This window comes from Pseudonocardia sp. Ae505_Ps2 (assembly GCF_001932425.1).
GTDB lineage: Bacteria > Actinomycetota > Actinomycetes > Mycobacteriales > Pseudonocardiaceae > Pseudonocardia.
On the sequence record NZ_MCIP01000001.1, the window covers coordinates 2,161,549 to 2,216,439 of the forward strand.

57 protein-coding genes (1 of these 57 only partly in view) are annotated in these 54,891 nt (G+C 74.3%); 28 read left to right on the forward strand and 29 right to left on the reverse strand.

All coding sequences use genetic code 11. The features are described from left to right. Positions 1–194: 194 nt before the first annotated feature. Entirely contained in the window at positions 195–545 is a 351-nt protein-coding gene (locus tag Ae505Ps2_RS10255; RefSeq protein WP_075553582.1) for a hypothetical protein, read from the forward strand. Between the two features lie 22 nt (positions 546–567). Here the strand turns inward: Ae505Ps2_RS10255 and Ae505Ps2_RS10260 are convergent, their stop codons facing one another. After that, entirely contained in the window at positions 568–1,392 is an 825-nt protein-coding gene (locus tag Ae505Ps2_RS10260; RefSeq protein WP_075553319.1) for a transposase family protein, read from the reverse strand. A gap of 90 nt (positions 1,393–1,482) precedes the next feature. On the opposite strand from Ae505Ps2_RS10260, the gene Ae505Ps2_RS10265 reads away from it, so the two are divergent. The 3 genes from Ae505Ps2_RS10265 to Ae505Ps2_RS10275 are packed head-to-tail and all read left to right on the forward strand — an operon-like array spanning position 1,483 to position 3,158. Next, a complete protein-coding gene (locus Ae505Ps2_RS10265) occupies positions 1,483–1,935 on the forward strand; it encodes a glycoside hydrolase family 16 protein (protein ID WP_075553583.1) in 453 nt (150 codons plus the stop codon). Between the two features lie 39 nt (positions 1,936–1,974). Next, positions 1,975–2,304, forward strand: a complete 330-nt coding sequence (locus Ae505Ps2_RS31910) for a hypothetical protein (protein ID WP_075308592.1) — start codon at positions 1,975–1,977, stop codon at positions 2,302–2,304. After that, positions 2,298–3,158, forward strand: coding sequence for an HTTM domain-containing protein (locus Ae505Ps2_RS10275; protein ID WP_075308590.1), 861 nt, complete (start codon positions 2,298–2,300; stop codon positions 3,156–3,158). The genes Ae505Ps2_RS31910 and Ae505Ps2_RS10275 overlap by 7 nt, the downstream gene beginning before the upstream one ends. Here the strand turns inward: Ae505Ps2_RS10275 and Ae505Ps2_RS10280 are convergent. After that, the gene (locus Ae505Ps2_RS10280; RefSeq protein ID WP_020624570.1) at positions 3,145–3,501 is read right to left on the reverse strand and encodes a tetratricopeptide repeat protein; all 357 of its coding nucleotides are present in this window, start codon (positions 3,499–3,501) and stop codon (positions 3,145–3,147) included. The genes Ae505Ps2_RS10275 and Ae505Ps2_RS10280 overlap by 14 nt on opposite strands. Before the next feature lie 74 nt (positions 3,502–3,575). After that, positions 3,576–4,403 carry an NmrA family NAD(P)-binding protein gene (locus Ae505Ps2_RS10285; RefSeq protein WP_075308588.1) on the reverse strand — a complete coding sequence of 276 codons (828 nt, stop codon included), beginning with the start codon at positions 4,401–4,403 and terminating at the stop codon, positions 3,576–3,578. Between the two features lie 95 nt (positions 4,404–4,498). Between Ae505Ps2_RS10285 and Ae505Ps2_RS10290 the strand changes: the two genes are divergently transcribed. Together Ae505Ps2_RS10290 and Ae505Ps2_RS10295 are read left to right on the forward strand one after the other, a co-directional pair. Continuing rightward, positions 4,499–4,876: a helix-turn-helix domain-containing protein gene (locus Ae505Ps2_RS10290; RefSeq protein WP_075308586.1), complete on the forward strand. Its 378-nt coding sequence runs from the start codon at positions 4,499–4,501 to the stop codon at positions 4,874–4,876. Between the two features lie 133 nt (positions 4,877–5,009). Beyond that, complete coding sequence (locus Ae505Ps2_RS10295; protein ID WP_075332915.1) at positions 5,010–6,395, forward strand: glycosyltransferase family 2 protein; 1,386 nt, start codon at positions 5,010–5,012, stop codon at positions 6,393–6,395. A gap of 3 nt (positions 6,396–6,398) precedes the next feature. Here Ae505Ps2_RS10295 and Ae505Ps2_RS10300 read toward each other — a convergent pair whose 3' ends face one another. Both Ae505Ps2_RS10300 and Ae505Ps2_RS10305 read right to left on the reverse strand, forming a co-directional pair. After that, complete coding sequence (locus Ae505Ps2_RS10300; protein WP_075308564.1) at positions 6,399–7,544, reverse strand: acyl-CoA dehydrogenase family protein; 1,146 nt, start codon at positions 7,542–7,544, stop codon at positions 6,399–6,401. Further along, on the reverse strand, positions 7,544–8,272 hold the full coding sequence (locus Ae505Ps2_RS10305; RefSeq protein ID WP_170917028.1) for a GntR family transcriptional regulator: 729 nt from the start codon (positions 8,270–8,272) through the stop codon (positions 7,544–7,546). The genes Ae505Ps2_RS10300 and Ae505Ps2_RS10305 overlap by 1 nt, the downstream gene beginning before the upstream one ends. A gap of 59 nt (positions 8,273–8,331) precedes the next feature. Between Ae505Ps2_RS10305 and Ae505Ps2_RS10310 the strand changes: the two genes are divergently transcribed. Further along, positions 8,332–9,870, forward strand: coding sequence for a long-chain-fatty-acid--CoA ligase (locus Ae505Ps2_RS10310; RefSeq protein ID WP_075308560.1), 1,539 nt, complete (start codon positions 8,332–8,334; stop codon positions 9,868–9,870). Between the two features lie 48 nt (positions 9,871–9,918). Next, positions 9,919–10,335, forward strand: a complete 417-nt coding sequence (locus Ae505Ps2_RS10315) for a hypothetical protein (protein ID WP_020624913.1) — start codon at positions 9,919–9,921, stop codon at positions 10,333–10,335. Here Ae505Ps2_RS10315 and Ae505Ps2_RS10320 read toward each other — a convergent pair. Together Ae505Ps2_RS10320 and Ae505Ps2_RS10325 are read right to left on the reverse strand one after the other, a co-directional pair. After that, on the reverse strand, positions 10,320–10,607 hold the full coding sequence (locus Ae505Ps2_RS10320) for a DUF1540 domain-containing protein (RefSeq protein WP_043279421.1): 288 nt from the start codon (positions 10,605–10,607) through the stop codon (positions 10,320–10,322). The genes Ae505Ps2_RS10315 and Ae505Ps2_RS10320 overlap by 16 nt on opposite strands. A 261-nt stretch (positions 10,608–10,868) precedes the next feature. Continuing rightward, entirely contained in the window at positions 10,869–12,050 is a 1,182-nt protein-coding gene (locus Ae505Ps2_RS10325; protein ID WP_075553584.1) for a DUF418 domain-containing protein, read from the reverse strand. Positions 12,051–12,241: 191 nt separating this feature from the next. On the opposite strand from Ae505Ps2_RS10325, the gene Ae505Ps2_RS10330 reads away from it, so the two are divergent. Then, positions 12,242–13,048 (forward strand): SGNH/GDSL hydrolase family protein, encoded by an 807-nt coding sequence (locus tag Ae505Ps2_RS10330; RefSeq protein WP_075308556.1) that lies wholly within the window; start codon positions 12,242–12,244, stop codon positions 13,046–13,048. A gap of 83 nt (positions 13,049–13,131) precedes the next feature. On the opposite strand, the gene bla is transcribed toward Ae505Ps2_RS10330, so the two are convergent. Next, on the reverse strand, positions 13,132–14,058 hold the full coding sequence (gene bla / locus Ae505Ps2_RS10335; protein ID WP_075308554.1) for a class A beta-lactamase: 927 nt from the start codon (positions 14,056–14,058) through the stop codon (positions 13,132–13,134). A gap of 84 nt (positions 14,059–14,142) precedes the next feature. Between bla and Ae505Ps2_RS10340 the strand changes: the two genes are divergently transcribed. Both Ae505Ps2_RS10340 and Ae505Ps2_RS10345 read left to right on the forward strand, forming a co-directional pair. Then, entirely contained in the window at positions 14,143–15,012 is an 870-nt protein-coding gene (locus Ae505Ps2_RS10340) for a LysR family transcriptional regulator (RefSeq protein WP_075308552.1), read from the forward strand. After that, a complete protein-coding gene (locus Ae505Ps2_RS10345; protein ID WP_075308550.1) occupies positions 15,009–15,908 on the forward strand; it encodes a serine hydrolase in 900 nt (299 codons plus the stop codon). Before Ae505Ps2_RS10340 ends, Ae505Ps2_RS10345 begins: the two co-directional genes overlap by 4 nt. 9 nt (positions 15,909–15,917) lie before the next feature. Here Ae505Ps2_RS10345 and Ae505Ps2_RS10350 read toward each other — a convergent pair whose 3' ends face one another. Beyond that, positions 15,918–17,123, reverse strand: a complete 1,206-nt coding sequence (locus tag Ae505Ps2_RS10350) for an amidohydrolase (RefSeq protein ID WP_075312436.1) — start codon at positions 17,121–17,123, stop codon at positions 15,918–15,920. Positions 17,124–17,381: 258 nt separating this feature from the next. Here Ae505Ps2_RS10350 and Ae505Ps2_RS10355 point away from each other — a divergent pair, with 258 nt between their 5' ends. The 8 genes from Ae505Ps2_RS10355 (at position 17,382) to Ae505Ps2_RS10390 (ending at position 26,460) form a co-directional block, all read left to right on the forward strand. Further along, on the forward strand, positions 17,382–18,575 hold the full coding sequence (locus Ae505Ps2_RS10355; RefSeq protein ID WP_075332917.1) for a hypothetical protein: 1,194 nt from the start codon (positions 17,382–17,384) through the stop codon (positions 18,573–18,575). Positions 18,576–18,624: 49 nt separating this feature from the next. Then, entirely contained in the window at positions 18,625–20,406 is a 1,782-nt protein-coding gene (locus Ae505Ps2_RS10360) for a lipopolysaccharide biosynthesis protein (RefSeq protein ID WP_075308547.1), read from the forward strand. A 126-nt stretch (positions 20,407–20,532) separates the two neighbouring features. Beyond that, positions 20,533–21,378, forward strand: a complete 846-nt coding sequence (locus tag Ae505Ps2_RS10365; protein ID WP_020626597.1) for a 3-hydroxybutyryl-CoA dehydrogenase — start codon at positions 20,533–20,535, stop codon at positions 21,376–21,378. Positions 21,379–21,520: 142 nt separating this feature from the next. Then, positions 21,521–23,680 (forward strand): molybdopterin-dependent oxidoreductase, encoded by a 2,160-nt coding sequence (locus Ae505Ps2_RS10370; protein WP_075553585.1) that lies wholly within the window; start codon positions 21,521–21,523, stop codon positions 23,678–23,680. Positions 23,681–23,764: 84 nt separating this feature from the next. Next, positions 23,765–24,079, forward strand: coding sequence for a ferredoxin (gene fdxA / locus Ae505Ps2_RS10375; protein WP_060713408.1), 315 nt, complete (start codon positions 23,765–23,767; stop codon positions 24,077–24,079). Next, complete coding sequence (locus tag Ae505Ps2_RS10380) at positions 24,076–25,050, forward strand: NAD(P)/FAD-dependent oxidoreductase (RefSeq protein ID WP_020622144.1); 975 nt, start codon at positions 24,076–24,078, stop codon at positions 25,048–25,050. The genes fdxA and Ae505Ps2_RS10380 overlap by 4 nt, the downstream gene beginning before the upstream one ends. Beyond that, entirely contained in the window at positions 25,047–25,502 is a 456-nt protein-coding gene (locus Ae505Ps2_RS10385; RefSeq protein ID WP_020622145.1) for a CBS domain-containing protein, read from the forward strand. The genes Ae505Ps2_RS10380 and Ae505Ps2_RS10385 overlap by 4 nt, the downstream gene beginning before the upstream one ends. A 22-nt stretch (positions 25,503–25,524) precedes the next feature. Next, positions 25,525–26,460, forward strand: a complete 936-nt coding sequence (locus Ae505Ps2_RS10390; protein WP_075308544.1) for a helix-turn-helix domain-containing protein — start codon at positions 25,525–25,527, stop codon at positions 26,458–26,460. A gap of 38 nt (positions 26,461–26,498) precedes the next feature. Here Ae505Ps2_RS10390 and Ae505Ps2_RS10395 read toward each other — a convergent pair whose 3' ends face one another. After that, entirely contained in the window at positions 26,499–27,308 is an 810-nt protein-coding gene (locus Ae505Ps2_RS10395) for an alpha/beta fold hydrolase (protein ID WP_075308543.1), read from the reverse strand. Between the two features lie 70 nt (positions 27,309–27,378). Continuing rightward, positions 27,379–28,851 carry an NAD(P)/FAD-dependent oxidoreductase gene (locus Ae505Ps2_RS10400; RefSeq protein WP_020622148.1) on the reverse strand — a complete coding sequence of 491 codons (1,473 nt, stop codon included), beginning with the start codon at positions 28,849–28,851 and terminating at the stop codon, positions 27,379–27,381. A gap of 139 nt (positions 28,852–28,990) precedes the next feature. On the opposite strand from Ae505Ps2_RS10400, the gene Ae505Ps2_RS10405 reads away from it, so the two are divergent. Further along, positions 28,991–30,712, forward strand: coding sequence for a helix-turn-helix domain-containing protein (locus Ae505Ps2_RS10405; protein ID WP_075332921.1), 1,722 nt, complete (start codon positions 28,991–28,993; stop codon positions 30,710–30,712). 13 nt (positions 30,713–30,725) lie between these two features. Here Ae505Ps2_RS10405 and Ae505Ps2_RS10410 read toward each other — a convergent pair whose 3' ends face one another. Beyond that, a complete protein-coding gene (locus tag Ae505Ps2_RS10410; RefSeq protein WP_020622853.1) occupies positions 30,726–31,616 on the reverse strand; it encodes an alpha/beta hydrolase in 891 nt (296 codons plus the stop codon). A gap of 38 nt (positions 31,617–31,654) precedes the next feature. Here Ae505Ps2_RS10410 and Ae505Ps2_RS10415 point away from each other — a divergent pair, with 38 nt between their 5' ends. Continuing rightward, complete coding sequence (locus tag Ae505Ps2_RS10415; protein WP_075308540.1) at positions 31,655–32,023, forward strand: hypothetical protein; 369 nt, start codon at positions 31,655–31,657, stop codon at positions 32,021–32,023. 47 nt (positions 32,024–32,070) lie between these two features. Here the strand turns inward: Ae505Ps2_RS10415 and Ae505Ps2_RS10420 are convergent, their stop codons facing one another. Beyond that, positions 32,071–33,144 (reverse strand): tartrate dehydrogenase, encoded by a 1,074-nt coding sequence (locus tag Ae505Ps2_RS10420; RefSeq protein WP_020623246.1) that lies wholly within the window; start codon positions 33,142–33,144, stop codon positions 32,071–32,073. A gap of 104 nt (positions 33,145–33,248) precedes the next feature. Here Ae505Ps2_RS10420 and Ae505Ps2_RS10425 point away from each other — a divergent pair, with 104 nt between their 5' ends. Further along, positions 33,249–34,193 carry a LysR family transcriptional regulator gene (locus Ae505Ps2_RS10425; protein ID WP_075308539.1) on the forward strand — a complete coding sequence of 315 codons (945 nt, stop codon included), beginning with the start codon at positions 33,249–33,251 and terminating at the stop codon, positions 34,191–34,193. Here Ae505Ps2_RS10425 and Ae505Ps2_RS10430 read toward each other — a convergent pair. Both Ae505Ps2_RS10430 and Ae505Ps2_RS10435 read right to left on the reverse strand, forming a co-directional pair. After that, positions 34,144–34,854, reverse strand: a complete 711-nt coding sequence (locus tag Ae505Ps2_RS10430) for a TIGR02206 family membrane protein (protein WP_075308538.1) — start codon at positions 34,852–34,854, stop codon at positions 34,144–34,146. The genes Ae505Ps2_RS10425 and Ae505Ps2_RS10430 overlap by 50 nt on opposite strands. 54 nt (positions 34,855–34,908) lie before the next feature. Then, complete coding sequence (locus Ae505Ps2_RS10435) at positions 34,909–35,877, reverse strand: DUF808 domain-containing protein (RefSeq protein ID WP_020623244.1); 969 nt, start codon at positions 35,875–35,877, stop codon at positions 34,909–34,911. Between the two features lie 134 nt (positions 35,878–36,011). On the opposite strand from Ae505Ps2_RS10435, the gene Ae505Ps2_RS10440 reads away from it, so the two are divergent. Further along, positions 36,012–37,316 (forward strand): cytochrome P450, encoded by a 1,305-nt coding sequence (locus Ae505Ps2_RS10440; RefSeq protein ID WP_075308536.1) that lies wholly within the window; start codon positions 36,012–36,014, stop codon positions 37,314–37,316. Here the strand turns inward: Ae505Ps2_RS10440 and Ae505Ps2_RS10445 are convergent. The 4 genes from Ae505Ps2_RS10445 to Ae505Ps2_RS10460 all read right to left on the reverse strand — a co-directional run bounded on the left by Ae505Ps2_RS10445 (position 37,281) and on the right by Ae505Ps2_RS10460 (position 40,537). Then, entirely contained in the window at positions 37,281–38,099 is an 819-nt protein-coding gene (locus tag Ae505Ps2_RS10445; protein ID WP_075553586.1) for an ABC transporter permease, read from the reverse strand. The two genes, Ae505Ps2_RS10440 and Ae505Ps2_RS10445, sit on opposite strands and share 36 nt — an antisense overlap. Next, positions 38,096–39,043: an ATP-binding cassette domain-containing protein gene (locus Ae505Ps2_RS10450; RefSeq protein ID WP_020623241.1), complete on the reverse strand. Its 948-nt coding sequence runs from the start codon at positions 39,041–39,043 to the stop codon at positions 38,096–38,098. Before Ae505Ps2_RS10450 ends, Ae505Ps2_RS10445 begins: the two co-directional genes overlap by 4 nt. Before the next feature lie 39 nt (positions 39,044–39,082). Continuing rightward, entirely contained in the window at positions 39,083–39,922 is an 840-nt protein-coding gene (locus Ae505Ps2_RS10455; protein WP_075308532.1) for a DUF4097 family beta strand repeat-containing protein, read from the reverse strand. 99 nt (positions 39,923–40,021) lie between these two features. Beyond that, the gene (locus tag Ae505Ps2_RS10460) at positions 40,022–40,537 is read right to left on the reverse strand and encodes a hypothetical protein (protein WP_020623239.1); all 516 of its coding nucleotides are present in this window, start codon (positions 40,535–40,537) and stop codon (positions 40,022–40,024) included. A 120-nt stretch (positions 40,538–40,657) separates the two neighbouring features. Here Ae505Ps2_RS10460 and Ae505Ps2_RS30305 point away from each other — a divergent pair, with 120 nt between their 5' ends. The 3 genes from Ae505Ps2_RS30305 to Ae505Ps2_RS10475 all read left to right on the forward strand — a co-directional run bounded on the left by Ae505Ps2_RS30305 (position 40,658) and on the right by Ae505Ps2_RS10475 (position 43,540). Continuing rightward, the gene (locus tag Ae505Ps2_RS30305) at positions 40,658–41,941 is read left to right on the forward strand and encodes a cytochrome P450 (protein WP_075308530.1); all 1,284 of its coding nucleotides are present in this window, start codon (positions 40,658–40,660) and stop codon (positions 41,939–41,941) included. Beyond that, entirely contained in the window at positions 41,922–43,169 is a 1,248-nt protein-coding gene (locus tag Ae505Ps2_RS10470; protein ID WP_075308528.1) for a PQQ-dependent sugar dehydrogenase, read from the forward strand. The genes Ae505Ps2_RS30305 and Ae505Ps2_RS10470 overlap by 20 nt, the downstream gene beginning before the upstream one ends. A 110-nt stretch (positions 43,170–43,279) precedes the next feature. Continuing rightward, a complete protein-coding gene (locus Ae505Ps2_RS10475) occupies positions 43,280–43,540 on the forward strand; it encodes a hypothetical protein (protein WP_139318833.1) in 261 nt (86 codons plus the stop codon). Positions 43,541–43,550: 10 nt separating this feature from the next. Here the strand turns inward: Ae505Ps2_RS10475 and Ae505Ps2_RS10480 are convergent, their stop codons facing one another. The 3 genes from Ae505Ps2_RS10480 to Ae505Ps2_RS10490 form a co-directional block, all read right to left on the reverse strand. Beyond that, positions 43,551–44,639: an alpha/beta hydrolase fold domain-containing protein gene (locus Ae505Ps2_RS10480; protein WP_198932123.1), complete on the reverse strand. Its 1,089-nt coding sequence runs from the start codon at positions 44,637–44,639 to the stop codon at positions 43,551–43,553. Between the two features lie 42 nt (positions 44,640–44,681). After that, positions 44,682–45,557 (reverse strand): CHASE3 domain-containing protein, encoded by an 876-nt coding sequence (locus tag Ae505Ps2_RS10485; RefSeq protein ID WP_139318832.1) that lies wholly within the window; start codon positions 45,555–45,557, stop codon positions 44,682–44,684. An 84-nt stretch (positions 45,558–45,641) separates the two neighbouring features. After that, positions 45,642–46,247 carry a TetR/AcrR family transcriptional regulator gene (locus Ae505Ps2_RS10490; protein WP_158071440.1) on the reverse strand — a complete coding sequence of 202 codons (606 nt, stop codon included), beginning with the start codon at positions 46,245–46,247 and terminating at the stop codon, positions 45,642–45,644. A gap of 91 nt (positions 46,248–46,338) precedes the next feature. Here Ae505Ps2_RS10490 and Ae505Ps2_RS10495 point away from each other — a divergent pair, with 91 nt between their 5' ends. Then, complete coding sequence (locus Ae505Ps2_RS10495) at positions 46,339–47,583, forward strand: FAD-dependent monooxygenase (RefSeq protein ID WP_075308524.1); 1,245 nt, start codon at positions 46,339–46,341, stop codon at positions 47,581–47,583. A 6-nt stretch (positions 47,584–47,589) separates the two neighbouring features. On the opposite strand, the gene Ae505Ps2_RS10500 is transcribed toward Ae505Ps2_RS10495, so the two are convergent. From Ae505Ps2_RS10500 to Ae505Ps2_RS10525, 6 genes are all read right to left on the reverse strand, one after another. Continuing rightward, positions 47,590–48,609, reverse strand: coding sequence for a MerR family transcriptional regulator (locus Ae505Ps2_RS10500; RefSeq protein ID WP_075332927.1), 1,020 nt, complete (start codon positions 48,607–48,609; stop codon positions 47,590–47,592). Beyond that, positions 48,603–49,256 carry a HEAT repeat domain-containing protein gene (locus Ae505Ps2_RS10505; RefSeq protein WP_075312432.1) on the reverse strand — a complete coding sequence of 218 codons (654 nt, stop codon included), beginning with the start codon at positions 49,254–49,256 and terminating at the stop codon, positions 48,603–48,605. The genes Ae505Ps2_RS10500 and Ae505Ps2_RS10505 overlap by 7 nt, the downstream gene beginning before the upstream one ends. 120 nt (positions 49,257–49,376) lie before the next feature. Continuing rightward, the gene (locus tag Ae505Ps2_RS10510) at positions 49,377–50,423 is read right to left on the reverse strand and encodes an alcohol dehydrogenase catalytic domain-containing protein (protein ID WP_020622756.1); all 1,047 of its coding nucleotides are present in this window, start codon (positions 50,421–50,423) and stop codon (positions 49,377–49,379) included. Positions 50,424–50,572: 149 nt separating this feature from the next. Further along, a complete protein-coding gene (locus Ae505Ps2_RS10515; RefSeq protein ID WP_075308522.1) occupies positions 50,573–52,450 on the reverse strand; it encodes a helix-turn-helix domain-containing protein in 1,878 nt (625 codons plus the stop codon). 108 nt (positions 52,451–52,558) lie between these two features. Then, the gene (locus Ae505Ps2_RS10520; protein WP_075332929.1) at positions 52,559–53,398 is read right to left on the reverse strand and encodes an SDR family NAD(P)-dependent oxidoreductase; all 840 of its coding nucleotides are present in this window, start codon (positions 53,396–53,398) and stop codon (positions 52,559–52,561) included. After that, positions 53,395–53,688 carry a nuclear transport factor 2 family protein gene (locus Ae505Ps2_RS10525; RefSeq protein WP_020622167.1) on the reverse strand — a complete coding sequence of 98 codons (294 nt, stop codon included), beginning with the start codon at positions 53,686–53,688 and terminating at the stop codon, positions 53,395–53,397. Before Ae505Ps2_RS10525 ends, Ae505Ps2_RS10520 begins: the two co-directional genes overlap by 4 nt. Positions 53,689–53,872: 184 nt before the next feature. Here Ae505Ps2_RS10525 and Ae505Ps2_RS10530 point away from each other — a divergent pair, with 184 nt between their 5' ends. Continuing rightward, on the forward strand, positions 53,873–54,700 hold the full coding sequence (locus Ae505Ps2_RS10530; RefSeq protein WP_020622168.1) for a MerR family transcriptional regulator: 828 nt from the start codon (positions 53,873–53,875) through the stop codon (positions 54,698–54,700). 53 nt (positions 54,701–54,753) lie between these two features. Here Ae505Ps2_RS10530 and Ae505Ps2_RS10535 read toward each other — a convergent pair whose 3' ends face one another. Then, positions 54,754–54,891 carry the 3' portion of an alpha/beta hydrolase gene (locus tag Ae505Ps2_RS10535; RefSeq protein ID WP_075308520.1) on the reverse strand. It continues 666 nt past the right edge of the window, so the window shows 138 of its 804 coding nt (coding positions 667–804); its start codon lies off the right edge, out of view; its stop codon occupies positions 54,754–54,756.

Sequence of the window (54,891 nt, forward strand, 5' to 3'; positions counted from 1 at the left end):
CGGCAACGACCCCGCCGGCAACGACCCCGCCGGCAACGACCCCGCCGGCTCCGGCCCCGGGTGACACCCCCACGGCCCCGGCCGAGCAGCCCGCCCCCGACCCGGCGGAGACTCCGTCCACGGAGCCGGCCACCCCGCCGGTCGACAAGCCCGCGTCGCCGGGAGACCCGGCTGCCCCCACGGAGGAGCCCGCCGTGACCGACCCCTCGGCCCGACCGGCCGACCAGAGCAGGCCCCGCCCCGGCGCCACCAGCGCGGCCGAGCGCTACGGCTGGGGCGCGCCGCTGCCGGCGTCGGACGAGTTCGACTACACCGGACCGCCCGACCCGGCGAAGTGGAACCAGGCCGGCGAGTGCTGGCCCGGTCACGCCGGCAACGGCGGCCGCTGCGCCAGCCGGTCCACCGTGAAGGACGGCAAGCTCGTCCAGACCGGGCTCCGCAACGGCGACTCGGCCTGGATCTCGTCGAAGTTCAACCAGCAGTACGGCCGCTGGGAGGCACGCGTCCGCTCCGAGGGCACCGGCCCGAACAACGGCAGGCAGTGAGGTGTTCTCAGTAGCGGGTTGATCATGTCGTGCGGTCGTACTCGGTGTGGAGTAGTACGAGCGCAGCTGCGGTGATCGCGCCGGTGCGCCAGGGACATAGCGTGACTCGCCGCAACGCGGCGAAGGTGGTCTTGAGCAGGGCGTTTCCGCGTTCGGCCAGAGCACGAAGGGCTGAGTGCAGGGTGTTGACGGTGCGCTGGTTGACCGTCTGCCCGCGGCCGGGGGCGAGTTTGATGGGCACGGTGAGCCGGTCGGCTTCGCCTTCGTAGCCGAGGTCGCCCAGCGCGGCGTGGGTGTCGTCGGTGAACGCGGCCAGGCCCTCGAGCAGCCCGGGGTGGGTACGGGCGCAGCGGGTGTCGTGCTCGCGGCCCGGCCGCACGTCGCTGGTCCATAGCGGCCATCCATCAGGTGCGGTGAGGACCTGGATGTTCCCGCCGTGGCGGCGGTGCTTGCCCGACCACCACAGGTCGACCCCGGGGGTGAGGCCGAGCGCGCGGCACCGGTCGGTGGCGATCAGGGTGCCGTCGAGATTCACGTGGGTGTGCCCGGCTGTGCGGGCGGCGAGCAGGGCTCCGTGCAGGCCGGGTGCGGCCGCGGCGAGGACGTCGATGCCTTCGTGCAGGTAACGGTAGGCCGTTGCAGTGCTGATCGCGTTGTCACCGGCCGAACATCGGACCCGGGTAGCATCACAGAACCAGCGGATCACCAGCACTGCCTGGGCGAACGGGGTCAACGCCCGCCGCCGGGTGCCACGTCGACGGCGTTGAAGGACCAGGAGCCGCGCCAGATAGGCCACGGTGCGCTCCCCGATCGGGAGGACAGCGGTGTAGGTGACAGGATCAGACATGCAGGACCTCGGTGACGGTGTCGATCTGTGCTGGACCGAACCGATCTACCGGGGTCCTGCCCCGTTCCCGCTCATCTCACCACCCTCGGCGTGTCGCCACGACCTGCCACCCCGCTACTGAGAACACCTCAGTACCACCCGCTGCTGATCATCTGGCCGCAGTCGGACCGCTGGCCCCAGGACGGCGAGTACGACTTCCTGGAGAACGGTGCCCCCGGCGAGCGGTGCGCCGAGGCGTTCATCCACTACCCGCACGGCCGCGGCGCGGTCCAGCAGGAGCACGCCAAGGAGAGGAACTGCGGCGCACCACTGAGCGAGTGGCACAACGTCGCGATCGAATGGACGCCCGACCACGTGAAGGGCTTCATCGACGGCAAGGAGTGGTTCTCCTTCTCCGACGGCGCCCGGTCCGGCCGCAGCAACATCCAGGCCATGCCGAGCGGGCACCTGACCATCCAGCTCGACAACTTCTTCGGCGGCAACATGCAGCCGGCGACCTACGAGGTGGACTGGGTCCGGATCTACTCCCTCGACCCGAAGTGACCGGCTAACGCCCGGACGTCGTTGCGCGATGGGACGGGTGTGTCGCTACTCACGCGCAGGACCGCGGGATGGCTGCTGGCGGGCGTCGTCGTCGTGGAGGCCGTGATCCCCGCGGTCGGTCTGCTCACCACGGACCCGCCGCGCCGCTACTCGTGGAGCATGTTCGTCGCCTCCTCGACGGAGTACGCCTACTCCGGACGGACCGCCGACGGCGCCCTCCGGAGTCTCGACACGGCGGCGCTGCCGTGGCCGCAGCGGACCGTCCACTACGGGTCCACGGTCCCGGACCTGCTGTGCGCGGCGAACCCCGACCTCACCGCGGTGTCCCGGACCTGGGACGGCCGTCCGGAGCGGGAGCAGTCGTGCTGAGGATCCCCGACACGCTTCCGGCGCGGCCGCTGGCCGGGTACCGCATCCTGGTCGGGCTCGTCGCCGGGGCGAAGGCGCTGGAGCTCGGCGTGAGCCCGCTGCTCGGGACCCGGGCCGGGCCGCTCTTCGGGGTCGGCCCGGTGCTGCCCGCGCCGGTCTGGCTCGCACTCGGCGCGGTGATGGGGCTGGCGGCGCTGGCCCTCGTCGTTGGGTGGAACGCGCGGGTGGCGGCCCTGGTGGTCGCGTCGTGCACCGCGGGCTTCGTCTGGGGCGCGGGCTACTACTCCAACCACACCTACCTGCTGTTCACCGTGGCTGTGCTGCTGTCGTTCACCGACTCCGACGCGGCCTGGTCGGTCCGCTCGTGGCGTGACCAGGGGACCTGCCGGGTGTGGGCGGCGCCGGTGCTGGTGCTCCGGGCGCAGATCACGATCGTCTACGTCTACGCCGCGCTCTCGAAGATCCGCCCGGACTTCCTGTCCGGCAACGGGCTGGCGTCCTGGGCGTGGGACTCGGTGCTGGTCCCGGCGGCGATCCTGACCCCGCTGTTCCTGGTGCCGATGGCCTTCGGTGCGGTGCTCACCGAGCTGTTCGTGGCGTTCGGCCTGTGGTCGTCGCGGCTGCGGCCGGTCGCCGTCGTCGCCGGGCTCGGGCTGCACCTCGGCATGATCGTGATGCTGTCCGACGGGGTGCACGCCGCGGTCGAGCTCGGGCTGTTCGCCACCCTCACCTGCGGCGGCTACCTGCTGTTCGTCGACCGTGTCCCGGTCGTCGACGGGCTCACCGGCCCGGTCGTGGTGCCCCGGCAGCGCCGGTCGGAACCGGCGCTGCCGAGCACGGTCACCCGGCGCTGACGCCCATCGCCTCGGCCAGCCGCAGGTGCGGTGCGGCCTCGTCGTGACGCGAACGGCGCTGCAGGGTGCGCCCCAGGAGCAGGTGGGCGTAACCGTCGGCGGGCTCGCGCTCCACCAGCTCGCGGAGCTCGGTCTCGGCCCGGCCGAGCTGCGCGGAGTGGTAGTACGCGCGGGCCAGCAGCAGCCGGACCGCGGTGGCCTCGGGCTGCTCGGCGACGAGCTCGGCGAGCACCGTCGCGGCCCCCGCGGGGTCGCCGGAGTCGAACAGGTACCCGGCGTGCTCCCACCGGTCGGCAGGCCCTGCTTCCGTCCCGGTCATCCAGGACAGCGCGTCGATCCTCATCGGTGCGGCCTCCTTCCGGCCCGTTCGGTTGATACGTCAACCACAACCGCGGCGCCGGTCGTTCTGTTCCCGGCTCAGGCCAGGGAGGCGCGGACCAGCTCGGGCATCCCGGTCGCCGGACGGCCGAGCAGCGCCGCGAGGTCGTCCGACGGCTCGGCGAACAGCCCCGACGAGATGAGTCCGCCCAGGAACGCGAGGTCGCCGGCCTCGTCGAGCGGGATCCGGCGGTGGGTCACCGGCCGCCCGGACTCCGCGGCGATGGTCGCGGCCAGCTCGTCGTAGGTCCACAGCGGACCGCGCAGCTCGTAGGCGCGCCCGGCGTGCTCGCCCGGCCCACCCGCCACGACGACGGCGGCCGCCCGCGCCAGGTCCGCGATCGTGGCCGTGTTCAGCGCCCGGCCGCCGTCCGCGGCGACCGTCTCCCCGGCCTCGATCGCCGCTCCGACCACGGCCGGGTTGACGAACATGTCGGAGTAGAAGGTGTTGCGCAGCGGTGTCGCCGGCAGCCCGGAGTCGCGCAGCAGGCCCTCGGTGACGGTGTGGTCGGCGAGGAAGCCGGGCGCGTCGGGCCGGTCGGCCCCGACGGCGCTGGTGTAGACGACGTGCCCGACGCCGGCCTCGGCCGCGGCCCGGACCACGTTGCCGTGCTGGCGCTCGCGCACCCCGGGGGTCACGTCCGAGCCGGACACGAAGAGCAGACCGTCGGCACCGGCGAACGCCGCCTTCAGCGAGGCCGGGTCCTCGTAGTCGCCGACATGCACCCGGACCCCGGCCGCTGCCAGGTCGGCGACCTTCTCCGCGGACCGGGCGAGCACGCCCACCTGCTCCGTCGGCACGGTCTCCAGCAGCGCCCGCACGGCCGCGCCCCCCAGCTTCCCGCTCGCCCCGGTCACGATGATCATTGCTGTCTCCCCATCTCGTCGTGGACGGTGGCCACACTGCCGGATAAGCTTTCGATCGGTAAGTACGTACCTAGGGGTAAGTAGGTGGTTGCACGGTGAGCACGCAGGTGGAACGGCGCACGGGGCTGTTCTCGGGTGACGCGTTCAACAGCAGCTGCCCGTCGCGGTCCGTCCTCGACCACGTGACGTCGAAGTGGGCGGTGCTCGTCCTCGTCGTCCTGTCCCGTGGGGACCACCGGTTCTCCGCGCTCCGCCGGGCCGTCGGCGGGATCAGCGAGAAGATGCTGGCGCAGACCCTGCGCACCCTGGAGAGCGACGGGTTCGTGCACCGTGAGGTCGTGCCGACCACCCCGCCGCAGGTCAGCTACGGCCTGACCGAGCTCGGCCACGGCGTGACCGGTCACCTCGCGGGGCTCGTCGGCTGGATCGAGGACCGGATCCCCGAGGTGCTGGCGGCGCGCGGGCGCTCCTAGGCCCCGGCCTCGGGGCTCGTGGCGGGTCTGCGGCACCGGGCGGGGCCCCGTCCGGGGTGGCGCGCCCCACACTCCGTGGTCCCCACAGGTCGGTCTCAGCGTCGTCACAGCGACGGTGAGCAGGATGGGGCTCATGGCGACGACTCCCGACGTACCGACCTGGGTGGGTGAGCTCGACCGGCTCGCCCCGGCCCGCGACCTCGAGGTCGATCCGCGGTTCGCCGCGGCACGGCTGCTGGTCACCGTCGGCGGCACCCCGCAGGGCCAGGTCACGGTGCCGCTGAGCGGCGGCCGGGCGACGGCCGCGGAGCTCGCGCTCGCCGTGGGCGGGCTGCCCGCGGCCGACACCGTCGCCGCCGCGCCGTCCGCGACCGACCCGGTCACCGTGGTCGTCGCGACGCGCAACCGCCCCGAGTCGCTGGCCCGCTGCTTGCGCGCGGTCCTCGCCTCCGATCACCCGGCGCTGTCAGTCGTCGTCGTCGACAACGACCCGGACGACGAGCGGACCGAGCTGGTCGTGCGTACCGCGGGCTCCGACCGGGTCCGCTACGTCCGCGAGCCGCGTCGCGGCGCGTCCATCGGGCGCAACCGGGGTCTGGCCGAGGCGCGCACCGAGATCGTCGCCTTCACCGACGACGACACCGAGGTCGACCCCGCCTGGGCCTCCCGCATCGCCGGCGCCTTCGCCGCCGACCCCGAACTCGCCTGCGTCTCCGGCCCCGTCCTGGCCGCCCGCCTCGCCAGCCCCGAGGAACGCGCCGCCGACGTCGCCCTGGCCTGGAACAAGGGCTTCACCCCGCGCCGGTTCACCCTCGCCGAACCCCCCGCGGACTCCCCGATCTTCCCCTTCGCCCCCGGCCTGTTCGGCATCGGCGCCAACCTCGCCGTCCGCGCCAGCGCCGCCCGCGCCGTCGGCGGCTTCGACGAGGCCATGGGCCCCGGCACCCCCACCCACGGCGGCGAGGACTGCGAGTTCCTCGTCCGCATGATCCTCGCCGGCCACGTCCTGGGCTACGCACCCGGCGCCTACCTGTGGCACCACCACCGACCCGACCAGGCGGCGCTGACCGCCCAGCTCGAGGGCTACGCGATCGGGCTGGGCAGCTTCCTGGCGAAGGTGGCGCTGTCCCCGCAGGGCCGGTCGGTCGCACTGCGCCGACTCCCCGCCGCGGTCGCCCGGCTGCGCCACATCTCCGACCGCGAGGCCGGTGCCGGCGACGCGATGCCCGACAGCGGGTTGGTCGAGCGCGGCAGCCGGCTCGCCCGTGGCGGCTGGGCCTACCTGCAGCGGTCCCGTGAGGTGCGCCGCAACGGTGGCGCGGTGCCGCCGATGCGGCTGCCCGAGCGGTCTGCGCTCGTCCCGGCGCACATCCGCCGTGCCGCCGAGGCCGCGCGGGTACGCGCCGAGGCGGCCGCCCACGTCGGCCCGACGGCCGTCCCCGCCCCGCGCCCCGACCAGCAGGCCGAGGCGGACGACGACCGCGGGGCCGCGGAGCTCACCCGGAACTCCGCGGCCTGAGGCCTACAGCCCGTAGGACTTGCCGATGATGTCGCGTTGGATCTCGCTGGTCCCGCCGTACACCGTCGAGACCACGCTCTGGCGCAGCAGCCGCTCCATGCCGTACTCGGTGGCGTAGCCGTAGCCGCCGAGCATCTGCATTCCCTCCAGGGACAGGTGCTTGGCGAGTTCGGTGGCCTTGAGCTTGGCCATCGAGGCCTCGCGCGGGAACAGCGCTCCGGCCGGGGCCTCGTCGATCACCCGCGCGGTGTCGTGCACCAGGAGCCGGGTCGCCTCCAGCTCGGTGGCGTTGTCGGCGATGCGGTGGCGCAGCGCCTGGAAGGTGCCGACCGGACGGCCGAACTGCTTGCGCTCCTTGACGTAGGCGACGGTGTCGTCGAAGGCGCGGCGGGCGAGCCCGAGCATCAGCCCGGCGAGCATCATCCGCTCCAGGTTCAGGCCGGCCATGAGCTGGCGCCAGCCCTGCCCCTCGGTGCCGACGACGGCGTCGGCGGGCAGCTCACAGGCGTCGAAGTAGAGGTCGTTGACCTCCTTGCCGCCCATCGTCTCGATACCGCGCACGGTCAGCCCCGCGGCGTCGGCGGGGACGACGAACATGGTGAGGCCGTCGTGCTTGCCGCCCTCGGTGGAGGTGCGGGCGACCAGCAGGATGTGCGACGCGATGTGCGCGTTGGAGCACCAGGTCTTCTGCCCGTCGATCCGCCAGCCGGTCTCGGTCTTGGTCGCCTTGCACTTCAGACCGCCGACGTCGGAGCCGGCCTCGGGCTCGGACATCGAGATCGCCAGGACGTTGCCCCGGCACATCCCGCCGAGCAGCTCCTGCTTCTGGTCCTCGGTGCCGAACTTCTCGATCGCGGCCGCGGTGATGGCGGTCGTGCCGAACCCGGCGATGGGGGCCTGGCCGTAGGCGGTCTCCTCCAGGAACACGAGCAGCTCCCGCATGCCCTGGCCCGCGCCGCCGTAGGCCTCCGGGGCCGCGATGCCGACCCAGCCCAGCTCGGCCATCTTCCGGTACAGCTCGTCGGAGTGGGCGTGCCGGCCGCCGTCGGTCAGCTCGTCGCGGCGCTCCTTGGAGCCGACCTCGCGGCGGCAGAACTCACCGATCGCGGTGGCCAGGGCGGCCTGCTCCTCGGTCAGGGTGACGGGCATCAGATGACTCCTTCGTCGTGGTGGGTCCACATTCCGGTGCGGTCCAGGTGTGCGAGCAACAGGTCGCGGCCGTCGAGGACGTGGCGGCGCATCGCAGCCCGTGCCGCGTCCGGGTCGGCGGCGCCCAGTGCGTCCAGCAGGACGACGTGCGCGTCGACCGCGCCGGTCCGCCAGGCGGGCGAACCGGTGTAGAAGTGCGCCGGTAGGTAGTGCGACGAGCGCCCCACCAGCCAGGCGAGCTTGCGCGACCCCGCCGACCGGTTGATCTCGGCGTGCAGCCGGTGCTCGGCGGACACGAGCGGGTCCAGCTCGGCCGGGTCGTGGGTCTCGGGGGTGTGTTCGCACAGCCGGGCGATCCGGTCGGCGAGCTCGCGCAGCGGTGCGAGGTCGGCGGGGGACAGCCGCTGCGCGGCACGCGCGGCCAGCGTCCCGGTCAGGTCGGCCTGCACCTCGAACAAATCCGCGACGTCGTCGCGGGTCAGCTCGGCGACGACGAACCCGCGCCGCGGCACCGCGTGGACCATGTCCTCGGCGCGCAGCGACTGGAGCGCCTCGCGGACCGGGGTGTGGCTGACGCCGAGGTCGGCGGCGATCCGGTCCATCCGCAGGAAGGTGCCCGGTCGGAGCTCGCCGGACAGGATGCGGTCCCGCAGGACGAGCGCGATCCGGTCGGGCAGCTGGGGGGTGCGACCCGGTGAGAGGTCGAGCACGGAGTCGGCCGTCGACACGGCGACTATCATATACGATTCCGTCGAACCTGCGTCACCGACGACCGAGGGAGAACGACGTGCCAGGTCAGAGCTCTGCCGAGGACTTCCGGCTCACCGACATCCTGGCCGATCCGGCCCGCGCGGACCTCGTCGCGCTGTCGGTCGACGGCGTCGCCACGACCTACGGTGAGCTGGAGCAGCGGGCCGGGCGGACCGCGGCGGCGCTGCGCGACCTCGGTCTCGGCGCGGGGGACCGCGTCGTGTGGATCGGGAAGAACCGGCCGGAGTTCCTGGAGCTGCTCTTCGCCGCCCCGCGGATCGGCGCCGTGTCGGTCCCGCTCAACACCCGGCTCACCGAGGCCGACCTGCTGGCGCTGGTCGACGACGCCCGCGCCGGGCTGGTGGTGCTCGGCCCGGACTTCGCCGGGCTGCGCGCGGCGTTCGGAGAGCGGCCGGTCGTCGTCGTGGGGGAGGACCACGCGGCCTGGCGCGATGCCGCGACCACCGTCCTGCCGCCGTCGCCGCCTGCCGGATCCGGCCCGGACGACACGGTGCTGCAGCTCTACACGTCCGGCACCACCGGCCTGCCCAAGGGTGTGCTGCTCGCGCACCGGCAGTTCAGCGCGCTGCTGCTCGCCGCCGGGCACTGGTCGATCGACCACACGTCGTCGGCGCTGGTCGCGATGCCGCTGTTCCACATCGGCGGGGTCGGCTATGCGCTGGTGTGCCTGGCCGCCGGCGCGCGCTGTGTGCTGGTCGCCGACATCGTCCCCGGCCCGCTGCTCGACACGATGACCGACGAGCGTGTCACGAACGCCTTCCTCGTCCCCGCCGTGCTGCAGATGTTGTCCGCGGTGCCCGGTGCCGCCGACCGGGACTGGTCGGCGCTGCGGTCGATCGCCTACGGCGCCTCGCCGATCACGGTCGGCGCGCTGCGTGCGGTCGTCGAGACCTTCCGGGCGCCGCTGTTCCAGGTCTACGGCGCGACGGAGACCACCGGTGCGATCACCCAGCTCGACCCGGCCGACCACGACCCGGACGGCCCGCGGGCACACCTCATGCGCTCGGCCGGGCGGCCCTACCCGTGGGTCGAGCTGACGATCGTCGACCCGGCGACCGGCCGCGTACTCGGCCCGGGCGAGGTGGGGGAGGTACGGATCCGCTCCGACCAGGTCACCGCCGGCTACTGGAACCGGCCGGAGGACACCGCGGCCGCACTCGGCGACGACGCCACGCTGCGCACCGGCGACGGTGGCTACCTCGACGCCGAGGGTTACCTGTTCCTCACCGACCGGATCAAGGACATGATCGTCACCGGCGCGGAGAACGTGTACCCGATCGAGGTGGAGAACGTGCTGTCTGAGCATCCCGACGTCGCCGACGTCGCGGTGATCGGGGTGCCCGACGAACGCTGGGGCGAGGCGGTGAAGGCCGTCGTCGTGCCGCGGCCGGGGGCGACGGTCGATCCGCAGGAGATCATCGAATGGTTGCGCCCACGGATCGCGGGCTTCAAACGGCCCCGCTCGGTCGACGTCGTGGAGGCGTTGCCGCGCAACCCCAGCGGCAAGATCCTCAAGCGCGAGCTGCGCGAGACCTACCGCAAGGCCTTCACCTGACCGAGATCATCGGTTAGCCTCGCCTCAGTCCCGGTGAGGGAGGGCTTCATGTCTCTGCGTCTGCCGACCGGCAGCATCACGGTGCTGCTCGGACCGTCGGTGCAGCGTCGCCGCACGATGAACCGGCTCGACGACGCGAGTGGTCGGTGCGCGGACGGGCACGATGCCGTGGTGCGCAGGCTCGGCGCGCGGGCGACCGAGTCGGCGGCCGACCGGCTGGCGTCGGTGGAGGCGGTCCGGCGGGGTCCGACCGCGATGGTCCTCGCCGACCGCCTGACCGACGGCCTCGACGCGCACGACCGCAGCACGGTGCTCTTCGCACTGCGGGCGGTCGCCGCGGACGGGGTCGCCGTCCTCGTCGACGACATCGACCCCGTCGCGGCCCTCGCCGTCGCCGACGGCGCGTTGCGCGTCGACGAGCGCGGCGAGGTCCGGATGGAGGAGCTGGCCTACTTGGCCTCGTAGGTGAGGCAGTCGGCGGCGTCGGCGCCCGCGCCGATGTTCACCGACGACGCGGTGCACTCGAGCTTCTCGTTGAACCGACAGTCCGAGCGGTGACAGGCACCGACGAGACCGTTGCCGCTGCCGCCGCGGAACGAGATCTCGACGAAGGTGCCGCAGTGGGCGTGCTCACCGGAGATCGTGATCGCCCCCGCACCGCAGCTGGAGTCGGAGTTGTAGGAGCAGCTGGTGGCGGCGCACTGCTGAACCTGGGGCATGTCCTGAGCCGTGGTCATGGCGCTCAGGTTGTCGGGGTCGCGTGACGCGCGCCAGGCAACAGAGGCTCGCCTGACCGGCGGTGCGGGCCGCCTCACTTGCGCCCCCGACCTGGGCGTCTGTTGCGGCACACCTCTCAGTTGAGTGGTGTGAATCACATTGCGCACCCGTCGGATGGGTGATTCGCGGTGGTCGTGAAGATGGCCGGGCGATGGCGCGCGCCTGTCGGCCGGCCTGCGCCGATCCACGGACGCGACACCGTGGCGCGGCGCCGACCGCGGTCAGGCTGTCGCCGGGCGTGGAGCGGTCCGTCCGGTGCCGTAGGTGAGGCGGCGCAGGAGGGCCTCGGCGGGGCCTCGTCGGCCGGCGCGGTCCAGGGCAGCGGCGATGACCACGGTGGCCACCCACGTGGCGACGGCGACGGCGGCGGCCGTCGCGGCGCCGAGCCGGCCGCCGAGGTCGAGCAGTGCCGGCTCGGTGGCGACGAACCAGACCGGTGACTGCGCGATGTAGAAGGTCATCGACCGGCGACCGCAGGCGACCAGTGCGTTCGTGATCGGTCCGCGCCGCTGGCCGAGCCGGTCCGCGACGAGGGCGACCGCGGCCATGTAGGCGAGCCCCCCGGCGATCCCGGTCGCCGCGAACGTGGCCTCGGCCAGTGCGCCGGCCGCGCTCGAGTCCGGGGTCCACACGCCCACCGCCTGCAGCGCGACCGGCTGTGCGCCCAGAACCGCGATCGGGAAGCCGAGCAGTACGACCCGGGTCAGGAGCCGCCGGTAGCGGGCGGGTTGCTCGAGCAGTCGCATCCGGCCGGCCCAGACCCCGATCAGTACCGCGGGTGCGACGCTCAACCCGGCCAGGGGCAGCACGGCGAGTGCGGACGTGCGCAGCGCCATGCTGTCGAGCAGGGTCGGCCCGACTGCGAGCGGGGCATCCGCGGTGACCAGCTGCAGGGCGGTGGCTGCGGCGATCCCGAATGCGAGCGTGATCGCGAACACGGTCCACAGTCGGCCGCTCGACCAGGTCACCACCCCGGCGAACAGCAGGGCGAACACGCCGTAGGAGCCGATGATGTCCCCGCTGTAGAGCAGGACGACGTGGGCGATGCCGAACACGATCAGCCAGGCACCGCGGCGGCGGATCAGCCGTCGTGCGTTGGCCGGGTCTGCGCCGGGTCCGGTCTGTCGTCGGGTCATCTGCACGAGGCCGTAGCCGAACAGGAGTCCGAAAAGGGGTGCGGCCCGCCCGTCGACGAAGGAGGTCAGGAGCCACTGGACGGCGACGTCCACCGGGCCGCCACCGGCAGGTCTGGCGAGCAGGTTGCCGCCCGCGTGCAGCATCCGGGAGTGGGCGAGGGCGATGAGCAGCAACATCACCCCCCGCGTCAGGTCCGGCGCCAGCAGGCGCTCGGAGACCGGTGTCGGCGAGACCCCACCGACCGCGGGCCGACCACGTCGCGACATGGAACGGAACGGTATGCACCCGGCCGGTTCCGCACATCGGTCCGCAGGAGGGCTCCGCTCCTCCGGAGGGCGGAGCCGCGTCACCGTTCGACCCGTCCTCCGGAGGACGGAGCCGTGCGCGACGGTCGAGCGGTGGTGGGCGATGATCCTGTCTCCGGACCCGGTGGACCGGGCCCGGAGAGGGAGGCGACGTGGACGAGGACCTGATGGGCCGGCTGATCCGGTTCGCCGACCTGACCGCCTGGCCGGCGTTCGCGGCGCTCGGGGTGCAGGAGGAGTCGATCGACCGGTTGCTCGCGACGACCGCGGGCCTGGACCCGTCGGCCGTCGCCGGGGTGCGTGCCGGGCTCGCTGCACGGGTCCGGTCCGCGGCGCGGGCACTGCGGAACGAGCCGCCGGTCGCCGACGGGCTGCACCGGATGGGGCTGCGTCCGGGCGAGCGGGTCGTGGTCGTCGGGGACTCCCTGTCCGCCGACCGGCTGAGCTGGGCACGATTGCTCGCCGAGCTGGTCCCGATGGTCGAACCGGAGACGACGGTCGAGGTGCTCGCGCTGTCCGGCCGGACCAGCTCCGAGGCGCTCGCGCTCGGCCCGGTCCTGGTCTCCCGGGTACCGACCCGGGTGCTGGTCATGCTGGGCACGAACGACATCCGCCGGGAGGGCACGACCACCGGGATCCGGATGGTGTCGATCAGCGAGACGGCACGGAACCTGCGGGCGCTGCGCCTGCTGCTGGAGACCGAGAGCGGCGCCCGGGTGCGGTTCGTCGTCCCGCCGCCGGTCGACCCCCGTCGGGTGGCCGCCACCCGCGAGCTCACCGGCGAGTGGTGGGACCCGGCCGACGTCCCCGGACTCGTCGCGACGGTCCTGGAGGTCGACCCGGATGCGGTCGACCTGTCCGGGATGCCGGTGCGGCCCGACTTCTGGGAGGACGACGGCCTGCACCCCAGCCCGATCGGCCAGGTCGCGATCCTGCGGGCGGTGCTCGCCCGGATCTGACCGGCGCGCCCGGCCGCGGTGCCGCCCTGGCCCCCGACCCCGGCCGGACCTCGGTGTCCGGCCGGGTCGGGTGCGCCGTCGGATCAGCCGCGCAGCGCGGCGACGGCGGCGCGGGCCGCGGCGGCGACGGCGGCCTCCCCGCGCGGCTTGTCGGCCGGGTCGGCCGGGACGGTGAACACCGTCAGGACCAGCGGTGCGCCGTCCGGCGGGTAGAGCACCCCGGAGTCGTTGCGTTCCCCGAGCGGTCCGGAGCCGGTCTTGTCGCCCACGACCCAGCCCGCCGGGACCGCCGCGCGGATCTGCCGGTCGCCGGTGGTGTTCGCGCGCAGCCAGCCGGCCAGCCGGTCGCGCTGCGGGGCCGGGAGCGCGTCGCCGAGGACCAGGGCGCGCAGCGTGGATGCCAGCGCGGCCGGGGTCGAGGTGTCACGCTCGCCGTCGCGGTCGTTCAGCGCGGTCTCCGCGCGGTCGGAGCGGGTGACGGTGTCGCCGGTGGTGCGGAGCCAGGCGGTCAGCTCGGCGGGGGAGCCGACCTCGCGCAGCAGCAGGTTGTGGGCGGTGTTGTCCGAGACGGTGACGGCGGCCTCGCACAGCTGGGCCACCGTCATCCCGGTCGCGAGGTTCCGAGTGGTGACGGGCGCGTACTCCAGCAGGTCCGCGCGTCCGTAGCGGACCGGGCGGGCGAGCAGGCCGGGGTCGGACAGCGAGCGGTGCAGCGTGAACCCGGCCATGAGCGCCTTGGTCACCGAGCACATCAGGAAGCGGTCGCCGTCGCGGTGTCCGGCGCTGCGGCCGGTGCCGGTGTCGAGCACGTGCACCCCGATCGTGCGGGCGTAGGTGCGCTCGACGTCGGCCATCGCGGGGATCGGCGCGGTCCCGGTGTCCGGGACCGGCGGAGCGGCTGCGGGAGGAACGGGTGCGGGCGGTGCACAACCGGTCAGCGCGGTGCCGCCGAGTGCGGTGCCGCCGAGTGCTGCGCCGGCGAGGAGCAGGGAGCGACGGGAGATCGTCATGGGCGCACCGTGGCCGATCCGCGGCGATAGCGCGAATACAATCGAGCTGCGCGTGTGATACCCGTTCGATATGAGGCGAGGCCGGTGGACCTGCTACGGCACCTGAGCTTCTTCGTCGCCGTCGCCGAGGAACGGCACTTCGGCCGCGCGGCCGCCCGGCTCGGCATGGCGCAGCCGCCGCTGTCGCAGGGACTGCGCCGGCTCGAGATCCGGCTCGGGGTGGTGCTGTTCGACCGCGGACCCGGTGGCGTCGCGCCGACGGCGGCCGGGCGCGACCTGCTGCCCCGCGCCCGTGCGCTGCTGGAGGACTCCGATGCGCTCGTCCTGGCCGCCGTCCGACACGCCGAGGCCGCCCGGGTGCTGCGGCTCGGGGCCGTCGCCGACCTCGGGCCGGCCGCGACCGCACGGCTGGCGGCCCGCGCGGCGGCGGTGACCGGGTTGCGGGTCGCGCCCACCGTCGCCACCACGGTGGCCCTGGTCGACGCGGTGTCGGACGGGACGCTCGACGTCGCCGTCGTCGCGCACCCGGCGGTGCTGGAGTCCGCGCGCGCCGGTCCGGTCGTGGCGTTGCCGACCACGCTGCTGCTGCCCGCCGGGCACCCGGCCGCCGCGGGGCCCGGGCCGGTCGTGCTGCGGACGCTGCGCGGCCTGGAGCTCGCGACCACACCGCGGGCGCACGCCCCGGCCGCCCACGACCTGCTGCTCGACACCCTCGACGTCCGTGGCTGCCCGGTCACCGCGGCCGGGGCCGCGTCGCCGTCGGAGGCGCTCGCGCTGGTCGCGACGGGTGCCGCGTTCGCGCTCACCCCCGATCCCGGCCTGGGTGCCGAGGGCGTCGCTCGCCGGTCGACGGCGGGGGAGCCGGTGCCGTTCCGGGTCCGGGTGGTGCACCGCACCGAGACACCGGAGGGCGTCGTCGACGCGCTCGTCGCCGCGTTGCGGGAGCCCGGGTGAGCCCCGCCGACGAGGTCCGCGCGGTGTTCCGCGACGCCGGGGTGCGCGGCTGGCTGCACGCCCGCCCGGTCTCCGGGGACGGCCCGCACCACTCCGCCCGCGACGTCGACGCCGGTGCCCACGCCCCTGTCGTGATGGCCTCGGTCTACAAGCTGTTCGTGCTGGTCGCCTACTGCCGGGAGGTCGACGCGGGCACGGTCGACCCGCGGGAGCCTGTCGTCGTCCCGGTGCCGCGCACGCCAGGGCTCACCGGCATCTCCGCCCTCGCCGACCCGGTGACGATGAGCTGGCGGGACCTGGTCACGTCGATGGTGACGGCCTCGGACAACGCCGCGGCCGACGTCGTGCACAGCCGGGTCGGCCGGGACCGGGTCGCCGCGCTGCCCGCCGAGCTGGGCCTGTCCGGGACCCGCATCCGCGGCGGCACCGACGACGTGTTCGCCGACCTGCTCGCCGACACCGGCACCGACGACGTCGCCGCGGCCTTCGGGGTGCTCGCCGACAACGACGTCCCGGTCGAGGTCCGCGCGCTCAGCCCGGTCTACGGGTCGGCGACCACCGCCGCGGACGTCACCGCGCTGCTCGCGCTGCTGTGGCGGGGCGAGCTCGCGTCCGAGGCGTCGACGGCGTTCGCCCGCCTGCTGCTCGGGGCCCAGATCTGGCCGCACCGGTTGCGTGCCGGGTTCCCCGCACCGACGCAGGTGGCGGGCAAGACGGGCACGGTCGGCGCGGTGCGCAACGACGTCGGGGTGGTGACCTACCCGGGCGAGCACCCGGTCGCCGTCGCCGTGTTCACCCACTCCGCCCGCAGCGACACCACCGTGCCGCGCGCGGACGCCGCGATCGGCGCCGCCGCGCGGGTCGCGGTGCACGCGCTGCGGGCCCCCGCGCTCTGAGCCGCCGCCTCAGTTCACCGGCAGCCACTCCCGCGCCGCCGCGACCAGCGCCGCGACCCCGACCGACAACGTCGGCTCGATCACCGGCGCGTAGCGGGGGGAGTGGTTCGACGGCAGCGATGCGCTCCGCTCCCGGATCTCCGCGACGCCGGCCGCGCCCTCGAACGCGCCCGGGTCGGCCCCGCCGAGCAGCCAGAACACGCACGGGACCCCGGCGGCGACGGCGAACCGCCCGACGTCCTCGCTCCCGGTCACCGGCCCCGGGTCGACGACCGGGAGCGGGGTGACGGTGGCCAGCGCGGCCCGGGTGCGTTCCGCCGCGTCGGCGTCGTTGACCACCGGCGGGAACGACTCCAGCAGCCGGACCTCGGGGTCCCTCGGTGCCCCGGAGGCCGCGGCCTCGCCGCGCACGGTCCGCTCGATCCCGGCGAGCACCCGCCCGCGCACCGACGGGGTGTACGAGCGCACGGTCAGCCCCAGCTCAGCGGAGTCGGGGATGACGTTATCCTTGGTGCCCGCCCGCAGCATCCCGACGCTGAGCACCGCGGTCTCGGTCGCGGCGATCTCGCGCGGGACGACGGTGTGCAGCCGCAGCGTCGTCGCGGCGGCGAGCAGCACCGGGTCGACGGTGGTCTCCGGGCGCGCCCCGTGCCCGCCCACGCCGTGCAGGGTGATCCGCAGGCTGTCGCTGCCCGCGAAGGCCGGCCCGGCGGCGACGGCGAGGAGCCCGGCGGGCAGCGGCGCGACGTGCTGGCCGAGCACGACGTCGGGGGTGCCGAACCGGTCGTAGAGGCCGTCGTCGAGCATCGCGTCGGCCCCGGCGCCGAACTCCTCGGCGGGCTGGAACACCACGAGCAGCGTGCCCCGCCAGGTGTCGCGGGCCGCGGCGAGCTCGGCGGCGGCACCGACCAGACAGGTCACGTGCATGTCGTGCCCGCAGGCGTGCGCGACGGCGGTCTCCTCACCGTCGCGGCCGACGGCGCGGACGGTGCTGGCGTAGTCGAGGCCGGTGTCCTCGGCGACGGGCAGTGCGTCCATGTCGGCGCGCAGCAGCGCGGTGGGGCCGTCGCCGTTGCGCAGCACGCCGACGACGCCGGTCCGCCCCACGCCCTCGGTCACCTCGTAGCCGCACCGGCGCAGCCGTTCCGCGGCGATCCCCGCGGTGCGGGTCTCGGCGAAGGAGAGCTCGGGATGGCGGTGGAGGTCGCGGTACAGGTCGGCGAGGTCGTCGAGGTTGGCGAGGTCGTCGTCGAGGTCGTCGAGGCCGGCGCCGGGGTGACTGTCGCTCACACCCGGCGAACGTAGTCCGGAACCCGTTCGAGCGACACGGGCGGCGCAGTGGAGTGATGGCGACACCCTCACCCGATGTGGTGAAACCGCCATCCCGGGGACAACCGGATGACCGGTCGGGTTAACGGTTTGTTCAAGTTCGCCCTAGGATCAGCCCATGACGCAACCGGCTGGAGCGCCTCGATGACCCTGGAACAGGTCCGTCCGACCGGTCCGGACACCGGTGACCGGTGGCGCGGCCTGGCCGTGTTCGTGGTCCGCTCCGCGGCCGCTCCGCTGCTCGACGAGGCCGTCGCGGGGGTGGCCCGCGGGCTGGAGATCCTCGACGTCGTCGTCCTCGACGACCAGCAGGTCACCCGGGTCCGGGGCCAGGTGCCCGCACCGCCCGCCCGGCCGGTCCCGGCCGGCGCGCCGTACGCGCTCGTGGTCGCCTGCGACGTGGTCGCCCCGGTCGGCACCTCCGGGGTGCGGGCCACCCAGGACCGGGTCGCCGCCGTCCTCGACTACACCGAGAAGCGGGTGCTGCGCCGCGTCCCGCCGCGCGAGCACTACCTGCCGGTGCAGGCGTCGTCGTCGCCGGAGCACGCCCTCGCCCTGCTCGACGCGCTCGGGGACCCGGGGATCCTGCACCGCATCGCCGGCCCGGTCGCCGATCTCGGCCGCCGGTGCGCGATGCCCTTCCCGGTCGTGCGGATGCTCGGCGGCACCTCGCCCGGGTTCCGCGCCCGTGTCGCACTGGTCCGCCACCCGGTGCACGGGCCGTCGGTGTGCAAGGTGTTCCGTCCCGGGGCGCGCGAGGCGTTCGAGCGCGAGCTGCGTGCCCGCCTCGAGCTCGGTGACCTCCCGGAGGTCCCGGAGCTGCTCGAGCGCGGGGAGAACTGGCTGCTCACCCCGTTCTACGGCGACACCGGCCGGCACGTCGTGCGCCGGCTGCCGGGCGAGCTCGCACAGCTGCGCCCGGAGGTCGTGCGGACGCTGCTGCGGTTCTGCCGCGACCTGCACGAGCGCGGCCGTTTCGTGCTCGACCTGTCCCCGCACAACCTGGTGTGGGACGAGCGCGCCGGGCTGAAGGTCCTCGACCTGGAGTTCGTCCTCGACTACCCGGGCGAGCCGCCGTCGTGGTCGGACTGCTGGAGCCTGCGCGGCGTGCCCGCGGAGTACCGCGCGTCGGTGGAGGGACTGCCCGACCTGGTGCTGACCCGCGGCGTCGGGAACTCGGTGTTCCATCCGGCGATCTCCGGGATGAACCGCGCCCGGCTGCTCGCCGAGCCCCCTCGCGGCGACGCCGCGCACAGCGGGGCCACCCAGCTCGCCTGGTACAGCGCGCTCGGTACCGTCGGCCGGTTGCATCCCGCACTCCGCGGGAAGCGGCACTGACGGCGCGCCCTCCGACGCGCCGACCCGCCCCGACGACCGGAGGACCCGCGTGACCGGACCCGGCGGCGACCTGCCCGACGACCCGACCCGGCCCCTGCGGCCCGTCCCGGCCGACCCACCGCCCCCGGGCGGTCCGCCGTCGTCGCCGGACCGGGCGACGGGCGGACCCTCGCTCACGACGCGGACCGCGCGCGGCTTCGCCTGGGCGTTCACCGGCACCGTCGGCCAGGCGGTCCTGCAGATCGGCGCCACCGTCGCGCTCGCCCGGCTGCTGACCCCGGACGAGTTCGGTGCCGCCGCGGCCGCGCTGCTCGTCGTCGGGCTGACCCAGCTGGTGACCCAGCTCGGCGTCGCCGCGTCGCTGGTGCACCGCGAACGTCTCGACGACCGCGACGTGACGGCCGCGTTCTGGTTCTCGGTGCTGGTCGCCGCGGTGTTCGCGGCCGTGCTCGCGGCCGGCTCTCCAGTGCTCAGCCCGCTCGTCGGGCTGCCCGCCGACTCCGGGCTGCTGCCGCTGCTGTCGGTGGCGCTGTTGTTCGCAGGTGCCGCCGCGACGCCGCTCGGGCTGCTGCAACGCGACCTGCGGTTCCGCTCGATGGCCACCGTCGACCTCGTCGCGGCCGGGCCGGCGCTGATCGGGGTGAGCGTGGCGCTGGCCGCGGCCGGGTTCGGTGCCACCGCGCTCGCCTACGGCGAGATCGCCGCCGCCGTCGCCAAGTGCGTCGGCTACCTGGTGCTGACCCGGCCCCGGTTCCGGCCCGAGGGCCCTGCCGCGAGCTGGGCCCGGCTGCGTCCGCTGCTCGGCTACGGCGCCGGTTTCTCCCTCGCCCAGCTCGGCAACTGGTTCGCGCTCAACGCCGACAAGCTCGTCGTCGCCAACGCCCTGGGCACCGGCCCGCTGGGTGTCTACGGCCGTGCCTACAACCTGCTCTCCGAGCCGGCCAACATCATCGGCGGGGCCGCGGACAAGGCGCTGTTCCCGGCGATGGCCCGGGTCCGCGACGACGGCCCCCGGCTGCGCGCCGCCTACGTCCGCAGCGCCAGCCTCGTCGCGCTGGTCACCGTCCCGGCCGCGGTCCTGCTGTGCGTGCTCGCGCCCGAGGTCGTGCACGTGCTGCTCGGCGACCAGTGGGACGCCGTCGTGCCGCTCGTGCAGCTGTTCGCGCTGGTGCTGCTGCCGCGCACCTCCTACAAGATCAGCACCTCGCTGACCCGGGCCACCGGCGCGGTCTACCGGGCGGCCTGGCGGCAGTGGCTCTACGCCGGCTACGTCGTCGTGCTGACCGTGACGGGTGGGCTGCTGTGGGGCCTGGTCGGCGTCGCGGCGGGGGCCTCGCTCGCCATCGTGATCCACTTCCTGGTGATGCTGCAGTTCTCCGCACGGGTCTCACCCGGCCTGATGGGCGCGGTCCTGCGGATGTACCTCAAGCACGTCCCGGCGCTGGTGCTGACCGTCGCGGCGACCTGGGGCGTCGCGACGCTGGTCCGCCCGCTCGGGATCGACCTGGTCACGCTCGCCGTCGCCGCCCTGGCCGGCGGGATCGCCACGCTCGGGACGCTGGTCGTGCTGCGCGGACGGTTCGCCGCCGAGCTCGGCGTGGTGCGCAGCCTGCGCGGGGGCGGGGCTCCCCGCGGGCCGCGCCCGGCCGGCTCCGGATCCGGCCCCGTCGTTCCCACAGCCCCCACAGCCCCCGCGGTGCCTGCCGGACCCGCGCTCCCGACCGGGCCCGCCGCTCCCGCGGCCCCGGTGGACGACTCCACCGTGCAGCTGCCCGCCGTCGGCCGCGGTGACGCGCCGCGGACGGTCGGGACGCCCGCCGACCGCCGCTGAGCCGACGCCCCGCGTGCGCCCGGACACGCCCTGCGGGCAGGGTTGTGCACGGTCCGACGACGACGGAGGTCGTCGACCGTCGGTGTCCCGGAGATCCCGGGACGCGTGCGAGGGAACGAGGTGCTCATGGAGCGCGTAGGCGTCGTCGGCTGCGGCCAGATGGGATCCGGGATCGCGGAGGTCGCGGCACGGGCCGGGTACGGCGTGCGGGTCGTGGAGACCTCCGCCGCCGCCGTGGAGGCCGGCCGGGCGCGGCTGGAGTCGTCGCTGGCCCGGGCGGAGAAGCGCGGCCGGATCGACTCGGCGGAGGAGGTCCTGGCCCGCATCGAGGTGATCGAGGGCCTGGACGCGCTGGCCGACCGGGAGCTCGTCGTCGAGGCGATCGCCGAGGACGAGGCCCTCAAGACCGGCGTCTTCCGGGAGCTGGACCGGCTCGTCACCGACACCGGCGCGGTGCTGGCGTCGAACACGTCGTCCATCCCGATCATGAAGCTGGCAGTGGCGACGAAGCGGCCGGAGAAGGTCGTCGGCATCCACTTCTTCAACCCGGTGCCGGTGCTGTCGCTGGTCGAGCTCGTCCCGAGCCTGATGACCGCCGACGACACGCTCGCCGCCGCCCGCACCTTCGTCGAGGAGGGGCTCGGCAAGAAGGCGATCGACTGCCAGGACCGCGCCGGGTTCGTCGTCAACGCGCTGCTGGTGCCGTTCCTGCTGTCGGCGATCCGGATGATGGAGTCCGGCTTCGCCACCGCCGAGGACATCGACGAGGGACTGGTCCGCGGCTGCGCGCACCCGCAGGGCCCGCTCGCGCTGTCCGACCTGATCGGCCTGGACACCGTGCAGGCCGTCGCCGAGTCGATGTACGCGGAGTTCAAGGAGCCGCTGTACGCGCCGCCGCCGCTGCTGGCCCGCATGGTCGACGCCGGGCTGCTCGGCAAGAAGGCCGGGCGCGGCTTCTACACCTACTCCTGAGCCACCTGCTCCACAGCCCCGGACCCGGGGAGCGCGGTTGTGCTCCCCGGGACAACGGGTGTGCTCCCCGGGCCAAGACCGCAGGTCGTCGGACGGCCAGTCTCGTGGGCGACGCCATCCCACCACGAGGCGAGGAGCATCCATGACCGCGACGCACGAGGCCCCGGCGACCACCGTGACGGAGAAGGTGGTCAAGGCCGCCTGTCCGCAGGACTGCCCGGACACCTGCGCGATGCTGGTGACCGTCGACCGCGAGGGGAAGGCCACCTCGGTCGTCGGAGACCCGGACCACCCGTACACCAACGGCGGTCTGTGCGTGAAGGTCAACAACTACCTGGACCGGGTCTACGACCCGGGCCGCGTGCTGTTCCCGATGCGCAGGACCGGACCGAAGGGCAGCGGCCGCTTCGAGCGGATCAGCTGGGACGACGCCGTCACCGAGATCGCGACCCGGTTCCGGGCGATCGCCGACGAGCACGGCCCCGAGGCCATCATGCCGGTGAGCTACCTGGGCACCCAGGGCATCCTCAACGGCCTGAACGTCGGTGACCCGTTCTTCGCCAAGCTGGGTGCCACCGTCGCCGAGCGCACCTACTGCGACTCCGGCTCCTGCACCGCCTACGCCATGACCATCGGCGACACCGCCGGCGTGGACCCGGAGAGCCTCGTGCGCTCCAAGTTCATCCTGGTGTGGGCGTGCAACATCATGAGCACCAACCTGCACCTGTGGCCCTACATCGCGAAGGCGAAGAAGAACGGGGCGAAGGTCGTCGTCGTCGACCCGGTCCGCACCCGCACCGCGGCCGCCGCCGACCAGCACATCGCGATCCGCCCCGGCACCGACGGCGCCCTCGCACTGGCCATGGCGAACGTGATCATCGCCGAGGGCCTGACCGACGACGACTACATCGCGAACCACACCGTCGGCTACGACGAGTTCGCCGAGCGCGTGTCCCGCTACACCCCCGAGTGGGCCGAGTCCGAGACCGGCGTGCCCGCCGAGACGATCCGCACGCTGGCCCGCGAGTACGCCGGCGCCCAGCCGTCGGTGATCCGGATCGGCGTCGCCGTCGAGCGGCACGCGGGCGGCGGCCAGACCGTGCGCGCGCTGTCCTGCCTGCCCGGCCTCGTCGGCGCCTGGCGCAAGCCCGGCGGTGGGATCCTGCAGCTGCCGCTGTGGGCGTTCCCGGTCAACTGGGGCGCCTTCATGCACCCGGAGATGCTGACCCCGGGCACCCGCGTCATCAACCAGTACCGGCTCGGTGCCGCGCTGTCCGGTGACCTGCCGGCCGGGCCGCCGATCAAGGGCCTGTTCGTCTACAACTCCAACCCGGTCGTCACCACCCCCGACCAGGACCGGTTGATCGCGGGGCTGCAGCGCGAGGACCTGTTCACGGTGGTGTCGGAGCAGTTCATGACCGACACCGCGGAGTACGCCGACATCGTCCTGCCGGCCACGACGCAGCTCGAGCAGGACGACATCATGTTCTCCTGGGGCCACCTCTACGTGACCTACAACCACCAGTCGATCGAGCCGCTCGGCGAGGCCGTCCCGAACACCGAGATGTTCCGCCGGATCGCGGCCGCGATGGGCTTCGACGACCCGGTCTTCCGCCGCACCGACGCCGAGATGATCGCCGAGGCGTTCGACTGGTCCCACCCGCACATGGAGGGGATCACCGTCGAGTCGCTGAAGGAGCAGGGCTGGCAGCGGCTCAACGTCCCCGCCCCGGACGCCTACGCCCCGCACGCGGAGGGCGGTTTCCCGACGCCGTCGGGCAAGGTCGAGTTCGTCTCCTCCGCCGCGGCGGGCGGCAACTTCGTCGTCCCGCTGTTCCGGCAGGGCTCCAACGACCACCAGCCCGGCGAGCCGGTCGACCCGCTGCCGCACTACATCCCGCCGCGCGAGTCCGCCGCGGCGGACCCGGAGCTGGCGGCGCGCTACCCGCTGAACCTGCTCACGCCCAAGTCGCACGCGTTCGTGAACTCCAGCTTCGGCAGCCACGAGTTCCACCGCCGCGTCGCGAACGAGCACACCTTGATCGTGCACCCGGACGCCGCCGCCGCCCGCGGCATCACCGACGGCTCCCCGGTGCGGGTGTTCAACGACCGCGGTGAGTTCACCGTCCTCGCGTCGCTGCAGGACACCGTGTCCCCCGGCGTGGTCGTCAGCCCGATGGGCGGCTGGCGGAAGAACTCCAAGGCGGGTTCCACCCTGGCCGCCGTCAACCCGACGGTGTTCGGCGACCTGGGCAACGCGCCCACGTTCTCCGACACCCTCGTCGAGGTCGAGACCGCCTGAGCCACGCGGCCCGGCCGGAGCCCCCCTCTCCGGCCGGGTCGCCCACCCACCTGCCACCACCGTCCACATCGGAGGAAAGACCCCGTGGCCTACGTCGTCACCGAAGCCTGCATCGACGTGCAGGACCGTGCCTGCATGGAGGAGTGCCCGGTCGACTGCATCTACCCGGGGGAGCGGATGATGTACATCCATCCCGACGAGTGCGTCGACTGCGGCAAGTGCATGCCCGCCTGCCCCAGCGAGGCCATCCACTGGGAGCACAAGATGCCCGCCGAACAGCTCGACTTCGTCGAGGCGAACGCGCTGTTCGTACGCGAGCAGGGCTTCTCCGGCGGTGGCGAGGACGCCGACCCCGCCGACGGCGACCACCCGATCGTCGCTGCGCGGAAGCCCCGGTGAGCGGCGAGCTCAGCGCGGACCTGGTCGTCGTCGGTGCCGGACCGACCGGGCTCTACGCCACCTACTACGCCGGCTTCCGCGGGCTGTCGGTGGTCGTGGTCGACGCCCTGGACCAGCTCGGCGGGCAGATGTCGGTGCTCTACCCGGAGAAGCCGGTCTTCGACGTCGCCGGCTTCCCCCGGGTCCGCGCCCAGGACCTGGTCGACTCCCTGATCGAGCAGGCCGCCCTGGCCGATCCGACCTACCTGCTCGGGCACGACGCCGTCGGGCTGGAGCAGTTCGACGACGGCGTCGCCGTCACCACCGACCGCGGCGTGCGGATCCGGGCGGGCGCGTTGCTGGTCACCGGCGGGATGGGCCGGTTCACGCCGCGCCCGCTGCCCGCGGGCGGCGACTACGTCGGACGCGGGCTGCGCTACGCGGTGCCGCGCCCGGCCGAGCTGACCGGCAGGGACGTGCTGATCGTCGGCGGCGGGGACTCCGCGGTCGACTGGGCGCTGTGCCTGGAGCCGCTGGCCGCGTCGGTCACCCTGGTGCACCGGCGCGACGCCTTCCGCGCGCACGAGCGCAGTGTCACCGAGCTGCGTGCCTCCTCGGTGCGGATCCTGACCCCCTACGAGGTCGCCGACGTCCGCGGCGACGACCGGGTGGCCGAGGTCGACGTCGCCGGCCCGGACGGCGTCGAGACGCTGGAGGTCGACGAGCTCGTGGCCGCGCTCGGCTTCAAGGCCGACCTGGCCGCGCTGTCGAGCTGGGGGATCGGGATGAGCCGGCGCCACATCGCCGTCGACCGGTCCATGCGCACCACGCTGCCGCGGGTGTTCGCGGCCGGGGACATCACCGACTTCGAGGGCAAGGTCCGGCTCATCTCGGTCGGGTTCGGCGAGGCCGCGCTGGCGGTCAACAACCTCGTCCCGCTGGTGCGACCGGACCTGCCGGTCGTGCCCGGCCACTCGAGCGACGCGGCATGAGCGCCCCGGTCGCGGGGCCCGGCGGCGGGTGGTCGCCGGGCACGGTCGGGCGGGCGATGATCGGCTGCCCGAAGACCTGCGGGCGCACCACCACGGTGCACCAGGCACGCGAGGCCCTGCGCGACGGACACGTGCACGCGCTGCTCGTCGTCGACCGGGGGGTGCTGCTCACCGTCGTCGAGCGGGCCGACCTGGAGGGGCGCCCCGCCGCCGCGCCGGTGCGCTGGCTCGGTGGGCTCTCCGGCCGGACCGTCGCCCCGGCCGCCGACGCCGAGTCCGTACGGGGCGCGATGGCCGCGGCCGGCCGGCGGCGCCTGGCCGTCGTCGACGACCGGGGCCGGCTGCTGGGCCTGCTCTGTCTCAAGCGCTCCGGGGCCGGGTTCTGCACGGAGGAAGGGGTTCGGGCGCGCGCCGCGGAACGCGTTCCTCACATCGGAGCTACACGATCGTGACGTGCGCGTGCGATGCTCGGGTATGGCTTTGGTCACGCTCGACACCACCACCGTGGCCGAGACCGACCGGTTGGACTTCTGGCGCTCGACGGTCTGCGACCAGTTCGTGCCCCTCGACGTCAGGCCCTCCACCGGCGGCCTGGTCTCCGGACGAGTGACGGCGGCGTCCGTCGCGGGTACTCACCTGCGGCGGATAGCCTCGGTTCCGCACCGCTTCGACAGGACTGTACGGCAAGTTCGTTCCGCAGACGAGGACTTCCTCCAGATCGCGCTCGCCCGCCGTGGACGCACCCTGGTCGTCCAGGACGGGCGGGAGGCGGTGATCGGCCCCGGCGAGTTCGTGATCTACGACAGCAGCCGGCCGTTCACCTTCGTCACCTCGGACTGCTTCGAGTACCAGGTCTGCCTGCACCCGAAGGGCGCCCTGCCGCTGTCGGCCGCCGAGACCGCCGCCGTCACCGCGATCACCTTCGACGGCCGGCGCGGCATCGGCGCGATGCTCCCGCCGCTGCTGTCGTCGCTGAACCGCGCGATCGGCGACGACGTGCCCGAGGCCGCCCAGGAGGCCGTCGCCCGCACCATCGGGGATGTGTTCGTCGCGCTGGTGCGCAGCACCGTACCGGCGGCCGCCCCGGAGAACCTGCACGTCACCCGGGCCCGCGGGTTCATCCGCGAGCACATCGCCGACCGGGACCTCGACCCCGCCGGGGTGGCGGCCGCCTGTGCGATCTCGGTCAGCTACCTGCACAAGCTGTTCGCCGAGGAGGGGACCACGGTGGCCGGGGCGATCCGGGAGGAAAGGCTCCAGGGCGCCTGGGCCGACCTGCGCCGCCCCGAGCTCGCGCACGTCGGGGTCGGTGCGATCGGCGCCCGATGGGGCATGCCGGACCCGGCGGCGTTCAGCCGGGCCTTCCGGACCCGGTTCGGGCGGTCCCCGAAGGCGCACCGCGAGTCCTGAGGGCAGGCCGGGCGGGGAGGCCCGCCCGGCCGCTCCGCTCAGATCCGCTGTTCGCCGAGGAACCCGGTGACCAGCTTCGTCAGGTCCTCGGGCCGCTCCAGGTGCATGCAGTGGCTGGACCCCGGCCCGGTCACCAGCTCGAAGCGGGCGCCCGGGATGCGCTCGGCCACCGCACGGGACTGCCATGGCGGGGTCAGCAGGTCCTGCTCGCCCACCGCGACCAGCGTCGGTGCCGTGATCGCGTCCAGCCGGTCGAGGGTGTCGTGGCCGAGGTCGGCGTCCCACTGCTCGACGGTCACCTGCATCTGTGCTTCGTCCTGCGGGAACGCCGGCAGCAGGGCCTCCAGCAGCGCGCCCACGTTCGGGTCGTCGAGTGCCTGCGGGGAGAACGCGAGCCCCGACGCGGTCAGCGCGGACTCCATGTCGCGGTGCACGTAGGGCAGGCGCAGCGCGCTCAGCACCGCGCGCTGGAAGCCGTCGGTGCGGCCCCAGGTGCCGTAGAGGACCTGCGCGGCGACCTGCCCGGGGCGGGTCAGCGCGATCTCCTGCGCGACGGCCGAGCCCAGCGACCAGCCGAGCAGGTGCGCGCGCGGGATCTCCAGGGCGTCGAGCAGCGCGGAGGTATCGGCGGCCATCGACCCGACCGTGATCGGCCCGGACCCGCGGTCGCTGCCGCCCAGCCCCCGGTTGTCGAAGGTGATGACCCGGTGGGTCTGGGCCAGCCGGTGCGCGAGTTCGCCCCAGAGCGGGATCGCGCCGGACGTCCCCATGATCATGAGCAGCGGGTCGCCGTCGCCTGCGGTCTCGTAGTGCAGCTCGACGCCGGTGGACACGGTGATGCGGGGCACGGTGGGTCTCCTCGGGGGTGTGCGGTCGGGTCGGCGGTGCTCAGGGGTGCTCGGCGGTGCTCAGCGGTGCTCAGCGGTACTGGAGGCCGTCGTCGAGGTCGGCCTTCGGCAGCTCGACCCGGTCGACGTCGTGCTCGTGCATGTGGGTCCACGGTTCGCGGTCGCCCTGGCCGAACATCCGGTGCGCGGACCGCCCGATGTAGCCGGGGTTGAAGTTCTCCTCCGAGACCCACGGCAGGCGCGGCATGTCGGCGTCCTGTGGTGCGACGGTGGGGACGACGACCTGGTGGCCGCGCTCGTCCATGCGCGCGAGGATGCGGCCGATCAGGTCGTTGACCAGGTCGATCCGCAGCGTCCAGCTGTGCCGGAAGTAGCCGAAGGCGTAGGCCATGTTCGGGATGCCCTCGATCATCAGCCCGCGCCAGGTGACATGGCGGGTGAAGTCGACCGGCTCGCCGTCGACGGTGAAGGGGATGTCGCCGAACACGGCCAGGTCGAACCCGGTCGCGGTGACGACGACGTCGGCCTCGATGACCTCCCCGGAGTCCAGCTCGACGCCCTTCTCGGTGAACCGGGCGATGGTGTCGGTGACGACCGACGCCTTCCCCTCGCGCATCGCGGCGAAGAAGTCGCCGTCGGGTACGAACGCGATGCGCTGCTGCCAGGGGCGGTAGCGGGGGACGAAGTGCTTCTCGATGTCGGTGCCCTCGGGGAGCAGTGGCCGGATCGACTCGATCAGGAACTCGTGCAGCGCGTCCGGGTCGTCGCGGCCGGTGGTGGCCAGCCAGTCGAGCTGCTGGACGTAGGTGCGGCGCAGGATCTCGTGGGTCCACTCGGCGGGCAGGTCGAGGGGCTCCAGCATCGTCGCGAGGTCGTGCACGGTCGGCGCGGGGAACCAGTACGACGGCGAGCGCTGCAGCATCGTCACGTGCTCGGCGGTCGCCGCCGTCGCCGGGACGACCGTCGCCGCGGTGGCGCCGGACCCGATGACCAGCACCTTCTTGCCCGTGACGTCGAGGTCCGACGGCCAGGACTGCGGGTGCACGACGGTCCCCGCGTACTGCTCGAGGCCGGGCCACTGCGGGGTGTAGGGCTCGTCGTGGTTGTAGTAGCCCTGGCACATCCACAGGAACGACGCGGTCATCGACAGGGTCTCGCCGGTGTCGGTGCGCGTCACCTCCGCGGTCCACCGGTTCTCCGCCGACGACCAGCTCAGCGCGGTGACGCGGTGGTGGTACCGGATGTGCCCGGCCAGGTCGTCCTCATCGATGACCTCGTCGAGGTAGGCCAGGATCTCTGCGCCCGCAGCGATCGACGGCCCCGTCCACGGCTTGTGCCGGTAGCCGTAGGTGAACAGGTCGCTGTCGGAGCGGGCCCCGGGGAAGCGGTGGGTCCACCAGGTCCCACCGGGGGCGTCCTGGGCCTCCAGCAGCACGAAGCTCCGGTCCGGGAACTCCTCGCGGAGCCGGTGGGCGGCGCCGATGCCGGACACCCCGGCCCCGACGATCAGGACGTCGACGTGCTCGCTGGTCGTGGCGGCCATGGGTCCTCCGGGTGCAGGTGTGACGGCGGTCTCTCGACGCTAGGGCGGCCGGCCCGGTCCCCGGGTGTCCGAACTTCGGACACCGGGGGGTGTTGACCGGTGCCGCATCATGTGATGACGAGCACAGAGAGGTGCGTCGATGGGGGATCTGCTCGCACGCCGTCGCGAGCTCGTGTCCGCGCGGGCCGAGCTGCTCGACCGGCCCGACGCCGCACCGCCCGGCGTGCCCGGTCACGTCGTCGCGTCCTGGCGGCGCAGCATCGCGGGTGGGGTGGACCCCGCGACGATCGCGAACCGCTTCCACCCCGACCTCGACACCGGTTCCCGGCTGGTCCGGTGCGCGCGCCCGGTCATGGAGCAGCTGGCCGAGCAGGTCGCCGGGATCGGGGTGTGCGTCGCGCTCACCGACGACCGTGCCCGGCTGCTGGTGCGCCTCGACACCGACGCGGTGATCGCGCGGTCCGCGGACGTCAACGCGTTCGCCGCGGGCTTCGGCTACGCCGAGGGCGCGGTCGGGACCAACGGGGTCGGGACCGTGCTGGAGTCCGGCCGGCCGGTGCACATCGTCGGCGCCGAGCACTTCGTCGAGCAGCTGCACGACTACGCCTGCGCCGGCGCCCCCGTTCGTGACCCGGCGACCGGGCGGGTCGAGGCGGTGCTGGACCTGTCCTGCCGCGCGGAGTACTCCTCGCCGCTGCTGCTGTCGCTGGTGCGCTCCGCGGCCGCCCGCATCTCCGACGCCCTGCTGCACGACCGCGACCCCGCCCAGCAGGCCCTGTTCGACGCCTACGCCCGCACCGAGTCCCGCACCCGGCGGGCGGTGCTCGCCGTCGGGCGCCGCACGGTGCTGGCGAACACCGCGATGCAGACGTTGCTCGACGCGGACGACCACGCCGCGCTCACCGACCACGCCAGGTTCCTGCTGCTGCGCGGCCCCGGCGTCGACGACCGGGTGGAGCTGCCGTCGGGGACCCGGGCGCGGCTGCGCGGCGCGGTCGTCCCGGCAGGCGGGTCGGTCGCCGGCCTGGTGGCGGTGGTGACGCTGCTGCGCGAGCCCGACGGCGGCGACCCCACCGGACCGGTCCCGGTGACCCCCCGGCCCGCCGCCGACGGGGCGAGCCCGGCCTGGCGGACGGCGCGGGCCGCCGTCGTCGCGGCGCTGGGGGCGGGGGCGCCGCTGCTGGTCACCGGCGAGCCCGGCTCCGGGCGGGCGCGGCTGGTCACCGACTCCTGGCCCGGCCCGGTCGTCGAGGTCGGGCCGGACGACGACGGCGCCGACCTCGACGACCGCGTCGGGCGGGCCGGGGAGCGGGTGCTGGTGCTGCTGCGCGACCTCGACCGGCGCGACGCCGGTGTGCCGCCCGCCGTCGCGCGCGGGGACCTGCCGATCGCCGGCACCCGCGCGGACGCCGCCGTCCCCGATCCCGTCCGGGACGCCGTGCTGGCCCGGTTCCGGGTGTCGGTGCCGGTCCCGCCGCTGCGCGGCCGCCCCGGTGACCTCCCCGGTCTGGTCGCCGCGCTGCTCGCCGAGCTCGCGCCCGGCCGCGACGTGCGGCTGTCCGCCGGGGCGCTGCGGACGGTGAGCAGGCACCCGTGGCCGGGGAACGTGACCGAGCTGCACGACGCGCTGACCGTCGCCCTCGGCCGGCGGCCGGTGGGTGTGGTCGAGGCGACCGACCTGCCCGAGTCCTGCCAGAGCGCGCCGTCCGCGACGCTGCGGGCGGTGGACCGGGCCGAGCGGGACGCGATCGTCGCCGCGCTGCGGGACACCGACGGGAACCGGGCCGCGGCGGCCGCGGTGCTGGGCGTGGCCCGGTCGACGCTCTACCGGAAGATCGCGCAGTACCGGATCACGGACTGACCCCCCGCACCGGTCACCGGGTCAGGAACGCCGCCAGCTCGCGCGCCACCTCCTCCGGCCGCTCCTCGGGGAGGTAGTGGTCGGCGTCCAGGGCCGTCCCACGCACGTCCGTGGCGTAGCCGGCCCACACCGCGGGCACGTCGTAGGACCGCCCGACGAAGGAGTGCGCGCCCCACAGGGCCAACAGCGGTGCGGTGACCCGGCGGCCCGCGTCGGCCTCGTCGTCGACGCGGTCGATCCCGGCCGCGGCCCGGTAGTCGGCGCACGACGCGGCGATCGCGGCCGGGTCGGCGAAGCAGCGGACGTACTCGGCGACGGCACGCTCGTCGAACGGGGTGCCGCCGTGGTGGCGCGACCGCATCCGGGCGGTGACCCAGAACTCCGGGTCGCCCGCGATGAGGCGCTCCGGGATCCCGGCCGGGGCGGTCAGGAAGAACCAGTGCCAGTAGCCGAGCCCGAAGGTGGCGTCGGCGGTGTCGAACGCGTGCCGGGTCGGGACGATGTCGAGCACCGCCAGCGCCGACACCGCGTCCGGCGCGTCCAGGGCCAGCCGGTGCGCGACCCGTCCGCCGCGGTCGTGCCCGGCGACGGCGAACCGGTCGAACCCGAGCACCCGCATGACGGCGAGCTGGTCGGCGGCCATGGCGCGCTTGGCGTAGGCGGCGTCGCCAGGGCCCGGGGCGGGTTTGGCGCTGTCGCCGTAGCCGCGCAGATCGGTCGCGACGACGGTGAACCGGTCGGCGAGCAGCGGGGCGACCCGGTGCCAGATCGCGTGGGTCTGCGGGTAGCCGTGCAGGAGCAGCAGCGGAGGTCCGGCACCGCCGACGACGGTGTGCACCGCGGTCCCCGCGGCGTCGACCGTGCGGGCGGTGAACGGGGCGGGCAGCAGGGTTCGTGGGCTCATCGCGCCGGACCTCCGTGGACTGGGGTAGGACGGATCCCGTGCCGACCGACCCCGTGCGACCCGACGCCGCGCTGCCGGACACCGTCCTGCTCTGGGACGCCGACGAGGTCGCCGACCCGCCCCAGGAGCCCTGCTGCCTGGCCGGGACCGCGCCGGGCGACCGGGCCGTGGTCTACCGGACCGGGCCGGGCGGCGGCGTGACGGCGCTGTTCGCGTTCACCGGTCCCGCCGAGCCGCACCCCGGCGGACGGCACGCGGCGGGCGTCGTCGTGCCGGTCGGACGGCCGGTACCGCGGGCCGAGCTGCTGGCCGACCCGGTGCTCGCGCCGGTGTTCCGGCACCTGCGCGGCCGTCGCAGGCTGCCGCCCGACGCGGCCCGTCGCCTGGTCGCACTCCTCGCAAGCTGAGCCGCGCCGCCCGGTCGCCGGGGCGCGCAGGCCAGGGCCCGACGGGCTCATCCCCGCACGACCGCGGCGATCGCCGCACCCAGCTCGGCGGTCGTCGCGGTGCCGCCCAGGTCCGGGGTGACGGTCGCGCCGCCCCGCCCGACGACGTCCTCGACCGCGGCCAGCACGGCCGCCGCGGCCTCGTGCTCGCCGAGGTGCTCCAGCATCATCGACCCGCACCAGATCTGGCCGACCGGGTTCGCGACGCCCTTCCCGGCGATGTCCGGTGCCGACCCGTGCACGGGTTCGAACAGGCTCGGGAACTCCCGCTCCGGGTTGATGTTCGCGCTCGGCGCGATGCCGATCGTGCCGGTGCAGGCCGGGCCGAGGTCGGACAGGATGTCGCCGAACAGGTTGCTGGCCACGACGACGTCGAAGCGTTCCGGGCTCATCACGAACCGCGCCGCGAGGATGTCGATGTGGGCGGAGTCGACATCGACGTCGGGGTACTGCGCCGCCATCGCGGCCACCCGCTCGTCCCAGTACGGCATGGTGATCGCGATGCCGTTGGACTTGGTCGCCGAGGTGAGGTGCCGGTTCGGGTGGCGGCGCGCGAGCTCGAAGGCGTAGCGCAGGATCCGGTCGACCCCGATACGGGTCATCACGGTCTCCTGGATCACCACCTCCCGGTCGGTGCCGGAGAACATCCGCCCGCCCACCGAGGAGTACTCGCCCTCGGTGTTCTCCCGGACGATCAGCATGTCGATGTCGCCGGGTGCGCGGTCGGCCAGCGGCGCGGCGACGCCCGGCAGCAGCCGGGCCGGGCGCAGGTTGACGTACTGGTCGAAGCGGCGCCGGAACTGCAGCAGGCTGCCCCACAGCGACACGTGGTCGGGCACCACCTCCGGCCACCCGACGGCACCGAAGAACAGCGCGTCGAAACCGGACAGCTGCTCGAACCAGTCCTCGGGCAGCATCGTGCCGTGCTCGAGCCAGTGGTCGGCGCTCGCGAAGCCGAACTCGGTGAACTCCAGCCCGATCCCGAACCGCTCCGCGGCCGCGGTCAGCACCCGGACGCCCTCCGGGACGACCTCCTTGCCGATCCCGTCCCCGGGGATGACGGCGATGCGGTGCGCGGTCATGTCATGTCCTCCTCGACTCGGTTGCTTCTATCCTGATCGGCGAACCGGATGCGGTGAACCGTCGTCCTGGCCGGACAGTCTTTCCGCAGGGGAAAGGAGCAGGTGTGGAGCTGCCCGAGTTCGACGACCTGAGCTTCTTCGCCGGGGTCGCCGCCGCAGGCACACTGACGGAGGTGGCGCGCCAGTGGGGTGTGTCGGTGTCGGCGGTCAGCAAGCGGCTCGCCCGCCTGGAACGACGTCTGGGCGTCCGCCTGGTCAACCGGTCCACCCGCCGGCTCACCCTGACCGACGAGGGCCGCCGCTATGCCGAGGGCGCCCGCGACGTGCTGGGCCGGATCGACGACCTGGAGGACGAGATCGGCCGTCGTCGCTCGGGACTGCACGGACGGATCGCGGTGCACTCGTCGATGGGGTTCGGCCGGGCGCACGTCGCGCCGCTGCTCGGCACCTTCGAGGCGGCCAACCCGGACCTGCGCATCGATCTGGAGCTGTCGCACCTGCCGGTCGCGGTCGGCGGCTCCGGCTACGACTTCGCGGTGCGCGTCGGACCGCTGCCCGACTCGCGGCTGCACGCCCGGGTGCTGCACCGCAACCGGCGCGTGGTGTGCGCGGCGCCGTCGTACCTGGGCCGCCGCGGCGTCCCGCGCACCCCCGCCGACCTGGGCGGACACGACTGCATCGTGATCCGGGAGAACGACACCGCCTATGCCCATTGGCGCTTCGGGACCGACGCCGACGCCGTCGGGGTCCGCGTGACGGGCGCGATGACCTGCAACGACGGCGAGGTCGCGACGGCGTGGTGCCGGGCCGGGCGTGGGCTGGTGATGCGCTCGCTGTGGCAGGTCGCGCCGCTTCTCGTGTCGGGGGAGCTGGTGCAGGTGCTGGCGGACATCCCGACGCCGTCGGCGGACCTGCTGGCCGTGCACGGGGCGGACCCGCCCCGGCGGGTCCGCGCAGTGCTCGACCACCTCGTCGACGGGCTGGCGCGGCGGCTGCCGGTCAGGCCGGCTCCCGCTCCCGCTCCCGCCGCCGCGTCCACGGCCACGTGATCACCGCCCACCCCACCGCCACCAGCACGAACTCGACCACCAGGTAGATCGGCCACGGCCCCAGCAGGTCCAGCGCGGAGGCGTTGGTCGGCTTGTGGGCGAGGAAGCCGTAGTTGGTTCCCGCGGCCAGGTTGAACGGCAGCACCACCGCCGCCCAGGCGATCGTCGCCGCCAGCGTCACGCCCATCCCGCGCCAGCTCGGCCGCACCCCGGCACCCCAGGTCAGGTACACCGCCGCCCAGGTCACCAGCAGGTGCAGCGCCCAGAAGTGCAGGAACGCCACGTGCGGGAAGTCGGGGGAGTCGGTGGCCGGGGTGAGCAGCGTCTGCGGGGTCAGCGTGAGACCCCAGTAGTACAGCGGGCCGCACGCCCACCAGCGACGCGTCCACAGGGCGACGGCGGCGGTGACCCAGGACAGGTCCGACAGCTGCAGCGGCAGCGAGATGTGGACGTCGAAGGTCTGCGGGGTCAGCAGCCGCAGCTGCAGCGGGACCAGCAGCACGACGACCACCACGGCGAACGCCCGGGAGACGCGCAGCTCGGCCGGGGTGCCGCGCAGTCGACGTCCGAGCACCACCAGCGCGACGCCGCCGAGGACGCCGACGGTCAGCGCGGCCCAGTGGGTCGCGCCGTAGGGCACGAAGACGCCGGTGTCTCCCATCGCCCGATGATGACCGACCCCGCCCGACCCCGCCCGATCGTGGCGGACCGGGGATCAGGCGTCGGCGGTCCCGGCGGCGTCGTCCTTCTTCCTCCGCTTCGGGATCAGGTGCGCCACGGCGACGATCACCGCGCCGACCACGACCCCGAGGATCGCCGAGCCGACGGTGTTGGTGAGCCAGCCCAGGAACCCGCCCAGCACGCCGGTCGCGTCGGCGACGGCCACCTCCAGGTGGTGCACCAGGTCGTAGATCGGGGAGAAGCCCAGCTCGTCCGTCCCGACGAGCAGGATGTGCCCACCGACCCACAGCATCGCCGCGACGCCGACGACCGAGAGCGTCGTCAGCACGATCGGCATGGCCTTCACCAGCCCGCGCCCGAACGACGCGACGGGGCCGGACCCGCGTTCGGCCAGTGCCAGGCCCACGTCGTCCATCTTCACGATGAGCGCGACGGCGCCGTAGACGAGCGCGGTGATCGCGACGGCGACCACGGCCAGGATGATCGCCCGGGCCACGATGCCCTCGGACGCCACCTCGTTCAGCGCGATGACCATGATCTCGGCCGAGAGGATGAAGTCGGTGCGCACGGCGCCGGAGACGACCCGGCGCTCGTTCTCCGCCGGGTCCGCGGCGACCTTCTCGTCGCGCTCCTCGGGGTGCTCGGAGTGCCCGGAGAAGTACTCCCAGAGCTTCTCCGCGCCCTCGTAGGCCAGGTAGCAGCCGCCGACCATCAGGATCGGGGTCAGCAGCCACGGCGCGAACTGGGAGAGGATCAGCGCGACCGGCAGGATGAAGACGATCTTGTTGCGCAGCGAGCCCTTGGCGATCCGCCAGATGATCGACAGCTCGCGCTCGGGCTTGAGGCCCTGGACGTAGCGGGGGGTGACGGCGGCGTCGTCGACGACCACGCCGGCGGCCTTGGCCCCGGCCCGCCCGGCCGCGCCCGCGATGTCGTCCAGCGACGCCGTCGTGAGGCGGGCCAGGGCCGCGATGTCGTCGAGCAGGGCGAAGAGTCCGCTCATCGGGTCACCGTCCGTTGCAGGGCCGAATCCGTGCGCACGCGCGGAGCCTACGGCCCGGAGCGGACGAACGGGACCGAACCCGCACCGATGTCGGGCTTGACCGTGCCGCGACGGCACGGTGTCCACTCGGGCGCATGGACGAGGACACCAGCGCCCCCACCACCGCCCCGGCCGTCGACCCGGCCGACCCGGTCGCCGCCTTCTCCGGGCTGCGCGAGGTGGCCGCGGTCGTCGACATCCCGCTGGAGGTGCCCGGCCGACCCACCCAGCAGGGGCTGCTCGTGACCCGGGACGCCGAGGTCCGGGCGCTGCTGACCGACGACCGCTTCCGGCTCGACGCGGCCGCGGTGCCGCAGGCCGAGAACTTCCTGCGCAACGCCCAGACCGGGATCATCGGGCTGCCCGAGGACCTGGAGCTGCTGCGTCGCCCGATGCTGTCCCGGGACGGCGAGGACCACGCGCGGCTGCGCCGGCTCGTCTCCCGGGCGTTCACCGTGCGCCGGGTCGCCGGGCTGCGTCCGCGGGTCGAGGCGATCGTGTCCGGTCTGCTCGACGACATCGCCGCCGCCGGCGCCGACGGCAGCCCGGTCGACCTGGTGGAGACGCTGGCCTACCCGGTGCCGATCACCGTGATCTGCGAGCTCGTCGGGGTGCCCGAGGACGACCGCGACCGCTGGCGGGAGTTCGCCCGGCTGCTGATCCAGCCCGACCCCGGACGGATGCCGGACGTCGCGCGGGGGATGGTCGCCCACGTCCGCGCGCTGATCGAGGCCCGTCGCCGCGAGCCCGCCGACGACCTGCTGTCCGCGCTCGTGACCGTGCACGACGACGACGGCGACCGGCTCTCGGAGCAGGAGCTGCTCGACATGACGGTGAACCTCACCGTCGCCGGGTTCGAGACGACCGCGCACGTCCTGGCCAAGGGCACCCTCGCGCTGCTCAGCCGGCCGGACCGGCTCGACGCCCTGCGCGCCGACCCGCAGCTGTGGCCGACGGCGGTGCACGAGCTGGTCCGCACCTGCGGCCCGGTCCCGGCCGGCGCGCCCCGGTACGCGGCCGAGGACACCGAGATCGCCGGTACCCCGGTCCCGGCGGGGACGGCGGTGCTGCCCGGTCTGCTCTCCGCCAACTTCGACCCCCGCGTCGTCGACCGGCCCGACGAGCTCGACGTCCGCCGTCGCCCCGCCCGCGGCGAGGGGCACCTCGGGTTCGGGCACGGCGCGCACTACTGCCTGGGTGCCGCGCTGGCCCGGCAGGAGGTCGAGGTCGTGCTGTCGGCGCTGGTCACGCGCTTTCCGGGCCTGCGGCTCGCTGAGCCGGCGGACGGCCCGTCGCGGCTGGGTTTCGCGCGGCTGCCCGCTCTGCCCGTCCACGTGGACCGCCCGCCGGCGGAGCGGAGCCCCTCAGCGTGCGGCGCGGTTCTCGTAGAGCCGGCGTGACCACAGCAGGCTCCCGACGGTGATCAGCAGGCACCAGCCGACGGCGAGTGCGGCGTCGGTGCCGAGCCCGGCGCCGCTGCCCGGGCCGGCGCCGAGCAGCCCGCGCAGGGTGTCGATGACCGGGGTGAACGGCTGGTACGCCGCGAACCACCGGAGGGCGGTCGGCATCGACTCCACCGGCACGAACCCGCTGCCCAGGAACGGCAGCAGCATCAGGAACATCGGGGTGTTGCTCGCCGTCTCCACACTGTCCGCGGCCAGCCCGAGCGCGACGGTCAGCCAGGTCAGCGCGACGGTGAGCAGCGCCAGCATCCCGGCGACGCCGAGCCAGGCCAGCGGCCCGGCGTCGCTGCGGAACCCCAGCGCCAACGCCACGCCGAGCACGACGACCAGGCCCAGCACGGTCTGCACGAACGCCCCGGCGACGTGCCCGGTGAGCACGCTGGAGCGGGCGATCGCCATCGTCCGGAAGCGGGCGACGACGCCCTCGGTCATGTCGGTGGCGACCCCGATGGCGGTGCCCATCGCGACGCTCGCGACGGTCAGCAGCAGCACGGCCGGGGTGACGTAGGCCAGGTAGTCGTCACGGTCCCCGCCCAGCCCGGCGCCCATCGTGCCGCCCAGGACGTAGACGAACAGCAGCAGGAACACCAGCGGCTGGGCGATCAGCATGATCGTCAGCGAGGGGTAGCGGCGCAGGTGCCGGATGCGGCGGCGCAGCATCGTCGTCGAGTCGGCGAACAGCCGGGGGCGGTCGGCCGGGACGAGGGTCGCGGTGCTCATGCCGCCACCTCCGCGGTGCCCGGGTGCCCGGTGAGGGCGAGGAAGACGTCGTCGAGGTCGGGGGTGTGGGTGGTCAGCCCCTCGGGGTCGACGCCGGCGTGGTCGAGCCGGTCGAGCAGCGCCCGCAGGTCGCGCGGACCGGTGGCGGGCAGCTGCAGCGTCAGCACCGCCGGGTCGGCGACGGCGTCGGGCAGCGCGGCGTGCGCGGCGGCCAGGGCGTCCTCGTCGGCGAGGTGCAGCAGCACGTGCCCGCCGGGCACCCGGGCCTTGAGCTGCGCGGGCGTGCCGCGGGCGACCAGGCGTCCGCCGTCGAGGACGGCGACGGAGTCCGCGAGCTGGTCGGCCTCCTCCAGGTACTGGGTGGTCAGCAGCACGGTGACGCCGCGGCCGACGAGCTCGCGCACCGCGGCCCACAGGTCGCGGCGGCTGCGGGGGTCCAGCCCGGTGGTCGGCTCGTCGAGGAACAGCACGTCCGGGTCCGCGACCAGGGTCATGGCCAGGTCGAGGCGGCGCCGCATCCCGCCGGAGTAGGTGCCGGCGCGGCGGTCGGCGGCGTCGGCGAGGTCGAAGCGCTCCAGCAGCTCCCGGGTGCGGGCGCGGCCGGTGCCGCGGGGCAGGTGGTGCAGGTCGGCCATCAGCCGCAGGTTCTCCGCGCCGGTGAGCAGGCCGTCGACGGCGGAGAACTGGCCGGTCACCCCGATCGCGGCCCGGACGCCGTCGGGGTCGGTCGCCGGGTCCCTCCCGGCGATCCGGATGCGTCCCGAGTCCGGCCGCAGCAGGGTGGACAGGATGCGGACCAGCGTCGTCTTGCCGGCGCCGTTCGGGCCGAGCAGGGCGAGCACGGTCCCGGCGGGGACATCGAGGTCGATGCCGCGGAGCACGGCGTGGCCGCCGTAGGACTTGTGCAGGGCGGCGACGGCGATCGCGGGCGGGGGTGTGGGCACGGTGGTTCCTCTCGTGGACGGGATCGCGGACGGTGGGTGTCAGGCGCGGCGGACGACGATGTCGCCCTCGCGGGAGCGGGCGTGGACGGTGACGGTGTCGCCGCCGTCCGGGGCCTCGCGCGGGTCCAGGTCGTTGCCGATCCGGCCGGTGGTGTCGAGGTCGAGCCAGGCGGCGCTGCCCTCGGCGACACCGACCTCCAGGCGGCCGTGCGTGCTGGTCAGCGACAGCTCACCGCGGCGCACCCGGCCGAGGCGGACGTCGCCGTAGGCGGTCCGGACGCGGGCGCCCGCACCGAGCTCGTCGACGTCGATCGGGCCGTGGGTGCTGGTCACCTCGACGTCGCCGGTCAGCTCGTCGGCGCGGACGACGCCGTGCTTGCTGCTCAGCGTCGCGCTGCCGCCGACGCGGTGGATCTGCATGCCGCCGTGGTCGGAGCGGACCGTCGCGTCACCGGTGACGGTGCCACCGATCCGGACGTGGCCGTAGGCGGTGCTCAGGTCGGCGGAGGCCGCGTCGTCGATGCGGATGTCGCCGTAGCGGGTCGTCGCGGTGCACTCGCCGAGGGCGCCTTCGGCGACGACCGAGCCGTGGCCGGTGCTCGCGGTCAGGGCGGAGCCTGCCGGGAGCGCGATCTCGACCTCGACGGTGCGGCCGGGGGTGCCCGGGGTGAACCGTTGCAGCAGCCCGAGTCGCGGGCCGGTGACACGCAGCTCGCGGCCGGTCAGCTCGACCCGGACCTGGTCCGCGTGGGCGCGGTCGGCCGCGGAGCTGTGGACCTCGACGACGGTGTCGGCGCGGTCCGAGGCGGTCACGCGCAGGTCACCGATCGCGAGGTCGACGATCGCGGTGACGGGCTCGGGGGTGTCGTAGCTGGGCATGGGGCATCGCCTCCTCGGCGTCGCGGTGACGCCGTGGGTCAGGTGTGGGTCGGTCAGGTGTGGGTCGGTCGGGTGTGGGAGAAGGGGATCGGTCGCGGCTCAGCCGAACCAGCCGACGCGGCCACGGCGGGCGGCGTCGGGACGGTCGGACGTCGCGGCCGGGCGGTCCAGCGCGGCGGCGGCCACGCGGGTCAGCCAGGTGTTCACACTGAGGCCGTCCCGCCCGGCGGCCTCCTCGATCCGGGTCTTGAGCGTCTCCGGCGGCCGGAAGTTGATCCGGGCTACCGGCCCGGACTCGCCGTCGGTGACCGCCGGCGCCGATGGCGCCACGGGTGGCGCCTCCGTTGCCGCCGGGGGTGCCGACGGCGCGGCAGGTGCCCCGGTGACGACGAACTCGGGATCGCTGCCGCGCAGCCGCACGTGCACCGACCCCGGAGCGAGCTCGAGGGTGATCTCGTCGGCCGCCTCGGCCAGCGCCTCCAGCAGGATCAGGCGGGTCGTCGAGTGCAGGGGGGCGAGCAGCCGCTCCGCGACCGCCCGGGTCTCCTCGCCCGCTGCCTCGCCCAGGGCGGAGAACTCGGTGCGCAGGCGGTCGACATATCCGTCCAACTCCATGGCGCAACTATGGCGCATGATGGCGCCATCGTCAACCGGGTGGCGCCAGTTCTTGACCGTGCCGCGACGGCAGGGTGTCCGCTGGGTCCGGCGAGCCACCCGTCACGAGAGGAGAACGACGTGGACCGGACCACCGAACGCCGCACGACCGGGGAGGGCTGCCCCGTCGCGCGACTGGGGCGGCTGCGGGAGGAGGGACCCGTGGTGCCGTTCGACGACACCCCGATGGGGCCCGCGATGCTGGTCACCCGGCACGACGACGTCCACGCCGCGCTGCTCGACCCGCGCCTGCGCAGCGATCCTGCCGCGGTACCCGGCGCCGGGCGGGGCATCGCGGGGGTGTTCGCGACGCTCGGGTTCCCCGACGAGCTCGCCCACCTCGGGCGGGGTCTGCTCGTCCGTGACGGCGAGGACCACACCCGGCTGCGTCGGCTGGTCTCGCGCGCGTTCACCGTGCGCCGGGTCCGCGAGCTGCGTCCGCGGATCGAGGCGCTCACCGACGGTCTGCTCGACGACATCGCCGCCGCCGGTGCCGACGGCACCCCGGTCGACCTCGTCGCCGCGCTGTGCCACCCGCTGCCGATCGCGGTGATCTGCGAGCTGGTCGGCGTGCCGGAGGAGAGCCGGGAGGTCTGGCGGGCCCTGGCCCGGCTGCTCGTGGCCCCCGACCCCGCGCGGATGCCCGCGGCGGCCCACGCCGTGCACGACCAGGTGCACGAGCTGATCGCGGCCCGGCGCGCGGACCCGGCCGACGACCTGGTCAGCGCCCTGGTCGCGGTGCACGACGACGGCGACCGGCTCGACTCCGACGAGCTCGCGGTTCTGCTGTTCGACCTGGTGCTGGCCGGGTTCGAGACGACCGCGCACGTCCTGTCCCGGGCCGCGCTGGTCCTGCTCACCCGCCCCGAGCAGCTCGCCGTGCTGCGGGACGAGCCGGAGCGCTGGCCGGTCGCGGTGCACGAGATCGTGCGGACCTGCGGCGCGGTGCCGATGTCCACGCCGCGCTTCGCCGCCGCCGACCTCGACATCGGTGGCACGACGGTCCCGGCGGGCAGCACGGTCGTCGCTGGGCTGGTGACGGCCAACTTCGACCCGCGCCGTCACGACCGGCCCGAGGAGTTCGACGTGACCCGCGACCCGGGCCGCGGCGAGGGGCACCTCGGCTTCGGGCAGGGCGCGCACTACTGCCTGGGCGCGGCCCTCGCCCGCACCGAGCTCGAGATCGGGCTGCGGGCACTGGTCACCCGGTTCCCCGCCCTGCGCCTCGCCGAGGTCGTCGAGGGTCCCGCCGACCTGGGGTTCGTGCGGGCGGACGCGGTGGAGGTGCGGGTGGACGCGCTCCCCGCCCACCACCACTCTGCCGGAATGGGCGGTGTGGGCCAGGATGTCCGGTGTGACCCGTGATCGCATCGCCTCCCGTGTCCGCCGCGCCGGGACGGCGGTGGCGGCGGTCGTCCTGATGGGCGTGGCGGGCTGCGGCGCCGCGGCGCCCGCGGCACCGGCCCCCGCACCGCCCGCGCCGTCCCCGGCCCGGACCGGGGACGGCGGTCTGCGGGTCACTCCCGTCGCGGGCGGGTTCTCCCACGTCTGGAGCGTCGGTGTGCTGCCCGACGGGCGCGCGCTGGTCACCGAGCGGTCCGGGCGCCTCTCGCTGCTCGCCTCGCTCGACCCGGGCACCGCGGTCACCCCGGTCGCCGCCGACCTCGGCGACGTGTTCGCCCGCGGCGAGGGCGGGCTGATGGGGCTGGCCGTGCACGCCGACTTCGCGACGTCGAACCGGTTCACCACCTGCCAGACCCACGCCGAGAACGGGAACCCGGTGGACGTCCGGCTGGTCACCTGGACGCTGTCCCCGGACGGCGCCACCGCGACCCGGGTCGCGGACCCGCTGGTCGGCGGGCTGCCGATCGCCTCGGGCGGACGCCACTCGGGCTGCCGGGTCGCCGTCGACGACACCGGGGCGCTCGTCGTGGGGACCGGAGACGCGGCGATGCCCGCCACCCCGCAGGACCTCACCTCGCTCGGCGGCAAGACGCTGCGGGTCGACCCGGCCACCGGTGGGCCCGCGGCGGGCAATCCCTTCGCCGACGCCGCCGACCCGGCCCAGCGGCTCGTCCACACCTCCGGACACCGCAACGTGCAGGGCGTCGCGGTCGAGCCGGGCACCGGGCGGATCTTCACCGCCGAGCACGGCCCCACCCGCGATGACGAGGTGAACCTGCTGCGCCCGGGCGCCAACTACGGCTGGGACCCCTCGCAGGGCGGCACGGTGGCCAGCTACGACGAGTCGGTCCCGATGACCGACCGGGACCGCTTCCCCGACGCCGTCCCCGCCGCGTGGTCCTCCGGCAGTCCGCCCGAGGCCCCGGCCGGCGCCGCGTTCCTCGACGGCGACGCATGGGGTCCGCGGAACGGGATGCTCGCCGTCGCCGCGTTGCGCGGGCAGAAGCTGCTGCTGATGCGCGTCGGCCCGGCGGGCACCGACGGCGCGGTCTCCGACGTCGAGATCCCGACGGAGCTCGACGGGGAGTTCGGGCGGCTGCGCGGGGTCCACTCCGCGCCGGACGGGGCCCTGCTGGTCACGACGTCCAACGGCGACGACGACCGGGTCCTCCGGGTCGACCCGAGCTGACCCGCGCCGGGGCCGGCCCGGTCCGGGGGAGGACGCGACCGGGTCCGAGGTCTGAACCGTCCGGGACCGGGTACGCGGCGCGGATGGTCGTGTTCGAGGAACCCGTCCCGGTGTCGCTCCCGGTATCGCTCCCGGTGGCGGCGGCGCTGTCCGGGCTGTCCGCCTACGACGTCTGGGTCCGCTACGCCGGACTCGGCGGCACCGGCACCGAGCACGACGTCGCCGCCATGCTGGTCGACCCGGCCGTGACCGCCCCGGCCGACCGGGTCCTGCTCGCCCGGGTGCTCGACGCGCACCTGGTGGTGCTCGGGTGCCGTCGCCGGGTCCGTCCGGACACCGGCGACGACGCGGCCCCGCCCGCGGTGCCCTGAACCGGCCGGGTCAGCCGCGCACCGACCGGGCGAAACCGACGACGTCGCGCACGGCGTGGGCGTAGACGTCGGGCATGGCGTCGCGGAACAGGATCATGCCGACGTGGCAGAGCCCGGGGTACACCAGCCCGACCGAGGGGACCCCGGCGGCGAGCAGTCGCCGGTGGTGGGCAAGCCCCTCGTCGCGCAGCGGGTCCAGCTCCGCGCAGGCGATCACGTGCGGCGGGAGCCCGTGCAGGTCCTCGGGCCGGGCGGCCGCGGCCCAGCAGGTCGGGTCCTCGGCGTGCGTGGAACCCGGGTCGTAGACCTCGGCGAGCAGCGGGAACAGCTCCCGGTTGAGCCAGTAGCGGTCGTTCTCCCACAGCGACGCCAGGTCCGCGGGCGCCCGGTCCCAGGACCCCAGTACGTACGGGCACTGGGCGTACACCCCGGCGATCCGCCCGGCCCAGCCTTCGCGGCGGGCCCGGACCGCCAGCCCGAGCGCGAGGTTCGCGCCGCCGGAGTCCCCGGTGACCACGACGTGCGTCCCGCCCAGCTCCGTGAGGTGCTCGTGCACCCAGTGCAGGCCGGTGACGCAGTCGTCGAGACCCGCCGGGAACGGGTGCGACCCGAGCCGCCCGCCGCCGTTGCGGTACTCCACCCCCACGACGACGGCGCCCTCCGCGGCCAGCTCGTCGCGCCACCGCACGTACAGCGGACCCTCGGCGGCCAGCATGACCATCCCGCCGCCGTGCACCTGGTAGATCACCGGCAGCGGCCCGTCCACGCCGGTCGGGCGGTGGACGTGCAGGCTGATCTCGTGGCCGTCGGCCCCGGGCACGGTCCGGGTCGTACGGTCGATGCCCGACATCGGCGCCCAGCCCGTGGACAGCGCGGTGAAGAACCCCTCGAAGCCCTCCTCGGCGGCGTCGACGAAGCCGAGCAGCGCCGGGCGGCCCGCGGTGCGGTCCAGCGGGGCGTCGTCGGCATGCCCGGTCAGTCCGAAGCCCTCCAGTACCGCGACCATCCGCGGGTCGGCCCGCGGGTCGTCGCCGATCGTCATCGACGGGTTCCCGAGCCGGCCGGGTGCGCGGGTGGGGACGACGGCGTCGGTGCTCACGTGGGCTCCTCGGGCGGTGGGTGACGTCGATCGTGTCCTGAGTCACACCCGTCCGTCAACCGAGTCGTCGCTGCGCGCCGGGACCGCAGGTTCGAGCAGGTGGACCTCGCGTTCGAGGTCGCCCATCCGGTCCCGCTTCACCGGCGGCGGCTCGGGCACGGGGCCGCCCTCGCGCAGGACCCGCACGGTGTCGGCGAGCCGGTCCACCCGGCGCAGGATGCCGTTGCGGTGCAGGAACCAGGCCAGGAACCGGGTCAGCACGGCGACCGCGAGCGCGATGCCGACCGACAGGTAGTCGCGGACGCGGATCTGGTTGATCTCGGCGATGCGGTCGTCGAGCAGCTGCCGCTCGCCGGTCCGCATCTGGTCGACGCGGCTGCGGATGCCGTCCATGAGGTTCTTGCCGTAGGCCAGGTCCCCGCGGATCTCGCCGCCGGTGTTCCCGCCGTCGGCGACGACGTCACGCTGGCGGGCCAGGTCGGTCATCTGCTTCGACGTCAGGTCCCGCAGTTCGGCGATCCGGGCCAGCTTGTCCGTGCGCGGCTTCTCGCCGGGCTCCGCCGCGGCCAGCGACTCCAGATGCCCCAGGACCGTCGGGAGCTCCGCCGACGCGTCGGTGAAGGGCTCCAGGTACTCGGTGCGCCCGGTGAGCTGGTAGCCGCGGACGCCGGTCTCGGCGTCGACCATGAGCGTGGTGAGGTCACCGAGCGTGCCGGTCATCTCGAACTTGCGCTGGATGTCGGTCTCGATGTCGACGCGCTGCAGGTTCCCGGTCAGGGCCAGCCCGGCCGAGACCAGCACGGCCAGCAGCGGCAGCCCGATGGTGATGCGGCTCTGCACCCGCATGGGCAGGCCGTCCCAGTACCGCAGGGCGGGTCGCGCCGGAGCGCTCAGGGTGTCGCGAAGGCTCCTGGCCACCGACGGAGTGTACGGAGGGGCCACCCCGGCCTGCCCGTCCGAGCGGTCGCGGCCGGACCGTCGTCCCGAACCAGGTTCGTCGGCCTACGGCTCCGGGGTGCGGTCCACGGCGTCGGGGGCCGGGGTGGCGAGGACGACCGCCAGGACGGCGTCGACCAGCCGCGCGGTGTCGTGCTCGGGGTCGAGGGGCGCGCCGAGCTGGGCCCACAGGTACGCGGGGGCGATCACGAGCTCGACGAGCTGCATCCCGCTCACGCCCGTGACACCGGCCGCCTCCAGCATCGCCCGGAAGTCGTCGACCCGCGGCTGCACGATCGCCATGACGTCGTGCGGGTCCGTCGACGCGCGGGTGGCGGCGAGCAGCGCCCGGAGCATCCCGAGCGCGTGCGGGCCGCTCAGGCTCGTCAGGAGCCCGCCGACGTACTCGGTGAGGTCGGCACGCAGGTCGCCGCTGGCCGGCACCGGCGACGAGGTCCGCACGTCGCCGACCACGACCTCCAGCAGCAGCGACTCGATGGTCCGCCACCGTCGATAGACGGTGGTGGGGTGCACCCCGGCGCGCTGGGCGACCGCGGGGATGGTGAGTTCCGCGCCCGGTTCGCCGAGCGTCTCCCGGACGGCGGCGAGCACGGCCTCCCGGGTCCGCGCGGTGCGTCCACCCGGGCGTATCGATCCTGCGGTCTCGGGCACCCGCACATCTTAACGCATTGATAGTTGCGTTTGTCGACGCCGTCGGCCTACGGTTAACGCAATTCGAGTTGCATGAGTGAGGAGCACGCTGATGGCACACGCACTCGTCGTCGGGGCCGGGATCGCCGGCGAAGCACTGGCGGTCACCCTGGCCAGGGACGGATGGCGGGTCACCGTGGTCGAGGTCGCGCCCGAGCTCCGTACCGGCGGTCAGACGGTCGACCTGCGCGGTGACTCCCGTCAGGTCCTGGTCGATCTGGGGCTGATCGACGAGGTGCTGGCGCACCTCGTGCCGCAGCGGGGGATCGCGTGGATCAGGGCCGACGGCAGCCGGATGGCCGAGATGCCGGTCGAGGCCTTCGGCGGCCGGGGGCTGATCTCGTCCGAGGAGCTGCTCCGGTCCGATCTCGCCCGGGTGCTCCACGGGGCGGCGGGTGCCGCGGGTGTCGAGTACCGGTTCGCCGACACCGTCGAGCAGCTGACCGACACGGCGGAGGGCGTGGAGGTCCGGTTCCGCTCGGGGCCGGTGGAGGTGTTCGACGTCGTCGTCGGGGCGGACGGGTCGCACTCCCGCACCCGTTCCCTGCGGTTCGGCCCGGAGTCCGCCTACCGGAAGCCGCTGGGCCTGGCCCACGCCTGGTTCACCCTGCGGGAGGGTCCCGGGACACCGCCGCTGGACGGGTGGGCGCTGTCGTACAACGAGCCGGGGCGTCGCGGACTGACCGCGCGCCCCGGGCATCCGGGACAGCAGGAGATCGGGATGACGTTCGCCGCCTCGACCGTCCCCCGTGCGCACGACGCGCGCCTCGCCGTGCTCGACGACGCCTTCCACGGCGCCGGGTGGCGTGCCGCGGAGTTCCTCGCCGCGGCGCGCACCGCCCCTGACCTCGCACTCGACACCTACGACCAGATCCACATCGACCGAGGGTGGTCCGACGGGCGGGTCGTGCTCGTGGGCGACGCCGCCTGGTGCGCGAGCCCGCTGAGCGGACTCGGTACCGCGCTGGGGCTGCGGGGAGCCGCGGAGCTCGCGGAGGCGCTGCGACGGCACGGGGTGTCGGCGGAGCCGACCGCGGAGCGGATCCGGGCGGCCTTCTCGAGCTTCGAGCAGGTGATGCGCCCCCGCGCGGCCGCGGCGCAGAAGCTCCTTCCCGGACGGGTCCGCATGGTGGCGCCGAAGACCCGGTGGGGCATCCGGGCCAACGCCGTGGTGATGCGCGTCGTGCAGGCGCCCGCCTTCCTGCGCGTCGTGCGGTTCCTCGCCGGTGGTCGTGGCCACGGCGACGGCGCCGGTCCCGAGCCGTCCCACGCCGAGCGGTCCCGCCAGGCGGGGTGAGGGGTCTCAGACCCGGCGGTCCGCGAACGCCCCCGCGACGAGTGAGACGGCCCGGTCGGGGTCGGCGGCGAGCCGGCGCAGCGCGTCCCGCGGGCCCGGTCCGGGCAGCTCGACCAGTGCCTGCGCGACCCGGATGCGGGTCGCGGGGTCGGTCCCGTCCAGGTCGCCGGTGAGGGCGCCGAGGATCCGGCCTGCGCTCGCCGGGTCCGTGCGCGACAGCTCCGCGAGGACCTCCGCGGCCTCGACGTCGTCGTCCCCCGCCCGCACCATCGTGACCAGCTCCGGGACGGCGGCCACGGCCCCGGCCCGTCCTGCGGCCACCGCGGCGCGGCGGCGGACCCGGGGGTCCGGGTCGGCCAGCGCGTCGAGCAGCGCCGCGGTCGCCGACGGGACCGGTGCGGCGTCGGCGAGCGCGTCGACCGCGCGTCGCCGGACGGCCGGGTCGTCCGAGCCCAGACCGGCCGCGAGCGCGGCCGCGGCCGCGGCGTCCGGGTCGCCCGCCCGATCCAGCGCCGAGCGCAGCGCCCACCGCAGCGCCCCCGCGACGTGCGGGTCGGACTCGGCGAGGAACGAGCGGGCCAGCAGCTCCGCGGGCAGCGCCGGGCCGTCGGCCGTGGCCAGCGCGGCCTGCTGTCGGCGCCCCGCGGCCGGCGACCCGAGTGCCCGCAGCAGCCCGACGACGTCGACGACCTCGGTCCAGGTCCCCGCCCCGGCGGCGTCGACGGCGCGCAGCCGCGCGAGCAGCTCCCGTTCCCCTTCCAGGCGTTGTTCGGTGGCCCGGACCAGGTCCGCGACCAGCCCGGACGGGTCGAACCCCGGGTCGCGCAGGGCGTCGGCGACCTGGGCCAGGGACAGCCCGAGCGTCCGCAGGCCCTCCACGTGGAAGAGCCTGCGGACGTCGTCGGGGGAGTACTCGCGGTAGCCGCCGACGGTCCGCCCGGTCGGCCGGAGCAGACCGACGGCGTCGTAGTGGCGCAGCATCCGCACGCTCACCCCGCTGCGGCGCGCGACCTCACCGATCAGCACGCGGCCGCCTCGTGCCCCGGGCCGAGCGCGACCACCCGGCGCGCCTGTGCCACGGCGTCGTCGAACCCGGTGGTCGGGTCCTCGCGCAGCACCATCGTCGCCCTGGCGTGCGTGGCGACGTCCGGGTCGGGCCCTGCCGCGGCCCGGTCGAGGACGGTGTCGGCCGCCGCGCCGAGGTCGGCCAGCGCCCGGGACAGGCTCAGCCGCACCGCCCGGTCGCCGCGGCCCAGCTGCCGGCCGAGCTCCTCGGCGAGCCCGGCGCGACCGGCCTCGGGAACGAGCACGACGGCGGTGCGCCACGCGGTGCGGGCCACCTCGTCGTCGGGGTCGTGCAGCAGGGCGGGCGTGACCCGGTCCGCGGTCGCCGGGTCGGCGATCTTGGACAGGGTGTGCAGCGCCTGGGCCCTGGCCTGCGACGACGACGAGCCGAGCTCGGCATCGAGCCGGGGCAGCACGTCCGCGGCCGGGAGCCGGGTCAGCGCCCAGGACAGCATGTCCCGGACGAAGAAGTCCGGCTCCTCCCCGCAGCGGCGCACCAGGGTGTCGAGCAGGGCGGGGTCGGGGGCCGACCCGGCGGCGAGCGCGGCCCGCAGCCGGACCGACGGGTCGGCGGCGGACAGGGACGCGGTGATCTCCGGTGGTGTCATGACCACCACCCCAGTGCCTGTCACGGTGTCAGGGTCAAGTCCGTCGCTCCGTGGGCGCAAGGGGTGGCGACGACGACCACCGCGCGGGGCCCCGGCGCGGGCGGGGCCCCGGGAGCGACGTCAGGCCGGGGTGATGACCACCTTGAGCGCCTGGTTGGCCGCGGCGTTCTTGAACACGTCGTAGGCCTCGTCCATCTGGTCGAAGGTGAACGAGTGGGTGCCCATCTTCTCCGCCGGGATCCGCCCGCCCGCGACCATCTTGAGCAGCGTCGGGATGGACACGGTGTCGACCAGGCCCATCGTGAGCGTGACGTTGGAGATCCACATGTCCTGCATCGGCAGCTCCACCGGGGTGCCGTGGACACCCACGTTGGCGATCGTGCCGCCCGGGCGCACCAGCGACGCCGCGGTCAGCAGCGTCTCCGGGTAGCCGACGGCCTCGATCGCGACGTCCACGCCGAGTCCGTCGGTCAGCGCGGTCACGTCCGCGACGGTGCCCGGCCCCACCTCGACGCTGTCGGTGGCGCCGAACTCGATGGCCTTCTCCAACCGGAACTTGTTGGAGTCGATCGCGATGACCTTCGACGCGCCCCACAGGCCGGTCGTGAGGATCGCCGAGAGCCCGACCGCACCCGCGCCGACGACCGCGACGGTGTCGCCCGGCCGCACGTTCCCGGCGAGCACACCGACCTCGTAGCCGGTCGGCAGCGAGTCGGCGAGGAAGATCGCCTGCTCGTCGGTGACCGACTCCGGCACCGCGTAGAGCGAGGTGTCGGCGTAGGGGACCCGTACGTACTCGGCCTGGGTACCGTCGATGAGGTGGCCGAAGATCCAGCCGATCCCGCCGACGGTCTGGCAGTGCGACGGCATGCCGCGCTGGCAGTAGTCGCAGCGGCCGCACTTGGTGATCGCCGGGACGAGGACGCGGTCGCCGACGGCGAAGCCGGACACGGCGTCTCCGACGGCGGTGATCGTGCCGACGGCCTCGTGGCCGAGGATGCGGCCGTCGGTGACGGCCGGGACGTCGCCCTGCAGGATGTGCAGGTCGGTGCCGCAGATCGTGGTGGTGTCGACCTTGACGATCACGTCGGTGGGGTCCTGGATCGTCGGGTCCGGGACCTCCTCCCAGGACTTGGCGTCCGGTCCGTGGTAGACGAGTGCCTTCATCTGCTCACTCCGTTGGTCGCAGGGGGTGCCGAGGGCGTCGGCGGACCCGACGCTAATGCGGGAGTGCGCATGTGACTGTCCCGTTCTGGGACGACTCCGCGGGCGGCACGAGCCCCGGCGACGGCCGTGTGTCCCGCGCCCGGGACACCTCAGCCGATGTAGCTGATCCCGAACGCGTCGATCTTGCGGTAGAGCGAGGACCGGGCGATCCCCAGCAGCTCGGCGGCCTGGTAGCGGTTGCCGCGCGCCTCGTAGAGGGCCTGGATGATCACGTCGCACTGCGCCGCCTCCAGCATCGACATCCGCGGTGCGCCGCCGGTGAAGCACGACGACGGCAGGTCCGGTGCCTGCACGACGCCGACCGGCTTGCGGGCGATGACGTAGCGCAGGACGTCCTCCAGCTCGCGCAGGTTCCCCGGCCAGGCGTAGCCCTCCAGGACCCGCACCACCTGCATGCTCAGGCTCAGCGACCGGCCGCCGGACAGTGAGTGCAGCACCGACCGCGCGAGCTCCCCGAGCTCGTCGGCCCGGTAGCGCAGTGCGGGCACCCGGACCGTGTCGTGGAAGTGCCGCAGCAGCAGCCCGTAGGGCCGGGTGGCGTCGACCGATGGCGTGTCGATGCAGCCGACGACGGTCGGTGCCGCGGGCGTGGACACCAGGAGCCGCAGCGACTCGTCGAGGCGCCGCGCGGCGACCGACCCGAGCATCGCGAGCCGGCGCAGGACGAGCAGCCGTGGCCGGTCCTCGTCGGTGCCGCGGACCGTCGGCAGGAGGGGGCCACCGGACTCCGCGATCCGCGCGCAGTCGAGCACCTGCACCGTCCCGGTCGGGTGGCTGCGGCGGAACTGTTCGACGGCGAGGGTCTGCTTCCCGACGCCCGGCTCGCCGACGAGGAGCAGGTGCCTGGTCCGGGCGGCGACGGCGGTCGCGACGTCGCGGCGGGCGCGCAGGTAGGGGCTGAGGAGCTCCCGGTTCGCGCGTCGCCGCACCTCGGCGGCGGCGCCGTCGGCGTGCGCGTCCCGGAAGTCGGCCGCGAAGTCCCGGCGCGCGGTCGGCGCGACGTGTGACCCCTGGCGACGCATCGCGTCCGTCGTCCGGGAACCGGCCGGTACGCCGACGCAGCGCCGCCCGGCGCTGACGTGGCCCACGACGGCGCCGCCGTCCCGGACGACGGAGGTGGCGACGTCGTCGCGGCGGCCCGACGGCAGGTCGGCGGTGGACCCGGCGGGCGGCGGCTCGGCGAGGGCGGCGTCGGCGAGCGCCCGGTCGAGGAGGTGGTCCCGGTCCTCGCGGGGCAGGGCCCGGAACCCGGGACTGCACAGGGTCGCCCGGCCGTCGGTCGCGACGACCCACTCCGCCCCGGACCGTTCGCAGACGTCGTCGAAGCGGGCGTGCAGCAGCCGCCCGGCCCGGTGCGCGCGGTCCCGGACGTGCTCGCCGATCTGGCGGGCCAGCTCCGCGGCGACGGCCGCGCGCAGCGCCGAGCCGCCGCCCGGCGCCGACAGGTGCGCCACGACCACCACCGTCTGCGGGTCCGCGTCGCTGTCCGACGGCACCGGTGCGGCGGCCTCGGCCAGGCAGGCGAGGTCGGGGTGCAGGTGCTCGGGACCGTCCACCCGGGCGGCGCGACCGGTGGCCCGCACCAGCGCGGACGCCGTCGTCGCCACGTCCTGCTCGGCGATCCGGAAGCCCGGCGCGACCAGGACGGCGTCGAGCAGCGTGGCGAGGTCCGGGCAGGCGTCGCGGCGGACGCGGACCACCCCGTCGCCGTCGACGAGCAGCACCGAGCAGCCCAGGTCGTCGGCGCCGGCGAGGAAGCGGTCGAAGACCTCGTCGGCCTCGGCGACGGCGGCGTGCCCCGGCTCGTGCCCGACGTAGGTCGCGGACCGGGCCAGGTCGACGCCCAGGTCGAGCGCCCGCTGCCAGGACTCCGCGACGACCGGGCGGACGTGGGAGCCCGCGGCACCGACGTGCCGGGTGTGCCGCGCCCGCCGGGCGGCGGCCTCGACCCCGGCGCCGGTATCCACGGATCGAGCGTAGCCAGCCGGCGCCACGCTCCGCGAGGACCGCCGGCAGCCGGCGTCCGTCGGCCACGCTCACCGACCCCGGCAGTACGACCTCGTGGGGCAGCCCGGCTACACAGGGAAATCGGCGCTGCGCGACAGGTCTTCGTTCCTCCGGATCTCGGCCAGATCCTTCTCCAGAGTCTCGACCACGGCGTCGTATCCGCTGTTGCCCAGGACCAGCCGGCGGGGCGGCGGATCCTGCGACATCGCCGTGATCACCGCACGGGCGCCGCGGTGCGGGTCGCCGGGCTGCACGCCGTCCATCCCGACGAAGACGGCCCGGACCTGCTCCAACATCTCGTGGTAGACCGGGATAGCCTCCTCGACGGCTTCGTCGGCGAACCCGGTGTAGGCGTTGGTGCGGAACGCTCCCGGTTCGACGGTCAGTACGGAGACGCCCTGGGCGGCGACCTCGTCGCGCAGCGCGTCGGTGACGGCTTCGACGGCGAACTTCGTCGCGCTGTAGTAGCCGAATCCGGGCGCCGAGACGAGTCCGGCCACCGAGGACACGTTGACGATCCACCCGTCGCCGCGGGCACGCATCCCCGGCAGCACGGCACGCGTCACGGAGAGCACGGCGAAGAAGTTCAGCTCGAACATCGCCCGCATCGCGGACTCGTCCATCGCCTCGATGGATCCGTACCAGCCGCGGCCGGCGTTGTTGACCAGCACGTCGATACCGCCGAAGTGCTCCTCGGCCGTGCGAACGGCGCGCTGCACCTGTGCCGCGTCGGTGAGCTCCAGCGGCACGACGAGAACGCGGTTGCCGTACCGCTCCGCCCAGGTCGCCAACTCCGTGGGGCGGCGGGAGGTCAGCACCACGCGGTCACCGGTGTCGAGCGCGGCCTCGGCGAAGGCCATCCCGAAGTTGCCGGGTGTGCCACCGGTGATGAACCATCGCCGGGTCACGGCTCGATCACCAGCCGACGGATCGCCGCACCGTCGAGGGTGAAGCGGTAGTTCAGGTCGACGACCCCGCCCGGGAAGTCGCCCTCCAGGTGCTGTCCGACGTCGACGCCCGTGGCGGTCGTGGACGCACCGGTGAACTCGGCGGTGTAGGTGTACTCGGTGACCGCGGTCGCCAGCCAGGCCCTGATCTCGTCGGTGCCCGCGTGGTCGTGGCCGTCATCGGTCACCACGGCGTCGGGGGTGAAGGTGGCGAGCGCCCGATCGAACTCCCGGGAGTCGAGTGCGCCCATGAACGTTCTCACGGTCTCGGGGAGTGTTTCCCATTCTGCTGTGGACATGGCGCCACGATGGAGCTTCCCGTGAGGGGAAGGTCAACCCGTGATCGCGGGAATGCCGCGACGTTGACCTTCCCCCAGGGGGAGGGCCCAGGGTTGTCCCGCTCGACGCAGGTGACGCCACGCAGAGGAGGACGCCATGGGAGCCCAGGTCTCGATCGGTGACTTCGCGCTGATGAGCGGCCTGAGCCGCAAGGCGCTACGCCACTACCACGACATCGGGATCCTCGAACCGGCCCACATCGACCCCGACACCGGCTACCGCTTCTACGACACCGGCCAGGTCGACCACGCCCACATCATCCGCCGGTTCCGCTCCCTGGGCATGTCCATTCCGGACATCAAGGCGCTCCTGAGCACCGACGACGCCGGGGCCCGCACCGAGATCATCACCACCCATCTCGAACAGATGGAGGCTGCGCTCGCCCAGACCCGTGACACCGTGGGGGCCCTGCGTGAACTGCTCACCCCGGCGAGACCTCCCACCGACGTCACGTTGCGCCACGAGCCGGCGCTTCCCGTGTGGGCCATCAGCGCCGTCATCGACGTCTCCGAGATCGACGACTGGTTCACAGCGTCGCTGCGGACACTGCACCAGGCCGTCGCCACGGCACCGGGCGCGCCTGACGCGATGGTGCCGGGCGGCCTCTACGAGAGAGCACTGTTCCTCGAACAGCAGGGCCGCGCCACCATGTTCGTCCCCGCGCCACCGTCCATCGATCCGCCCGAAGCGGTCCAGGCCGAGGTCCTCCCCAGGACCGAGTTCGCGGTGCTCACCCATCCCGGCGGGCACGACGGCATCGACCGCAGCTACGCGGCCCTGGGGATCTATGTCAACGAGCATCTGATCAGCAGCCAGGGACCCATCCGCGAACACTACGTCGGCGGCACTCCCACGGATCCGGCCCGATTCACCGCCACCGAGATCTGCTGGCCGATCTTCGGCACCACCGCATCATCGGAATGAGCGGAGACCGCTGAGCGTCGTCCACTCGTACCCGCCGCCGTGAACCACCGGGGTCAGCCGGTGCTCGGCAGGTCCCGCACGAAGGTCAGGACGGCCTGCGCGAGCCGCTCCGGCTGGTCGAACGGGAGACCGTGCCCGGCGTCGTCGACCTGGTGGACCCGCAGGAGCGGGTTGAGCTCGCACAGCTCGGT

Excerpts from the sequence above, each read along its gene's own strand:
- Ae505Ps2_RS10420 (WP_020623246.1), bottom strand. The coding sequence starts at position 33,144 with ATGACCGCGCACCGCATCGCCGTCATCCCCGGGGACGGGATCGGCAAG.
- Ae505Ps2_RS10430 (WP_075308538.1), bottom strand. The coding sequence starts at position 34,854 with ATGGGAGACACCGGCGTCTTCGTGCCCTACGGCGCGACCCACTGGGCC.
- Ae505Ps2_RS10460 (WP_020623239.1), bottom strand. The coding sequence starts at position 40,537 with ATGGAGTTGGACGGATATGTCGACCGCCTGCGCACCGAGTTCTCCGCC.
- Ae505Ps2_RS10280 (WP_020624570.1), bottom strand. The coding sequence starts at position 3,501 with ATGAGGATCGACGCGCTGTCCTGGATGACCGGGACGGAAGCAGGGCCT.
- Ae505Ps2_RS10355 (WP_075332917.1), top strand. The coding sequence starts at position 17,382 with ATGACCCTGGAACAGGTCCGTCCGACCGGTCCGGACACCGGTGACCGG.
- Ae505Ps2_RS10455 (WP_075308532.1), bottom strand. The coding sequence starts at position 39,922 with ATGCCCAGCTACGACACCCCCGAGCCCGTCACCGCGATCGTCGACCTC.
- Ae505Ps2_RS10260 (WP_075553319.1), bottom strand. The coding sequence starts at position 1,392 with ATGTCTGATCCTGTCACCTACACCGCTGTCCTCCCGATCGGGGAGCGC.
- Ae505Ps2_RS10510 (WP_020622756.1), bottom strand. The coding sequence starts at position 50,423 with ATGAAGGCACTCGTCTACCACGGACCGGACGCCAAGTCCTGGGAGGAG.
- Ae505Ps2_RS10405 (WP_075332921.1), top strand. The coding sequence starts at position 28,991 with ATGGGGGATCTGCTCGCACGCCGTCGCGAGCTCGTGTCCGCGCGGGCC.
- Ae505Ps2_RS10400 (WP_020622148.1), bottom strand. The coding sequence starts at position 28,851 with ATGGCCGCCACGACCAGCGAGCACGTCGACGTCCTGATCGTCGGGGCC.
- Ae505Ps2_RS10440 (WP_075308536.1), top strand. The coding sequence starts at position 36,012 with ATGGACGAGGACACCAGCGCCCCCACCACCGCCCCGGCCGTCGACCCG.
- Ae505Ps2_RS10370 (WP_075553585.1), top strand. The coding sequence starts at position 21,521 with ATGACCGCGACGCACGAGGCCCCGGCGACCACCGTGACGGAGAAGGTG.
- Ae505Ps2_RS10295 (WP_075332915.1), top strand. The coding sequence starts at position 5,010 with ATGGCGACGACTCCCGACGTACCGACCTGGGTGGGTGAGCTCGACCGG.
- Ae505Ps2_RS10470 (WP_075308528.1), top strand. The coding sequence starts at position 41,922 with ATGTCCGGTGTGACCCGTGATCGCATCGCCTCCCGTGTCCGCCGCGCC.
- Ae505Ps2_RS10315 (WP_020624913.1), top strand. The coding sequence starts at position 9,919 with ATGTCTCTGCGTCTGCCGACCGGCAGCATCACGGTGCTGCTCGGACCG.
- Ae505Ps2_RS10390 (WP_075308544.1), top strand. The coding sequence starts at position 25,525 with ATGGCTTTGGTCACGCTCGACACCACCACCGTGGCCGAGACCGACCGG.
- Ae505Ps2_RS10435 (WP_020623244.1), bottom strand. The coding sequence starts at position 35,877 with ATGAGCGGACTCTTCGCCCTGCTCGACGACATCGCGGCCCTGGCCCGC.
- Ae505Ps2_RS10525 (WP_020622167.1), bottom strand. The coding sequence starts at position 53,688 with ATGGGCGCACTCGACTCCCGGGAGTTCGATCGGGCGCTCGCCACCTTC.
- Ae505Ps2_RS10325 (WP_075553584.1), bottom strand. The coding sequence starts at position 12,050 with ATGTCGCGACGTGGTCGGCCCGCGGTCGGTGGGGTCTCGCCGACACCG.
- Ae505Ps2_RS10285 (WP_075308588.1), bottom strand. The coding sequence starts at position 4,403 with ATGATCATCGTGACCGGGGCGAGCGGGAAGCTGGGGGGCGCGGCCGTG.
- Ae505Ps2_RS10530 (WP_020622168.1), top strand. The coding sequence starts at position 53,873 with ATGGGAGCCCAGGTCTCGATCGGTGACTTCGCGCTGATGAGCGGCCTG.
- Ae505Ps2_RS10300 (WP_075308564.1), bottom strand. The coding sequence starts at position 7,544 with ATGCCCGTCACCCTGACCGAGGAGCAGGCCGCCCTGGCCACCGCGATC.
- Ae505Ps2_RS10495 (WP_075308524.1), top strand. The coding sequence starts at position 46,339 with ATGGCACACGCACTCGTCGTCGGGGCCGGGATCGCCGGCGAAGCACTG.
- Ae505Ps2_RS10365 (WP_020626597.1), top strand. The coding sequence starts at position 20,533 with ATGGAGCGCGTAGGCGTCGTCGGCTGCGGCCAGATGGGATCCGGGATC.
- Ae505Ps2_RS10320 (WP_043279421.1), bottom strand. The coding sequence starts at position 10,607 with ATGACCACGGCTCAGGACATGCCCCAGGTTCAGCAGTGCGCCGCCACC.
- Ae505Ps2_RS10410 (WP_020622853.1), bottom strand. The coding sequence starts at position 31,616 with ATGAGCCCACGAACCCTGCTGCCCGCCCCGTTCACCGCCCGCACGGTC.
- Ae505Ps2_RS10385 (WP_020622145.1), top strand. The coding sequence starts at position 25,047 with ATGAGCGCCCCGGTCGCGGGGCCCGGCGGCGGGTGGTCGCCGGGCACG.
- Ae505Ps2_RS10445 (WP_075553586.1), bottom strand. The coding sequence starts at position 38,099 with ATGAGCACCGCGACCCTCGTCCCGGCCGACCGCCCCCGGCTGTTCGCC.
- Ae505Ps2_RS10505 (WP_075312432.1), bottom strand. The coding sequence starts at position 49,256 with ATGACACCACCGGAGATCACCGCGTCCCTGTCCGCCGCCGACCCGTCG.
- bla (WP_075308554.1), bottom strand. The coding sequence starts at position 14,058 with ATGACGATCTCCCGTCGCTCCCTGCTCCTCGCCGGCGCAGCACTCGGC.